The sequence below is a fragment of the Hymenobacter sp. genome (assembly GCF_031398885.1).
Taxonomy (GTDB): domain Bacteria; phylum Bacteroidota; class Bacteroidia; order Cytophagales; family Hymenobacteraceae; genus Hymenobacter.
The window spans coordinates 1-57,671 of record NZ_JANNOD010000040.1 but is presented as its reverse complement, the minus strand read 5'-3'; the positions used below and the strand labels follow the sequence as shown (position 1 = coordinate 57,671).

Here is a 57,671-nt window from a genome sequence, read left to right as displayed (position 1 = left end):
GTGGCGGCCGTTTCAGGTGCCGCCGCAGCGGCCGGGGCCGGGGCCGCGTCGTAAGCAATAGTGGAGAAATCGGGCTTCATGAAAGGAATTAAAAATTAAGAATTAAAAATTAAGAATTACTAAGCGGCGGGACCGATGCAAACCTTTAGCATCGAAGACTGTCGGCGGCTTAATTTTTAATTCTTAATTTTTAATTGACTCACCGTCCCTGCAGGCGGGCCAGCACCTCTTCGGTAGTGTAGCCCTGCACCTTCATTTCGTGAAAGCCGAACACGCGCACGGCCTCCTGCAGCGTCGGCAGGTCGGAGCTGAGCAGCGCGGGCGGGACGAAGACTTGCCGCTCGGTCGGAATCTGGTAGATAAACCGGGCAAAACGCTGGAACTGCTCGGGCGTGGCGTACATCAGCGTGGCTTCCTCGGCCGAAGAATACAGCAGCGACAGCGTGCCTTCCGGGTGGCTGGCCGCGATTTCGGGCCGCTCGTGGCCCTGCAGCAGTTGCAGAAACGAGTCCATGATAGTCTGGTTGGTGTTGGCCCCCAGCAACACCACGGCCGCGCGCTTGCTTTTCTTTTCGCGCCGCTCGAAGTGCAGGGCCGTGGCCAGGCGCAGCACCTCCGTGGGATAGGCGGCCCGGGTCACGTCGAACGCCGCCGAGCGCAGCAGCTTTTTGGGGTGAAAGCCAAACCGCTCGTCCCGGTTCTGGAAGCGGTTGGTGCCCACCACCACCTGCTGGCCGCTGGCAATGCGCCGAAACGTTTCCGTGGCCGCGGCCTTGATTTCCTCCAGCATGAGGCCCCGCACCCGGGGCAGTCCGCCCGCCGCTTCCATGCGCTGAAACAGCCCCCAGGCTTCCCGGGCCAACTGGTCGGTCAGGGTTTCGAGGTAGTAGGAGCCCGCGGCGGGGTCCTGCACCCGGCCCAGGCCGGCTTCTTCGCGCAGCAGCACCGAAAGGTTGCGCGCCAGCCGGCCCGAAAAGTCATTGGCCTCGGCAAACAGGCAGTCGAACGGCGCTACCGCGAGCGAGTCGGCCCCGCCCAGCACGGCGCTCATGGCTTCGGTGGTGTGGCGCAGCAGGTTGGTGTGCGGGTCGAGGGTGGTCTGGGCCCAGGACGACGTAAGAGCGTGAATGCGCAGGCCCGCGTTCAGCGCAGCCGGCAAGCCGAAGCCATGCAACAGCGTGGTCCACAGCCGCCGCAGAGCCCGCAGCTTGGCCAGCTCGGGGAAGTAGCTGGGCGCGATGGCCACGTGCACGTGCAGCGCCGCCGCCACCTGGGCCGCGCTGGTTTCCTCGTCGGGCAGCTCGGCTAGCAGGGCCGCCGCCGTGTTCAGGCTGAACGCAATCTGCTGGATGGCCGTGGCCCCGCGATTGCCGAAAAAGGCACCGTTCACGGCCAGGGCCCGGAAGTCGGGCATGGCCGCGGTCAGGGCCACGCAGCGCCGCAGCGCCGCGCGGTAGTCGGCCAGCTCGGCGCCTTCGGGCACCGGCCCGGGCGCGAAGCGCAGGAAGCCCCGCAGCGCCGTGCCGGGCGCAGCTTCTGCCAGCTGGCTCAATAGCGCATCCGGGGCTTCGGTCACGGTGTAGCCCACAAAAGTGCGGGCCAATGGCAGCAGTTCGGCGAGGTAGCGCACGGCAAACGCCGGTGCGTCGGTCAGGATGAAGTGAATGCCGTCGGCGCCGCGGGCCAGGGCGGCGGCAGCCTGGTCGATTTGCGCGCGCCCGTCGCCGGCCGGCACGTTCAGGGCCGGCACGTTCAGCCAGGGCGTCTGGGGGTGGGGCAGCGGTACCGGGGGGCCACCCAAAGCCGCCAGGGCTTCGCGGTGGTAAAAGGGCTCCGCGCTAAAGCCGTCGGGCAGGAGCCAGCGCAGCGTGGCGGGGTCCTGGCCCTTGAGGTCGCGGGCCAGGCGGGCCTGCCACTCGGCCGTGGTCACGGCCGGAAATTCAGCAAAGGAAACGGGCGCGGCCGCCGGGGTATCGGACATGGATGGGAGGCTCTTCGGGTGCCAGCAACGCGGCGGTTCCCTCAACGACGGGCCACCACCTCAACACGGGCCGAAAGATACCGCACTCACTCCGAAGCCGCCGCTGTGCCCCGTCGGCTGGCCAGGCCCGCATCGTAGCTTTGCGCAAACCGCAAGGTGCTTTCGTCCGTCGCCTGCTTTCTTCGCTCATGTTGCAATTCCGTCTTCGGGCCGCGCTGTTTCCCCTGTTGTTCGCCCTCGCGGTGGCCCCCGGCTGCCAGCGCGCGGCTTACGTCCCCACGGCGCGCTTTGCCCCGGTCACCAGCCAGCCCGTGGCCAAAACCCAGGCCGAGGACCCGGCCATTGCCGCGCTCATTGCGCCCTACCGCGACAAAGTGACCAGCCAGATGGCCGAAGTATTGGGCACCGCCCCGGTTGCTTTGGTGAAAAGTCCCGGCGAGTCGCCGCTGGCTAATTTCGTGGCCGACTTGCAGCGGGAGCGCGCTGGCCGGGCCCTGGGTCAGCCCGTGCCGCTGAGCGTGATGACTAACGGCGGGCTGCGCGCCGGCTTCGCGGCGGGTCCCGTCACCCTCGGCTCCGTATTTGAGCTCATGCCGTTCGAGAACGAGCTGGTGGTGCTCGATGCGCCGGGCCCGGTGGTGCAGCAGCTGTTCGACTACGCCGCGCACATCAAAATGGCGGTGTCCGGCGCCACCTACGCCGTCACCTTCGACGGGCTGGCCAAGGACATCCGCATTGGCAGCGAGCTTTTTGACGCCAACCAAAACCGCACCTGGCCCATTGCCATTTCCGATTACCTGGCCTCGGGCGGCGACAACATGGGGTTTTTCAAGCCGCTGGTGCCCCGCCGCACCAACATCCTGCTCCGCACCGCCATTGCCGACCACATCCGCGGCCTCACCAAGGCTGGCCAGCCCGTGACGGCCAAGGTGGAAGGCCGGGTGAGAGGGAATTGAGAATTAAAAATTGAGCACTAAAAATGGTAAAAAAACCAAGCGGATTTCGCGCCAATATTTCTCGCTATTTTTTTAATTTTTAATTTACAATTTACAATCTTTAGTTATTTCCCATGCAACGCCGCGAATTTCTCCGCAACACCCTGCTGGGCACTGCCGGCCTCACCGCGCTGGGCAGCCTTGCCCCCGTGGCCGCCGCTCCTGCTGCCAAAGCCCCGGTGAAGCTGACCATCCTGCACACCAACGACCTGCACTCGCGCATCGAGCCTTTTCCCGACAACGGCGGGCAGTGGGCCGGGCTGGGCGGCATGGCCCGGCGCGCGGCCCTCATCAAGGACATTCGCAGCAAGGAGCCCAACGTGCTGCTGCTCGACTCGGGCGACATTTTTCAGGGCACGCCGTACTTCAATTTCTTCGGGGGCGAGCTGGAATACAAGCTCATGAGCCAGATGGGCTACGACGCCAGTACGCTCGGCAACCACGACTTCGACAACGGCTTGGATGGCCTGCAGCGCCAGCTGCCCAACGCCGCCTTCCCGTTTCTGGTGGCCAACTACGACTTTGCCAAAACGCCCCTGGCGGGCCAATTTGCGCCTTATAAGGTCTTCGAGAAGCAAGGCATCCGCGTGGGAGTGTTCGGCTTAGGCATCGAACTGAGCGGCTTAGTGGCCGACAAAAACTTCGGCGGTACCGTCTACCTGGACCCCGTTGCCAAGGCCGCCGAGATGGTGGCTCAACTCCGCGGTCCCGAAAAGTGCGACCTGGTCATCTGCCTCTCGCACCTCGGCTACCGGTACGAAAACGCCAGGCTTGACGACCGCAAGCTGGCGGCTCAGGTCACGGGCATCGACTTGATTTTGGGGGGCCATACCCACACCTTTTTGGATGCGCCGGAAGCCATCACCGGCGCCGACGGCCACCGAACTTTGGTTAACCAAGTGGGCTGGTCGGGTATAAATTTAGGAAGACTGGATTATGAATTTTCGTTGAAAAATAAACGGCCGGGCTTATCCAGCGCCGCCGTAGTGCCGGTACGGGCGGCCTGTTAAAAGCGCGACAAAAGCAAGTGAATTTCTGCTTTTTTAAGTGCAGAGTTTTCCACAATTTTGTCCCCCCTTAAAAAAAATGGCGGCTGCAAAAGCAGCGTTTTTATCCTCTTTTTGCCCCGGCTAATTACCGGCTGTTGCCTTAACTTCTCTCATGCTCAAGGATTTTCGCACGGTTTGGGCTGGCTGCTTGCGCAGCATCGCTGCGGAAATCGGGGAGCAGAGCTTTAAGACCTGGTTCCAGCCCATCGCGCCCGTCGAGCTCAAGGGCAACGTGCTGACCATTCAGGTGCCGAGTGCTTATTTCTACGACTGGCTGGAGGAGCACTACGTGGACGAGCTCCGCCGGGCGCTGTTCCGGGAGCTGGGCGCTGAGGGCCGCCTCGAATACAGCGTGGTGGTAGACCAGGGCAACGAGCAGGCCCAACCGCGCACGCTGCACCTGCCGCCGCCCCGCAAAGCCGCCGCCCCCGACCCGCGCGACCCCAGCCAGCCCCAGGGCCCGCCCCCGGCGCCGGCCGCGGGCAACCCGTTGGCCGGCAGCGCCCGGGCGGCCTCGGCCCGCTACGTGGCCTCGGGGGCGGTGCGCACCACGCCGCGCGGCAACTTCGCGGCCGGCACCTACGGCGCCCACGCCGACACCCTGGCCCCGCCCCGCAACCCCTTCGACACGGCCCGGCCGATGGACGGCAACCTCGTGCCCTCCCAACTCAACGGCTCGTACACCTTCGACAACTACATCGAGGGCGACTGCAACCGCCTGGCCCGCTCGGCCGGCCTGGCTGTGGCCAACAAGCCTGGTACCACCAGTTTCAACCCGCTGATGGTGTACGGCGGCGTGGGCCTGGGCAAAACCCATTTGGTACAGGCCATCGGCAACCACATCAAGGCCACCGCGCCCGAGCGGTTCGTGCTCTACGTGTCGGCCGAGAAGTTCACCAACCAGTTCATCGACAGCGTGCAGCGCGCCCAGGTGCAGGACTTTGCCAATTTCTATCTGCAAGTCGACGCCCTGATTCTGGACGACGTGCAGTTTCTGGCCAACAAGGGCAAGACTCAGGAAATGTTCTTTCACATCTTTAATCATTTGCACCAGTCGGGCAAGCAGATTGTGATGACCTCCGACCGGCCGCCCAAGGACCTGCTGGGCCTGGAAGACCGGCTGCTGAACCGCTTCAAGTGGGGCTTGACGGCCGATGTGCAGAGCCCCGACTTTGAGACGCGGGTGGCCATCATCCGCAACAAGATGGAGCAGGACGGCATCGACATTCCGCCGGACCACGTGGTGGACTACCTCGCCAATTCGGTGCACACCAACGTGCGCGAGCTGGAGGGCGTCATTGCCTCGCTGGTGGCCCAGAGCAGCCTGAGCCGGCGCGACATCGACCTGGAAATGGTGAAGCAAGCCCTGCGCCACATCATCGAGGAAGTGGAGGCCGAGGTCAATCTCGACTTCATTCAGAAGACCGTGGCCGCTTACTTCAGCATCTCGGTGGAGCTGCTCAAGGACAAAACCCGCAAAAAAGAAGTGGTGACGGCCCGGCAGGTAGCCATGTACTTTGCCAAGCACCACACCGCGCACACCCTGAAAACCATCGGTTTTCACTTCGGGGGGCGCGACCACACCACCGTGATGCACTCGGTGCAAACGGTGTCGGACCTGGTGGATTCGGACAAGAAATTCCGCGACCAGGTAGACGAGCTGCGCAAGAAATTCGCGAAGTAGCCCGGACGCTTATCTCCCGGCTGGTCGCGTTATATTTGGGAAAGCCCCTGCCTTATGGAAACCCTTGCCCCGGAAATTTCCGACTACGAACTCGAACGCGGAAAGCCCATGCCCAGCCTCAAGCACGCCCTTATACAGGGTAACCTGATACACTTTTTGCGGATGGAATTAGGTACCGAGTACCTGGTCCTGCCCGAGTTGAGCTTGGCGCTGGACGCCCAAAAAGCGGTGCCGGACGTGTCCGTTTTTCTGCGTTCCGCCATCGACGCGACGGTTGAGCAAATTGCGGTGGCCCAAGTGCCGCGTACCGTCATTGAAATTCTCTCACCCACCCAGGTCATCGCCGAACTGCTGGAAAAGGCCGGGCGCTACTTTGCCGCCGGCGTGCAGTCGTACTGGCTGGTGGTGCCCGAGCTGCGGGCCGTGGCCGTGTATTCGACGCCCACCAAGTACCGGTATTTCTACAACGGCGACACGCTGGCCGACCCCACAACCGGCGCCAGCCTGGTAGTCAGTCAATTGTTCGACTGATTTCAGGAGGGCGCCGCTTCCTGCAGCGCCACGCCGTGCTGGGCCGCAAACTGCCGTACCTGCTCCCGGAAGCGGGTTTTGCGCGTCCTGCCCTTTACTTCGCGCAGGTTGAGGGCGTAGACTTCGCCGTCCTTCTGCTGCACGCGCAGCATCATCGGGCGAAGCTCCAGGGCGGCTATTTTTTCGGCGGCGAATACCTGCTTGGCCCGAAACAGGCCGCCTTTGTGCACGAGGTAGCCAGGGGCAAACTCAAGGTAGCTTTGGGTGCCGAAAACGGGCGCGTTGTGCACCAGCACGTAGCCCAGGTACACGAGGGTGAACACCAGAAACACCCAGTGCAGGAAGTGGTAGTCGCGCGCGTTGGTGTCGCCCCACATCGAGAACAGCACGTAGGTCAGCCAGAAGCCGCCGATGGCCAGCTGTCCCCAGAAAGGAATGCGGGAAGTATTGGCGGGCCGAAGGCGGATGCGGATGGTACCAGTGGGCATGGGGCAAATTTAGTTGTCCGTTGCTAGTTGTCCGTTGCCCGTTGTCAGTTAGTGCAGGTCGGTAAGGAAAAGAACTCCCCCTATTCCCCGGCCCTTGTAACTGACAACTAGCAACGGACAACTAAAAACTAGCCCACGAACTTCGCTTCCAGGGTCATTTCCGGCACGGCGCTCAGGGCGCGTGAGACGGGGCAGTTGGTTTTGGCGTCCTCGGCGTGGCGCTGGAAATCGTCGGCCGTGATGTTGCCGCCGCTCACGTGGCCCTCCACGCTGATGTGGATGCGCTCGATGATGGGGTGGCCGTTGTTGGGGTTCATCGTCACGGTCGAGGTCGTGTTGATGGTCTGCACCTGGTGGCCGTGCTTGGTGAGCACGCTGGTCAGGTACATGGTGTAGCAGCCGGCGTGGGCGGCGCCAATCAGCTCTTCGGGGTTGGTGCCAGGCTTGCCTTCGAAGCGGCTGCCCACCGAGTAGGGGGCGTTGAGGAGGCCGCTTTCGGTGCTGAGCGTGCCGTGGCCTTTGATGTCGCCGGTCCAGGCGGCGGTGCCTTTGTGGTCTGCCATGATGGTGAGTTGGTGGGTTAAGGAGGTGAGTTTGGGTTTGCCGGCAAAGATGAGCAAAATTGACCGGGCCGCGCTTGTCAACTGCAAAGGGCAAGGTAGGGTTTTGGCCTGGCGGTGTCCCGCTGGCGCCCGGGGCAAACCTTGTTTCTTTGGGCCATGGGAATAAAATCCGCGTTGAGCCGGCCCCTGGCGGCCTACACCGTTGGGCGCGACCGGCGCTGGCAGGCGGCGCCGCAGGCCACGCAGCAGCGGCTGCTGCAGCACCTGACTGCCACGGCGGCCGGCACTGCTTTCGGCCGCGCCCACGACCTGGGCGCCGTGCGCACCCCCGCTGACCTGGCCCGTCAGGTGCCCGTGCGCGACTATGAAGCCCTGCGGCCCTACTTCGACCGCACCCAGGCCGGCGAGGCCGACGTGCTCTGGCCCGGCCGGCCGCTGTACCTGGCCAAAACCAGCGGCACCACCTCCGGCACCAAGTACATTCCCATCACGCGGGCCAGCATCGGCAACCACATCAACGGCGCTAAGGACGCCCTGCTGCACTACATCCACCGCACCGGCCGCGGCCGGTTTCTGGACGGCAAGCTAATTTTCCTGTCCGGCTCGCCGGAACTCGAACTGCACCACGGCCTGCGCACCGGCCGGCTCTCGGGCATTGCCAACCACCACGTGCCGGCCTACCTGCGCCGCAACCAGCTGCCCAGCTACGCCACCAACGTCATCGAAGACTGGGAAACCAAGCTGGAGCGCATCGTGGACGAAACCCTGGGCCAGCCCATGAGCCTGATTTCGGGTATTCCGCCCTGGGTGCAGATGTACTTCGACCGCCTCACGGCCCGCACCGGCCGGCCCGTCAAGGACCTGTTTCCCGACTTCAGCCTGTTCGTGTACGGCGGCGTCAACTTCGAGCCCTACCGCGCCAAGCTCTTCGAGAGCATCGGCCGGCCGGTGGACAGCATCGAGCTGTTTCCGGCTTCCGAAGGCTTCCTGGCTTTCCAGGACGAGCCCGGCAACCCCGGCCTGCTGCTGCTGCTGAACAGCGGCATCTTCTTCGAGTTCGTGCCCGCCGAACGGTTCTTCGAGCCCAACGCGCCCCGCCTCACCATCGCCGACGTGGCGCTGGACCAGCAGTACGCCGTGGTGCTCACCTCCAACGCCGGCCTGTGGGCCTACAGCCTCGGCGACACGGTGCGCTTTGTGAGCCTGGCGCCGCACCGCGTGGTGGTCACGGGCCGCATCAAGCACTTTCTCTCGGCCTTCGGCGAGCACGTCATCGGCGAGGAAGTGGAGCACGCCCTGCGCGAAGCCATGGCGCAACATCCCGAAGTGGAAGTCATCGAATTCACCGTGGCCCCGCTGGTGAGTGAGGACCCGGCCACGCCCTCGCGCCACGAGTGGCTGGTGGAATTTGCTCGCCCGCCGCACGATGCCGCCGCTTTTGCCGCCGCGCTGGATGCGGCCCTGCGCCGCCGCAACACTTACTACGACGACTTGCGCCGGGGCAATATCCTGGTGCCGCTGCAGCTCACGCCGCTGCCGGCCGGGGCCTTTCAGCGCTACATGAAAAGCCTGGGCCGCCTGGGTGGCCAGAACAAGGTGCCGCGCCTGGGCAACGACCGGCAGGTGGCAGAAGGACTCATCTTAGCAGGGTAGAAATCCGTAACTTTAGCCATGCTTCGCCTCGATAAAACTGTTTCTCGCAAAACCACTTTGCACGCCGACCAGGAAAGCGAAGACCTCGCCTATTGGCTTACCAAAACGCCGCAGGAACGTCTGGCTGCGCTGGAACACTTGCGCCTCCAATCCATTTGGTTTACCTATCGCCATGCCCCTAGCCAATTCCCTGGACCAAGACTTCAAAGAGTTTATCGAGCTATTAAACGCTCGTAAAGTCCGGTACATGGTGGTTGGCGGCTATGCGGTGGCGTATCATGGCTACCTGCGCTACACGGGCGATATTGATGTGTGGGTGGAAGTTAGCCCAGCGAATGCTGCCCTGCTGGTGCAGGTGATGCGCGATTTCGGGTTTGGCAGCATGTATCGGGAAGCTGACTTTCTACTGCCGGGTGGAATCATTCAGTTGGGCGTAGCGCCAGTGCGCATTGATATTCTAAATGAAATCGATGGCGTAACCTTCGCTGACTGCTATGCTGCACGTGAGCCTTCAACTTGGGATGGTGTGAGTGTGAACTTCATCAGCCTAGCCGATTTGCGCAAGAACAAAGCCAGCACTGGCCGCCGCAAAGACGCTACCGACCTGCGCAACCTCAATAAAGTCAAGCGGAAATAAGTCAGTAATCTAGTTCGTTGCCCAAGGATTCTTTTGCTGCTCAGTTGCTGGCCGATTGCCTCAAACCCAAAGCCAAACTCAGATGTGGAGCACTTATTACGACTACTATGAAATCAGAGCGTCAGCGAGCTATGTAACTGCCGACACGAAGCAGATGCAAACCGTACTTGATGCAATGCCGGAGTTAAAGCGGGTCGGATTGATGAATTATAAGAATGCCACGGGCTACCCCTGGGTAGATTTAGTGCTCGCGAAAGTGCAGAGCGGCAATTTTAGTTGCTCCAACGATACTTGGCACGACGAATTCAATACAATTCCAATTGCGTGTTCAAAGTCAGCCGAAGGCTGTGTGCCAGCCTCGCAAATCGCCTTTTTGGTCAAGCTTGCCTCAACGCTGAAATGGGAGTTGATAAACGAAGAAGATGATGCTGGACAGGAGGATGTAATGATGTGGAAACGAATATAAAACCCCACCTCCACGCCGCCTGCCAGGCATTCATCGCGCAGCGCATCGAAGCAGCGCGCACGGCCATGCAGGCGGCGCAGGAGTCTTCCCGCTCCGAAACCAAGAGCAGCGCGGGCGACAAGTACGAAACAGGCCGCGAAATGGCCAACCAGGAGCGCGACCGCAACGCCGCTCACCTCCAGCAGGCCCAGCAGTTGCAGGCCGAACTGGCCCGCATCAGCCCCGATGCGCCCTGCGACACCGTGCGGCCCGGCGCGCTAGTGACCACCAGTTTGGGGTGGTTCTACATCAGTATCAGCGCGGGCAAGCTGGCCGGGGAGAGGCCGGAGGTGTTTGCCGTGTCGGCCGTGGCGCCAGTGGCGGTGGCGCTCAAGGGGCTACGGGCGGGGGAGGAGGCCGTGTTCAACGGCCAGGTGGTGCGGGTGACGGCGGTGAGTTAAAGCGCAACGAGCGCCAAGGAGGACACCTCGGCAAAGTGGTGGTCGAAGGTGAGCAGGGGCACGTTGTGGGCGCGGCAGATGGCGGCAATCCACATATCGTTTTCGGGAATGGGTCGGCCTTTTTGCTTGAGCGAGAAGTGGATTTCAGCGTAGTGCTCGGCGGCCGATTCGTCTAGCAACAAAAAGTTCAGGTCGTAAATTAAAGCTGCGATAGTAAGCCAGATTCTTGGCTGGCCGACCGGAATTGTGCGCTCCAAACAACAGTTCGCCGGCGACCACGGCAGGCAAAACAAAGTCAGCCACTCTAATGCCATCCGGCAAAGTGAATTCATTCCTCAAGTACGCGATGGCAACATTGGTGTCGATGGCTACCATTCGCCTTCGATATTATTAAACTCCCGGTCAATAATGCCAGTCATTTCATCGGCGTCTTCCTTAGAAAGTGTGCCTTTGTGGCGAATGATGGACTCGTAGCTGCCACGCGGCGGCTGGCCCGGGTCCCGTTGCCGGCTTTTCAAGAATGCGAGCAAGTCTAGCAACAGCCGCGAGTCGTCGGTGGTCGCCACTTCCTTGATAATCTGTTCGCGGACGGTCACAGCAAGGATATTTTTAGTGAGCAAATTTGCAACAGCCCGGTACAACAACGTCAGCCCGTCCTCCGCGTTCCCAACCCGCCTACTTCCACTCCCCGCCGCCGTCGGCAGGCTTGTCGCTGGTGGGTTTCACCAAGCGGAATTCCACCCGGCGGTTCACTTGGGCGTCGGCGTCGGTCAGCTCGTCTTTCAAGGGCCGGGAGGAGCCGTAGCCGAAGCTTTCGATGCGGTTGGGCTTGAGCTTGCCCCGGCGCTCGATGTAGCGGTGAATTTCCGCGGCGCGGTCCTGCGAGAGGCGCTCATTTACGTCGGGGTCGCCGCTGGTGTCGGTGTGGCCCGCGATGTTGAGTCGGAACGAGGGGTGGTCGACCAGGAACACGGCCAAGCGGTTCAGGGTCGGGTGCATGGAGGCGAGAATGGCCGACTTGCCGGCCTCGAACTCGATGTTCTTGAAGATGAGTGGCAGCTTGTAGTCGATGCTGTTCGTGAGCAGGGTCATGACCGTGTCGCCCTTCAGCGCGAACTGCTTCTCGACGCTGAAAAAGTCCGGGCTCTGGATGAGCATGGCGTAGTGCGAGCCCTCAATCAGCTCGAAGTCGAACGTGCCGTCGGGCCGGATGAACTTACTGGCCACCTCAATGCCGTTGTCCGTGTCGATGATGCTCACGATGCCGTTCAGCGGCTTGTTGCTCACCGAATCGAGCAGCGTGCCCTCCACGATGGTGGTGGCCAGGGGCTGGGCTTCCATGGGCAGCGGGAAGGAGTAGAGGTCCAGGTTGTTCAGGTCCGCGGCTTCGGAGCGGGCGTAGTAGAGGTTCTTGCTCTGGGCGTCGATGGTGAAGTAGTATTCCGAGCCCTTGCCGTTCACCAGCGGGCCAATGTTGCGGGGCTCCTGCCAGCGGCCGGCCACGCGGTAGGTTTTGTAGATGTCGAAGTCGCCAAAATTCAGCAGCTGCCCGCGCGAGCTGAAGTACAGCACGTGGTAGAGCGGGTGGTAGAAGGGGCTCACTTCACTTTCGCGGGTGTTCACCACCGGGCCGGCGTTTTCGGCGGTGCTCCACTGCCCGTTGCGCAGCTTGCGGGTGAAATAAATGTCGGACAGCCCGAAGCCGCCCAGCCGGTCGGAGGCGAAGTACAGCGTGTCTTCGTTTTGCGAGAGCGTGGGCTGCGAGTCCCAGGCCGCCGAGTTCACGGCGTTGCCCAGGCTTTTGGGCGCGCCCCACTTGCCGTCCTGGCCGCGCGTGGCCGTGAACAGGTCGCAGTTGCCGTGGCAGGTGGGGCACTCGCAGCGGGCGAAGAAGATGGTGCGCCCGTCCTTGCTCAGGCAGGCCGAGCCCTCGTTGTTGGGCGAGTTGATGGGCTTGGGCAGCGGCTCGGCGTCGCTCCAGCTGATGCCTTCCTTGTGCGAGGTGTACAGGTCCTCGTCCACCACGCCGGTCAGGCCGCGGCGCTTGCGCTTGCTGCTGAAGAGCAGCAGCGAGTCGTTGCCGGCCAGCGCGGGCCCGTAGTCGGGCAGCTTGCTGTTGATGGCGTCGCCCATGCTCATGTCCACGCCCCGGGGCGGGTGGAAGGTGTTGATGTTCTTGCGGTACTCCACCAGGTCGTAGTACGTTTTCAGGGGCACGTACAGCTCCGCGTTTTTCCGCTCCAGCGAGTCGTAGTAGAGCTGCACCCGGGTCATGTCGGTGCGGCGGTGCTTCAGGGCCAGGCGGTAGTAGGCCTTGGCTTTCACCTGCTGGCTGTCGCGCTCCAGCAGCTGGCCCAGGCGCCAGAGCATGTCGGGGTTGCGGGCAAAGTTGGTGGGGCCGAAGTGGGCCACGTAGTCTTCGAGCAGCAGCCGGGCCTTGCGGTACTCGCGGCGCTTCTCGGCCTTGGCAATGGCGCGCAGGGCTTTTTTGTTTTCGTAAAACGGGTAGTGGTTGATGTCGGCGAAATTAGGGGTGCCGTCGGGGTGCAGGCGCAGCTTGCGGCCGCGGAGACCCTGCACGCGGTAGGTGCGCACCGGCGCCGGTTTTGAGCCGCGGGCCGCGGGCGGGCGTTTGGGCGCGGCCGGTTTAGCGGCCGTTTTTTTGGTAGGTGCTTTGCTGCCGACCGGGGCGGCCGAGGCCCCGCCGCTGGTGGTATCGGCCGAGGGCGAGGCGGCGGCGGGCACGCGCTTCACGGGCCGGCGCTGGGCCTGGGCGCGGGTTGCGGCCGTCATTCCCAGCAGCACGAGCAGGAAAAGCAGCAACCGACGACGCAATAAAGAGGACATTGATAGCGGTACTGAAATAATAAGTAGCGCAAGTTGCCAAGAAATTAGGGATTTGCGCGGGCGCCCGGTCCCGCCCCGGCCCTGGGTGCGCCGCTTTGGCGGTTCGGCCCCCCTGGCACGGCCCTTGACGCGCAAACGCGCCGGGAAGCCGTACCTTGTACTTCCCGCTTCACAAGGCGGCGGGCTGCCAATCTGGCACCCGCCGCCGTTGCTTTTGGCTTTACCCCCGTCCATGCGTCTGGCACCCGTTTTCTCTACCGCCGCGTCCCCGTTCTGGAGGCTGAGCGAGTCTAATTCCCAACCCGAAGCCATTGCCATCATGGCCGCCGACCCCGACCATTTGTTGCGCGGCGACGACGCCCCGCCCACGCTGCCGCTGCTGCCCGTGCGCAACACGGTCTTGTTTCCCGGCGTGGTGCTGCCCGTCACGGTCACTCGCAAAAAAAGCGTGAAGCTGGTGCGCAAGGCCTACGCCGCCGACAAGCTGCTGGGCGTGGTGGCCCAACTCAACCCCGACGCCGACGAGCCCGCCACCGACGAGCTGCACGCCGTGGGCACGCTCGCCCGCATCCTCAAGCTGCTGGAGCAGCCCGATGGCCAGATTACCATCATCCTGCAAGGCCAGGCGCGCTTCACCGTGGAGGAGCAGCTTTCCTTCGCGCCGCTCATCGCGCGGGTCAGCTACTTCGCCGAGGTGGCGCTGAACCCCGAAATCCCGGGGGAGTTTGGCCTGCTGCAGGCCTTGCGCGAGGCGGCCACCAAGGTGTTGGAGCTGACCCCCGAGATTCCGATGGAGGCCCGGGCCATGCTCGACGGCATTCAGTCGCCGGCCTTCCTCACGCACTTTCTGTCGTCCAACGTGCAGCTCGACTTGCCCGCCAAGCAGAAGCTCCTGGAGCTGGCCGACCCCGAGCAGCAGGCCCGCCAACTGCTCGAAGCCCTGCTCAGCCAGGCTGAGCTGCTCGAAATCAAGCAGGATATCCGCTCGAAAACCCACACCGGCATCGACGCCCAGCAGCGCGAGTATTTTCTTCGCCAACAGCTCAAAACTCTCCAAGACGAGCTGGGCCAGGAAGGCCCCGACGAGGACGTGCACCGCCTGCGCGCCCGCGCCGAAACCAAGAAGTGGCCCGAGGCCGTGGCCCTCCACTTCAAAAAGGAGATGGAGAAGCTGGCCCGCACCAACTCCATGGCACCCGACTACTCGGTGAGCATGAACTACGTCGAGTTCCTGCTCGACCTGCCCTGGGGCGAGTACACCAAGGACAAATTCAACCTCAAGCAGACCAAGAAAATCCTCGACGCCGACCATTTTGGCCTCGAAAAAGTGAAGGAGCGCATCCTGGAGTACATCGCCGTGCTCAAGCTGAAACAGGATTTGAAGGCGCCCATCCTGTGCCTGTACGGGCCGCCCGGCGTGGGCAAAACCAGCCTGGGCCGCAGCATTGCCGCCGCCATGGGCCGCAAGTACATCCGCATGAGCCTGGGTGGCGTGCGCGACGAAGCCGAGATTCGCGGGCACCGCAAAACTTACGTGGGGGCCATGCCCGGCCGCATTATTGCCCAGATTAAAAAGGCGGGCAGCTCGAACCCGGTCATCATCCTCGACGAGATTGACAAGGTGAGCAGCGACTTCCGCGGCGACCCCAGCTCGGCCCTGCTCGAAGTGCTGGACCCCGAGCAGAACGCCACCTTCACCGACAACTACCTGGAAGTGGAGTACGACCTGAGCAAGGTCCTCTTTATCGCTACGGCCAACTCGCTCGACACCATCCAGCCCGCCCTGCGCGACCGCATGGAAATCATCGATTTGACCGGCTACACCCAGGAGGAAAAAGTGCAGATTGCCCGCAAGCACCTCTGGCCCAAGCAGCTCAAGGAGCACGGCCTGGGCGCCACCGAGGTGAAGATTACCGACGCCGCCCTGCACCGCGTGGCCGACGACTACACCCGCGAAAGCGGCGTGCGCGGCCTCGAACGCAAGCTGGCCGCCGTGACCCGCAACCTGGCCCGCCGCAAGGCCGGCAAGGAGCCCCTGCCCGCCGTGATGGAGCCGGCCGAAATCCGCAAAATTCTCGGCGGGGCCATTTTCGACCGCGACCAGTACCAGGACAACGACACCGCCGGCGTGGTGACGGGCCTGGCCTGGACCAGCGTGGGCGGCGACATCCTGTTCGTGGAAAGCCTGCTGAGCCGCGGCCGGGGCAAGCTCACGCTGAGCGGTCAGCTCGGCGACGTGATGAAAGAGTCGGCCATCACGGCCCTGAGCTACCTGCGCAGCCGGGCCGACGAAATCGGCATTGACTACCGCCTGTTCGAGCAATACGACCTGCACATTCACTTCCCCGAGGGCGCCGTGCCCAAGGACGGGCCCAGCGCGGGCATTGCCATCTTCACTAGCATGGCCTCGGCCTTCACCCAGCGCCGGGTGCGGGCCAAGCTGGCCATGACCGGCGAAATCACGTTGCGTGGCAAAGTGTTGCCGGTGGGCGGCATCAAGGAGAAGCTGCTGGCCGCCCGCCGCGCCGGCATGAAGGACATCATTCTCTGTCCCAAAAACCGCAAGGACATCGAGGAAATCCAGGAGGATTACCTCAAAGGCCTCACCATTCACTACGCCGACCGCGTGGACGACGTGCTGCGCGTGGCCCTGCTCGACGAGCTGGTGCCCCGCCCGCAGAAGCTGCCCGTGCGCGATGAGCCCATGCCCGTGGCCGGCCCCAGCGTGGAGGTGCAGTGAAGGCACCTTTTACTGGGTCGGCGGGAGTATTTAATGGGTCTGACCTACTATTTAATGGGTCTGACCCATTAAATACTCCCACCGAAGCAGCAAAAGGTGCCACGGAAGGACCTTTTGCGGCGACGACGGGTGTAAAAGGTGCCAGCGCAGGACCTTTTGGTTGTAGGGAAGCTGTAAAAGGTCTCGCGGCAGCACCTTTTGCTGCTTCGGTGGCCCCAACAGGTCGCCGCGAAGCAGCAAAAACACCTTCGGTGGGTGTTTTTACCTGTGCCGGGGTACTTTCCGGCCCCACGGTTGCGTTAGGGGCGGCAGGAGCCTGGGGTTCTCCCTTATCTTAGACCTATGAAGCAGTTTTCCGCGTACCAGGTGGCCAGTTTTGGCTTGTTATTGGGGCTAATGGGGCTGCGGCCCGCTGCCGCGCAGCAGCTTGGGGGCCGCACGGTGCTGCCGTTTCTGGACCTGCCGCCCAGCGCCCAGCTGGCGGCCCTGGGCGGTATGAACGTCTCGGCCCGCAACGACGACCCGACCATGCTCTTCGGCAACCCGGCCCTGCTCAACCCCGAGATGGACGGCCGCTTGGCCCTGAGCTACGTGGCCTACCTGGCCGACATCAAGCAGAGCACCGCCGCTTACGTCTTCAACACCGAGAAACTGGGCCGCTTCGGGGTGGGCGTCACCTACCTCAACTACGGCAACTTTGAGAGCTACGACCCGGCGGGCAACAGCCTGGGCACGTTCGGCGTGAACGAGTACACCGTGGGCGTATCGGACTCGTACACCAAGGGCAAATTCACCTTCGGGGCCACCACCAAGCTGGCCGTGTCGAGCATCGACGGCAGCCGCTCGCTGGCGGGCGTGGCCGACGCCGGGGTGGTGTACCAGCACCCCACCCAGGAGCTGACGGTGGGTCTGGCGGCCAAAAACGTGGGCTACCAGTTCGCGCCCTACCCCAGCACCGAGCGCGGGCCTCTGCCGCTCGACGTGCAGGTGGGCGCCACCGTCAAGCCCGAGCACATGCCGCTGCGGTTCTCGCTCACCGCCCATCACCTGCAGCGCTGGGATATCGAGTATCTCGACCCCAACCAGCGCGGCCAGCCCGATGCCAACGGCGTGGAAAAAAAGCCCACCAAAAGCTTTGGCGACAACCTAGCCCGGCACTTCACTGCCAGCGCCGCCCTCGTGCTCAGCAAAAACCTGAACTTCCGCGTGGGCTACAACCACTTGCAGCGCCGCGAGCTGCGCCTCGACAATACCAGCGGCAGCGCCGGTCTCAGCTTTGGCGCGATGCTCAAAATCAGCAGCTTTCAACTCGATTATACCCACGCCACGCTGCAGGCGGCCGGTTCCAGTGAGTACTTCACCATTTCCCGCAGCCTCGATTCGTTGTTTAAGAAAAACGACCGCGACAGCACCCCGGGCCCTCCCGCCGCGCCAAAGCCCGATGGCGCGAAGACAAAGTACCGCAAAGCCGGTTCCTGATACCGTGCGGCGGGCGTTTGTTTTCGACCCGCCTCTTCTCGCGAAACAGTTCACATGCAGAATTTCCTGACCCCGGCCCAAATCGTGGCCGAACTCGATAAGTACATCATCGGCCAGCACGAGGCCAAGCGCCACGTGGCCATTGCCCTGCGCAACCGCTGGCGCCGCCTGCACGCCCCGGCCGACATGCAGGCCGAAATCGTGCCCAATAACATCCTCATGATTGGGGCCACCGGCGTGGGCAAAACCGAAATTGCCCGCCGCCTCGCCCACCTCGCCGACGCGCCCTTCGTAAAAGTGGAAGCCAGCAAGTTCACCGAGGTCGGCTACGTGGGCCGCGACGTGGAAAGCATGGTGCGCGACCTCGCCGAGCAGTCCTTCAACCGCGTGAAGGCCCGCCGCCAGGAAGCCGTCAAAGCCCAGGCCGCCGAGGCCGTGGAAGAGCTCATCCTCGACGCCCTCATCCCCGCCGTGTCCCGGCCCGCCGGCGCCAAAACCGGCGTGGGCTTCGGCGGCAGTGGGGCCGGGGAGGACGACCTGCCGCAGTCCGACGCCGAGCTGAACGAGCGCACCCGCGAGCGGTTCCGCCAAAAAATCAAAAACGGCGAGCTGGAAGACCGCCGCATCGACATCCAAATAGCGCAGGCCGCCCCCAGCGTGGGCCTCATGGGCGCCCCTCCCGGCATGGACGAAAGCACCCTCTCGGGCCTGCAGGACATGCTGGGCAACATGATGCCCAAGAAAACCCGCAAGCGCAAGGTCACCGTGGCCGAAGCCCGCAAGCTCCTCCTCGACGAAGAAGCCGCCAAGCTCATCGACCTCGACGAGGTGAAGGAGGAAGCCGTGCGCCAGGCCGAAAACGCCGGCATCATCTTCATCGACGAAATCGACAAGGTGGCCAGCAGCGGCGGCAGCAAGTCCAGCGGCCCCGACGTGAGCCGCCAGGGCGTGCAGCGCGACCTGCTGCCCATCGTCGAAGGCTCGGCCGTGAGCACCAAGTACGGCACCGTCAATACCGACCACATCCTGTTCATCGCCGCCGGGGCCTTCCACGTCAGCAAGCCCAGCGACCTCATCCCTGAACTGCAGGGCCGCTTCCCCATCCGCGTCGAGCTCCAAAGCCTGACCAAGGAAGACTTCTTCCGCATCCTCAAAGACCCCAAAAACGCCCTCACCAAGCAGTACGAAGCCCTGCTCAAAGCCGAAGAAGTCGAATTAACCTTCGAGGACGCCGCCCTAGAGCGCGTGGCCGAAATTGCGTCCGAAGTCAACGCCGAAGTCGAAAACATCGGCGCCCGCCGCCTCCATACCGTCATGAGCCGCCTGCTCAACGACATCCTCTACGACGTGCCGGACAAGATTGGCGCTCACGCTCGCGTCCTCATCACCGCCGGCTTGGTCGACGAGCGCCTGGCCAGCATGGTAAAAAACCGAGACTTGAGCCAGTATATTTTGTAACTGAGCAGGCCACAAAGAAGCCCCAGCCAATTGGCTGGGGCTTCTTTGTGATATTAAATTAGGGAATTAGGAAGAAAGAATCAAGAAGTAGCTGCATAACTTCCTATTATGCAAATATCTAATTATTACTATAAGCGCAGCAAAATTTCTGAGGTTAAATTTCGCTGCGTATTGCGCCTGTTTTTTTTGGATGTGACGGCTTTGGACACGGCTTAGCTCAGTGGCCCGAGCGTGCGCGCCGTCAACGCGTTGTACCTGCGTTCTCGCGGCTGGTTGCAGACCTAGTGCCGGCGGAGTTGGGCGGGGCCGTCGAACTCGACGAAAGCTATTTTGGCCCGCGGCGGGTGCGCAGCAAACGGGGCGCGGGCGGCAAAACCATTCATTGTCTTCGGCCTGTTCAAATGCGGTGGGCAGGTGTACACCGAAATTGTTCCCGACTGTTCTAAAATAACCTCACAGGGTGTGATTCGGGGTAAAATCGACGTCGCGGCCATGTTCAGCACCGACGGCTGGCGCGGGTACGATGGGCTGGTGTGCGTGGGCTTCAACCATCATTTTCGCGTTCGTTACGGCCGGGACGAGTTTACCTTTGGGCCCCACATATCAACGGTATCGGGTCCTTCCAAGGCCCGCCTCCAGTAGTTCAAGGGCGTGCCCAGGCACACCTTTTTGCTGCATTTGAAAGAGTCCGAATTCCGCTTTAAGCATCGCTACGAAGGCCTTTATAAATGGCTTCTTAAATTATTTTGTCAACTGCCTCTCTGACCGAGTTTGCTTCCTGGGCCCCTTGTTTTAAAGGCGCTAGCAACCAAATTCACTGCCGTGACGGGTACCGGCCCCAACAAAAAAAGGCCCCAATTGGAGCCTTTTTTTTGTTGGGGCCGGTACCCACCTATCGAAGAATAACGGCGGCAAAGAATCTGCGCTCTGATTCTGCACTTGGAGTGATTGCATCAACCACCAGTGTGTAAGTGTTATTAGGTCTGGTATTTTCGTCAGGATTCAAAGACCCTGCAGGGGTGGCACCAGCCCCGACAGCTGGGCCGTCAGTTGCTGCGCGTATGCTCGTGGTAGGAATACTAATGCTTGCCACGCCATCTGTCACAGGAAAAACGCCCACTTCAAAACTTTTAGGCGTTAACACTCCTGGCGTTACCACGGAATAGCGGCTTTCAATTCGCACCTGAGTTGCGGCGCCACTCACCGCAATCTTAAGGTTCAAAGTTCCGGTTCTTTGATATTCGGCCCCAGTCTTGTCAATGTTATCGTCAAAAACGATTTGCGATTTCGGGGCAACGTTAAAATTTGGTTCGTCTTTCTCGCAGCCTACTAAGCTAGCCGCAACTAGTGAGAGTAGCAGCAGGGGGTGAAATATTTTATTCATGATTAATAATTGAGAGGATGAGGCAACGAGCCGCTGAAAACGGCCCGCTGACAAATGAACTACTTACATGCCTGGGTCCCAAAATACACTGCTTGCCGTGAGGCTGGGCCGGGCCGGCGTATTGGCCGGGTTAGCCACCCGCTCTAAGTCAGGATAGGGCAAAATACGCAGGATACTGGGTTGCAGAGCCCCAACTGGCACGGGGAGTACCGGAAAATTAGTGCGTCTATAATCCGTCCAGGGTTCCACTGCCACGCCGAAGTTAGCAACGAACTTCTCCTCAATAATTTGCCGAACGGCAGTAAGAGTTGTTAATACGGGACGTGAAGCGATATATACAGCACCTGCCGACATGGTTGGAGTGGTAGAAGTCTCAATTCCAGCCATAGTCATTGAAGCCGTGATGCCGGCATTGAACGATATCTGGGCGCTGGCCAAATTACCAATGCGAGCATAGTACTCTGCCAAGATAAAATTATGCTCCGCAAAAGTCAGCATACGAATAGGCGCCGCCCCTTCGTATGCCTGAACTGTGGTACCGGTGCGTGTACCACGCAGGTAAGTAGACATGCGCGAGAAATTCGTATTGGGAGCACCAATCACACCGGTGCCATTAACCGCGCCAATGTAAGTATTGGCGGGCAGCGGCGGCGCCGGCGCCGGTGGATTCGGCGCTACAGTGAAATAGCTTGCGCGACGGGGGTCCGCTTTCGCATTCATCAAATTGACTAACGTCGCACTGGGGAAAAACTGATTTACCCGGGCCTTCTCGAATTGATCGATAGGGTTATTTTTGTTTGCGTTCGCTTCAAACACCAACTGGAAGTTGTCAGCGTTGCTGTTCATTACATTACCTGCCGCCAAAAGGGTAGCAAATTCGGCATTGCTGGTTTGCGATAACAAAGGGAAGGAGTGCAAATACAGCCGCAACTTGAGCGTATTCGCAAACCGCTCCCACTTTTTCAGGTCTCCTCCGTAGATGAGGTCGTCCGCACTGGGGCTGAAAGCTGACGTTGCTTTGAGGTCCTCAATACCAGAGTTTATCAGGGTGATGACCCCGCTGTATACCTCTGCTGACGGGTCGTAAACAGGCTGTAGATTATCGGCAAACTTGACGGCGTCTTTGAAAGGGATATCGCCGAACGCATCGGCCGTCACCGAGTACAGAAAGCCCTGCATGATTTTGGCTACACCCGCATAGTGCGGGCTGGTGCTTTGTGTTAGCTCAACTAGTTTTTGCAGGTCAGCTTGGGCGCCACCGTAGATGCCGGTACGCCAGGCGTTATTCAGATCAGTGGCGGTGATGTTGTAGCGGTCGTATTCGGCCGGTTGCGCTCCCGAGCCGCCCTGGCCAGAAAATTGCTGCGCGATGAGTGAGGTATAACGGTGCAGGTCGGACCCCATTAGAAATCCCAAATGCGTCTCACCGGCTATCAGCGCGTTGGCTGGGGGAGCCGTCAGTGCCACGTTGGGATTGACGTTGACATCCAAAAAATTGTCGCAAGAATTCAGCGCAATGAAACTTGCTGCCAGCGCGACCGATTTGGTTAAGGTAAGTACTCTCATGACGAAATAAAAGGAGCAAAAGTTAGAAAGTAAGCCGGAGAGAGCCACCATAGGTGCGCGACTGAGGCAAAGCGTTGAACTCTAGGCCCTGCGAGTTGCTTTGGCCCTGGGCGTTCACCTCTGGGTCGATGTGCGGCACATTCGGGGCGTACAGAAACAAGTTGCGGGCGTTCAAGCCGAACTCTACGCCGCCAAGGAAGGTTTTGTCGGTCAGCGTTTTGGGTAGCGCATACGTCAGTGAAACCTCCCGCAGACGCAGCCACGAAGCGTCGAAAACTACGAGTTCGGCTCTGCCAAAACCATACAGGTCGTCATAGTAATTCTCGGCGGTAATCTGCACGTTATTGGGGGTTACCGAACCATCGGGCTGGCGTATCACGCCGTCGATGATGTAGGTCTGGTCGCGATTGCCGGTTTCCTCAGCTGCCCCCTGGCGACGTAGGTCGCTCACGTTACGCGAGATGATGTCGCCGCCGTAGCGGATATCGAGCAGAGTACTCAAGGTCAATCCCTTGAAAGCAAAATTATTTGAAATACCGCCAGTCCACTTTGGATTGGGGTCGCCCACAATCTGGTTATCAGCAGCTAACTGCGCACGGCCTTGGGGCGTTAGCAGTAAACGGCCCTGTGGCCGACCGCTCTCGTCCACGTTTTCGCGCTGAAACACACTGCCAAAAATGACGCCGTAAGGTTGGCCAGCAATCAAACGAGTGCTGGGCGTCACGAACCCGCCCAGTGTGATTTGGGTTACGCCCGGAGCGAGTTCCAGCACCTTATTGCGCACTCGCGAGAAGTTGAATGAGTTGCTGTAAGTAAAGTCACCTAATTTGAGTGGGATAGTATTTACTAAGAATTCAAAACCTTTGGCTTCCGATTGACCAATGTTCAGGTAGCGGGTGACAAAGCCAGAGCCAGCTGCCACTGGGACCGGGAAAATAATGTCACGACTTTTCTGCTGGTAATAAGTGGCCTCCAAGGCCACGCGGCCACCAAAAAAGCTCAGGTCTGCTCCGGCTTCGTAGCTGGTGGTGAATTCAGGGCCAAGGTCAGCATTTCCGGCCAAGTCGTCTAGCGACTGCCCTAACTGCCCGCGGAAGGGGAACGTTATTTGCGGGCCGGATCCATCGGCGGGATTGTTGGTTGGAGCAAAGTAGGAATCGGTAGCGTATATTGGTGCTTCCCGACCTACCTGAGCAACAGCGGCTCGTAACTTAATCAAATTAACTACATTACTCTGCTTAATTGTTGGGAAAGCCTCACTTAGTACCACGCTGGCTGAAGCGCCAGGGTAGAAGTAACTGCGCTTGTCCCGGCTAAACGTCGAGGAGTAGTCGTTGCGGCCCGAAACAGTTAAGTATGCAAACTCGCGAAACGACATCTGCAGGTCACCATAAAAACCAATCAAGCGGCGTTTGGTGCGGTTGCCGAAGGGTAAGAAAGTTTTAGTATTGGTAATGTTGTCGAAGTTACGCACCTGAATGTCACTGCCAACGATGCCAACGTCATTAGATGCGCGTTGGTTGATTTCATTACCTAGCAGCAAGCGCAGGCCGAAATCTTCCGTAATGTTGCGGCGAGCTGTAATATTGAGGTAAGAGCTGTTTTCAACGCGGGTGAACGACTGGTCGAGGATGTTGCCAATGGCGCCACCGGCACCATTCGCAATGCTCACCCCGCGGCTGTCGCGGGCATTGACCGACTTAATGGCCTGGTTATAGGTATCAGTACCGATTTTGTAGTCAACCGCAAGCCAGTCGGCGATGTCGTATCCGACACTGACGTTGCCCACAATGCGGTTAATTTCGTCGTTGTACGTATTGTACTTGATGCTCCATAGTGGGTTGTCATCGTTGCTGTACCACGTGTTGTTCGGCGTAAAGGTGGTCGCTATCGCCGCCCCCTGCTGTCCACCGTTAGCCTGCTCGAAGGGATAGCTCTTTACATTGTAGGTACGAGGTAGGAACCACGACCGAAAGAAAGGATTGGTTTGTACGTTGCCCTGTGAGGTTCGCTTAGATGCGTTGTTGCTATATATAAGGTTTACGCTTGACCGCAGCTTATTGGTGAGCTGAGCATTACCGTTGAACGTAAGGTTGTTGCGCTTTAAATCGTTGTTGTCCAATATGCCTACCTCGTGCAAATTGCCATAAGCAGCGTAGTAGCGCGTCTTATCAGTGGCGCCCGACAAGGAGACGTTGTTCTGGAAGTTAGACCCCGTCTTAAAAATATCCTTCACATTATCAGGCTGAATAGTTAGTACTTCGTCCTCGCCCCGGAAGTTTTGAACAGTTTGTCCTGTTACCCGAGGACCCCACGAACTATTAGTGATTCGGTCAAAATTCCCCAAGTTACCCTGACCGTAGGTGTTCTGGTAATCGGGCAGACGACCGACTTTGACGATGTTGTAGTTGGAGAGCACCGATACGCTCTGCTTCTTGGTGCCAAGGGTGGCACCTTTTTTAGTGGTGATGAGAATGGCGCCCGAAGCGGCCCGCGAACCGTAGAGTACGGCAGCAGCTGGCCCTTTCAAAATCGACACGCTTTCCACATCATCTTGGTTGATGTCTATGGCACGGTTCGAATTGGAAACGCCGTTCTGCAGATTATTGGTGCCACCACCGTTATCAATCGGGATGCCGTCCACTACGAACAAGGGCTGGTTGCTGCCCGTGAACGTCGTTAGGCCCCGAATGAAAATGTTAGACGAGGCCCCAACCATTCCGCTGGACCCTTGCACTCGCACTCCAGCTACCTTGGCAGTTAATGAGTTAGAGATATTTGTCGAACGTGCCTGGGTCAGTTCTTGAGCTTTAACCTCAGAAACTGAGAAACCAAGTGCCTTTTTTTCTTCCGAGCGGCCTAAAGCCGTTACCACCACTTCGCTGAGTTCCTTGATGTCGGTCACTAAAGCAATGGTAAAAACGCTTTCTGTACCGATGGGGCGTTCTTGGTTCACGTAGCCTACCGAGCTGAAAACGAGAGTACCGCCCGCTTCAGGTATGTCAAGGGTAAAGCCGCCGTCCGAGTTTGTCGAGGCACCATTAGAAGTGCCTTTCACCAGCACCGTCACGCCGGGCAACCCTTCATTTGTCGTCCTATCGGTAACCCGCCCGGAGATGCTGCGCGTTTGTGCCAGCGCCCCATGGAGAAGGGTAAACATGAGCGCCAGGCCCATGAGTAAGATTTTTTTCATCTGGGAAAAATTAAAGTTGAAGATATGACTTGAGTGGTGGCGAGGAGTGGTGAATTACCAAGGGTGAAACTGCAGGCTGCCAAAAATAAGGTATTTCGGTTAGATATCGTCAATTATAGTTAGAAAAAGAACTAAAATAAATCGTGACTATTATCCGATAGCTATTGCTCAGATACAATATAGATGATAGTATAAAGCGTATTCAATATCTCCCTGGTTCATCCTATGGCAACACAAAAAACCTGGCGTACAGCGCGTAAGGCGGGTTGATTTGGGTGCCTGAGATTACCTTAGCCGGGGTTGCGTTCCCGGCCAGTCTAACATCGGAGAGGGGGGTCAGGATAATCCTGGAGCCATCCTCCAGGACGTATTCAAAAGTAAACACAATAACGTCGCCGGTGATGACCTCATTACGGGCGTTGGGCGTGGCGCCCAGCAGGTTGCGCAGGGTGGGCAGTGTGGCGCTGGGCCCGCTAAAAAAAAGCTGCTGCAAGCCCGTAAGTGCTTCCTGGCTGTTCAATGACACGGTAGCGGGAAATGAATCATAGGAGCCCACCAGCACGCGGGGCCCGATGCGGATGTCGCGCTGGAAGCTTTTGTACACCTCCACTGCCTGTATCCGTACATCGCGCTGGTCCGGCACGTCAAACGTGAACTCGAACACCGGCCGCTGGCCTTTGCGCGGGTCGGCGGGCGTCACGTCTGGTGTATTGGGCAGGTTGTTGATGCTGGCGGCGGCCCGCGTGGTGTTAAAATAGCTCTTTTCAACGTCTGAGCTAACTTTTGCGAAAATCAACGGTACGCTGGTGAACTCCGGGGCCGGGTTCTTGCTATTTTCCTCGCACGAGCTGAGCGAGCCCGTTGCCACCGCAAGCAGTGCCCCGAATAGAATTTTTTTCATGGGACTGAAGATACAAAATCAGAAGGGAAAAGGGGGCTATTGATCCCAGAAAATGCGGTAGTTGGCTTCGCTGGGGTCCACCTGGGCTTTGGGCGCCGCCGGGTTGGGGTTGGCGGTGAGGGAACCTTGCGAGTAAAACAAGCGCCGGGGAAAGAGCCCCGCGCCGCGGGTAATGGGGTCGTTGTCTTCCACGAGCCCGGCGTTGTTGCCGATGTTATTGTTGTCGGGTACCGTGAGGATGGGAAAGCCCGTCCGGCGCCAGTCGGTGTAGAGGTCGGGGCCCATGCCGAAGCTGGCGACGTATTTCTCCTCCATGATGACCTGAAGCGGGGTCTTGGCGGGCCCACCGCTGAGCATGCCATCGAAACGAGCCAGGGCGGCCGCAACGTAAGCATTGGTTTCGGCCGCCGGGATGGGCCCCAAAGCCCGCGCGCCAGTGGGGATTTGCGTGGGATACGCCGTGCCGGTTATGGGGGAAGGGGAGGCGCCTTCGGCTTGGGCAATGGCGTTGACTTTGTCAAACGAAGCACGTAAAGCGGCTTCTAGTGCCGTGCGCGCCGCTGCCCGGTCGTTGCGGACCATTAGCTGCGCTTCGGCTTCGAGGAACTTGCGGCTGAAGAAGGGCAGCAGGCGCTGGGCCACTACGCCCCGGCCGAAGGTGGTGTTGGCAACGCCGCCGCGGCCGTCGTCGTAGCGGCCCCCAGTGGGGTAGAGGCCGGGCAGGGTGCGGGTGCTGGCCGACAGTGCGCTGGCGTTGGCCGGGCCGGTGCTGCCCTGGCGGGTGGTCACGAAGCGGCCGTCGTTGGGGTCCTGGTAGTCGAACGCAGCCCGGTTGACGGTCGGGTCCGTTTGCTGGTTGAAGAAATAGTACGGAACCCGGGGGTCGGTGTAGGGGAATAAAGGACTGGGGAGCGGGCGCACGGCCACCGGGGTGGCGGCGTTGGTGCCCTGGCCGTACTTCATCAGCAGGTAGAGGAAGCGGCCGATGGTGTTTTCGCGCCCGGGGTTGGCATAGTCCGCCAAGTAGCCGATGTGGCGGTTGGCCGGCTCCTGCGACTCCCCGTATGCAAACTCGAAGTCCCGCTCAAGCAGGCCGCCGGCATCGGTGAGGAGGCTGTCGATTTGGGGGCGGAAGCCGTCGGCGCGGGTTTTGCGGATTTGCACGTACAGCTTGAGCTTCAGCGTGCGGCCGAAGCGGGCCCAGCTGGCCAGGTCCCCGTTGTAAATCAGGTCGCCGGTTTGGGCTCCCGGGCTTGGTTTGGCGAGGTTGCGGATGCCTTCGTCAATAAGCAGAAACAAGCTTTGGATGCCCAGGTCGGAGTTGCCGTTGTAGATATCAGCGTCTCGGTCGTAGCGAGGGGCCAGGTTCTGGACGCCTTTGAGGGCTTCCGAATAGGGAACGTCGCCAAACAGGTCCACCAACTGGCTGATGACGTAGGCCTTCTGCAACTGGGCGATGCCCACGTAGCCCCAGCGCTGTTCGGTGGTACCCTGGGTGATGAGCAGCTCGTTGTTGGCGAGCATGTCCGTGTACAGCCCACTCCATTGGTTGCCAAACGAGTCGCCGTTCTGCTGGTAAGTGCCAATGCCGCGGGAGTTGGAAATTTGCTGCATCAGCGCTGAAGTAGCCTGCCCCAGGCCCTGAATGCTAAAGCCCAGGTAAGTTGACATGGCCGTTTGGGTCACCGGCAGCAGTTGCTGCAGCTCCGCCTTGGTCGGGCTGATGGGGTCAACGTTGACGTCGTAAAAGTCTTTGCACCCCGGAGTTCCCAGCAACAGGCCCGTAAAGGCCAGCCCGACGGAAATAGAACGTATTTTCATGGTAAAGGGAGGCAACGCCGGTTAGAAGTTTACCCGCATGTTTACGCCGTAGCGGCGGCTGTTGGGGGCGTTGGTGTATTCAAAACCCTGCTGGTTGCTCGAGCCGAAGGTGCTGGTCTCGGGGTCGAAATTGGTGTGCTTGGGGATGTTGGGCGAGTACCAGTACAGGTTGCGGCCGGATATCGAGATGTTGACCACGCCGAAGGGCGTCTTGGCCAGCAGTGCTTTGGGCAAGTCGTAGCCCAGCGACACTTCCCGCAGGCGCACGGTGGTGGCGTCGTAGATGCCCTGCTCGTCGAAGCTGCCCAGGCCCGCCGCGCCGGAGCTGAAGTAGTAGTCGTTGAGCGAAATGGCTGTGTTGTTGGGAATGGTCCCGCCATCGGCGTTCGTAAGCGCCTGCCGGGTGGCGGGGTCGCCCTGCACGCCGTTGATGACGACGAGCCGGTTGCGGTCCTCTGTATCCTTGGTCACGCCCCGGCCCAGGTACGACTGCAGGGTGGTGGAGTACAGGTCACCGCCCTTGCGGTAGTCCACCAGTACGTTCAGGTTGAGGCCTTTGTAAGTGAACTGGTTGATGAAACCCATCAGGAACTGGGGATTGGGGTTGCCGATGACCTTCAGGTTCACGGCGTCTTCGATGAGGTAGCCCGTGGCCGGGTTCACCAGGTAGTTGCCTTGGTCGTCGCGCGCGGCGGTGCTTCCATACATCACGCCGTAGTCCTCGCCCGGCTTCAGAATGGCCTGGACGCCGCCGAGGAAGTTGTTGCCTTCGTTCAGCGTTAGCTGGGGCAGACCATCGGCCAGGCTCACCACTTTGTTTTTATTGTGGGTGAAATTGAACGTGCTGCTCCACTGGAAATCCTTGATTTGCACTGGCAGCGCCGTAAAGGCAACTTCCACGCCCTCGTTGGAAATCTCCCCAAAGTTGGTGTAGTAGTTACCGAAGCCCGTGGCGGCATCCAGCGCCACGGGCGCAATCTGGTCCGTGGAGCGCCGGCGGTAGTACGAAGCCCCAAGCGTGACGCGGTTCTTGAAGAACGAAAGCTCCGTCCCCGTTTCCAGCTCGGTGGTGAATTCGGGCGTCAGGGCCGGGTTGTAGATGGCGCCTTGCTGGCTCAGCCCAGTGGTGCCGTTGAACGGAAACTCGGTGCCGATGCCTTGGCCGGGGTTGCCGAATCCGGGGTTGATGCTGTAGCGGTTGGGGCCGGCCACGTAGGGGTCCGCATCGCGCCCGACGCGCCCGTAGGCCACCCGCACCTTGGCCAGCGACAGCCAGGGCAGGTCCAGCGCCAGGGCTTCGTTGACGATGAGCGAGCCGCTGAGGCCCGAGTAAAAAAACGAGCGGCCACTCTCGCCAATTCGCCCGTCCCGGTTCAGCGTCGAGGACCAGTCGTTGCGGGCCGTGCCCGTGATGAAAGCCCAGTCTTTGTACCCCACGGTGGCTTCGCCCAGCAGGCCCATGAGCCGGCGCTTGGAATACGCGTAGCCGTTAGTATTCTTTTCAGTGGTGTTTTCGATGTTGTCGATGCCAAACACAATGATTTTTTGGCCGACGTAGGCCAGGAAATCCAGTTGGCGCTGGTTGATGTTCTGGCCCACCGACGCCCGCAGGCTGAGGTCCTCGGTCAGGTTCTTGTTGAAGTTGAGCAGCAGCGTCTGGTCCAGCTCGGTGTTCTGAATGTTGTCTTCCAGCACGTTGCCGTCGCCGCCGTAGCCGTTCGAGCCGGGCCGCACGGTGGTGCGGCGGTTGTCGGTGTAGGTGTTAACCCCGCCAGTGTAGCTGAGCGACAGCCAGTCCTTGAAAGCGTAGGTGAAGTTGGTGCTGGCCGTGACGCGGTCGACCCGCGAAATATACTGGTTGTTCTCGGTGCTCCAGCGGGGGTTGTCGGCCTGGGCCGAGAGCCAGCCGAAGTACTGCTGACGGGTAACGGGGTCGATGTAGGGCAGGCCCTGTAGGTCCAGGTTGCGCGGGATGAACAGGGTGCGGGCAAAGGCCGACGCACTGCCGAAGGCGTTGTTAGCCCCCAGCTGCGGGCCCTGTTGCGCGGTGTTGGAGTAGCCCACCGACCCGCTCACCGTGAATTTGTTGAAATGGCCCGACCCCCCCGCGCTGATGTTGTTGCGGGTAAACTTAGAATTCGGAATGGTGCCGGTCTGGTCGGCTCGCGACAGGATGGCCGAGAAGGTGGCATTGTCTCCGGTGCCGTTCAGCGACACGGAATTCTCGTATAAGTGCCCGGTCTCAAAGTAGTTCTTAACGTTGTTCGGGTAAGCTTTGTATGGGATAGTAGCTGAGTCCGCAAGGCCCAAGTTGGGGTTACCTGCCTGCGGGTGGGGCAGCCGGCTCGGGGCAATGTCGCTGCCAAAGGCCGGACCCCACGACCCGTTGGTGGCGTAGTTGTTGCCGCCGCTCCCAAAGTTGGCCCCCGTACCGTAGGTGTTCTGGTAGTTGGGCAGGCCCGCGAGTTGTTCAATCGAATAGCCCGTGGTGTAGCCCAACTGCACCCCTTTGGCGCCGCGCTGGCCGCTGCCGGTGCGGGTCGTAATCACAACGACGCCGCCGGCCGCCCGGGTTCCGTACAGGGCCGAGGCCGCCGCGCCCTTCAGCACGTTGATGGAGGCAATGTTATTGGGGTCGATGTCGGCGGTGCGGCTGGAGTAGCCGGCGCCGCGCACCAGCTGGTTTTCCGACTCGGTCTGGGAGTTGTCGTACGGAATGCCGTCCACGATGAATAGCGGCTGGTTGTTACCCAGCAGCGAAGTGTTGCCCCGGATGGTGATGCGCGACGAGGAGCCCGGCACCCCGCTCGAACTCGTGATGTTCACGCCCGGTACCTTGCCTGAGAGCGTGCGCAGGATGTCCGGCTCCGACTTCTGCACCACCTGCTCCGCCTTGACTTCGGATACGGCGTACCCCAGGGCGCGCTTCTCCCGCTGAATGCCCAGGGAGGTCACCACTACTTCGTCCAGCTGTTTGGCATCAACCACCAGCGCCACGTCCACCGTGGCCGAGCTGCCGACCACCTGCTCCGCCGTGACGTAGCCCAGATACTTGAATTGAAGTATTGCGCTGGGGCCCGCCACGTTCAGGGCAAAGCGCCCGTCGGCGTCGGTGGCCGTGCCCGTGGTGGTGCCTTTCACAATGACGCTTACCCCCGGTAAGCCCTCATTGGTGCTTTTATCGAGCACCCGGCCCGATATGGGACGGCTCTGGGCCCAGCTCCGCCCGACCAGCGTCACAATCAAAAGCAAGGTCAATAGTAAAGTTTTTTTCATTTAGTTGCCAAAGTGGGTGTGAGAAAAGACAGATGCTGTACGGGGTCAAGGATTTGCAAAAGCCTAATATACAGCTTTTGTCAAAAATAAGTAGAGCTTATAAGCTTCCCTTGAAAGTAAGCTAGGTTGTTGGGACAATTAGCAGAGCCAAAGCAAAGCGGAGATGAAATGGAGCATGCCCAAAAAGCTGCTGGCCGTCTTGTCATAGCGTGTGGCCAAGCGCCGGAACTGCTTGAGTCGGCCTGTGAGCTTCCTCTGAAAGCAGGCCAATTGAAAGTAGAGAAAGGCGTAATTTTCTCACCTTCAATTCAGCCTTATGAAAAAGAGTCGATTCAGCGAAGTAAAAATCGTGGCCATCCTTTCAGCAGCAAAGTGGGCAAACCGTGGCGCACATTGTGCGCGAGCACGGCATCAGCGAGGCCACGTTTTACACCTACCAAGTACGCGGGCTTGCAAGTCAATGAGCTGATGCGGTTGAAGCGTCTGGAAGCCGAAAACTAGCGCTTGAAGCGGCTCTGCGCCGAACCGAGCCTGGAAAACTACGCCATCAAAGAGGTGTTGCGAAAAAAGCAACGGCTCCTGCCGCCCGTCGCCAAGTGGCCCACGAATTGGTGGCGCAGAGGCTGAACCAGCATCGCGCCTGCCAGATGGCGAGCCTGGCCCGCGGCAGCTACGGTGGTGGGGGCAATAAAGAAAAGCAGGCCGTGGCCAATGAGCCCGTACGGCAGGCGTTGCAGGAACTGGTGGGGCGTCATCCCGGCTGGGGGTTCTGGAAATACCACCGCTTGCGCAAAAACGGGGTGATGGTCAACCACAAACGCCTGTGGCGCCTCCACCGGGCCTTTGGCCTGCAACTGGGCAAACGCCGCAAAAGCGCTGGTCGCCCGAGCGATTGAAAGAGCCCTTGCATGCTCCCACACGGCCCAATGGGTGCTGGTCGCTGGACTTTACGACACGCTCACCGACGGCCGGCGCTTCCGCACGCTCAACGTACTCGATGATTTCAACCGCCAAGTGCTGGGTATCGAAGTGGGCTTCTCCCCGCCAGCGGCCGGCGTGGTGCGGTGCGTTTGCTAGCTCACTAGTCGAGCAGCACGGGCAACCGGCCAAGGCTGCGCTGCGACAACGGTCCTGAACTCATCAGCGCCGCTCTGGGCGAGTGGTGCGAGGTCCAGGTCATCGTCCTGCACTGGATTCAACTGGGCAAACCCACCCAAAACGCCTACGTGGAACGCTTCAATGGCTCCTTCCGCCGCAAAGTGCTCAATGCTTACCTCTTTGCTACCTTGCGCCAAGTGCGCCACCTACTCACCGAGTGAATGAACGATTAGAATACCCTGCGCCTGCACCAGGTCCTTTGTTTTTTAACCCCGATGGAATTTAAACAAGCGGCCTAGCTCTAGTTTTAATTGACCCAATGAACGAGGAGGCTCACGTTTACCTTCTTATTAGTTTGCAGCAACTACGGCAACTTCTCACAGAATGTGGGGTGGTCCAGTAAAAACAAACAGTGACCTAAGGTAGGTTAATTTTCAGGTTGTATTCGAATTGGTGGGGCGAGCGGTAGCCGAGAGCGGAGTGGCGGCGGTCCAGGTTGAAGTAGGTGTCGAGGTAGTGGGCCACTTCGAGGCGGGCTTCTTCCAGCGAGGCAAACGGGTTGCCACCGGGCAGTAATTCGGTTTTGAGCGTGCTCCAGCCGGCTTCGGCCTGCGCGTTGTCGTAGGGGTTACCCGGCCGGCTGAAGCTGGGCACGGCCCCAGCGGCGGCGATGCAGGCGCGGCAGGCCGCACTCGTATACTGGCTGCCCCGGTCGGCGTGGACGAGGAGTCCCGGCGCGGGTTGGCGAAGCGTCAGGGCTTGTTCCAAGGCATGGAGTGCGAGTTCGGTGGGCATCTGCGCGGCCAGATGCCCGCCCACGACCCGGCGCGAATAGGCGTCGCGCCACGTGGCCAGGTAGCACTAGCGCCCGCCGACAAGGGGCAGGTACGTGATGTCACCAACCCACACCTGGTCCGGGGCGGTGGGCACGGGCTGGCCGAGCAGCCGGTTTTCGGCCACCACGGCGGCCGGGTCGGCCACGGTCGTGCGGGGGCGTTGCGGGCGGGTACTCAGCGCCCGCAGGTCATTGCGGTGCAGCCAGGTGCGCTGCGCCCCACGGCACGGCCTTCGGCGCGTAATTCGGCCCGCAGCCGGCGGGTGTCGTAGCGGCGGGCATGGCGCGTAAAGGCCGCCTGCGCTGCTTGCTGCCACCCCGCAGTGGACCGAGCGGGCCGCTGCCGCCACTGGTAATAGCCCGCCGGGCTCAGGGCCAACAAGTAGCAAAGGACGTGCACCGGCCAGGGTTCGGTGCAGGCTCGATGAACTGGTAGCGGCTCATGACTGAGGGGGTTGGGAGAAGATGGTCACGACTTTTTTTAGCATGTCGCGCTCCATTTCCACGCGCTTAAGCTCGGCACGTAGGCGTTTGATTTCGTCCCGCTCGGCGCTGCTGGGCACGGCTTACTCCAGCGCCTGGCGCTGCCAGCGGCCCAGCAAGGCCGGCGAAATGCCTTAGGCACGCGCCACGTCGCTTTGCCGGGCCCCGGCCGCCACTTGGCGGAAGCACTTGGTTTTGAAAGCGGGCGTATATTTCTTGCAGGCGGCGGGCAGGCCGCCAGGATTCAGTTTCTCGGTCATGGGTAGTGGAAGATAAGACTTCACGCTGTCCATTTTACCTAGACCACCTCAATGAATGAGTGACTGTGATACCCTTCGTCCACACCAAGCATTCAATTTTTTAACTCTCTTCGGATCTAAACAAGTTGCCTGACTCCATTTTTGACTGTCCCGCTTTTAGGGGGAGCGTACAATTATGGAAGCAAACCCCGATTGCCTACATACTGACAATTGTCCGCCAAACCACCGTCAAGTGTGAAATTTAAAGTCAAAATCTCGCCTTCTACAGTACCGGTAGCCGAGACGTTACCAGTGTAGGTTCCAGCGTTAGGACCAGTAGGGATAACATAACTATAGGGCTGAGCTACCATAGTAATATTATTGCCTGACACATCAGCTTCAAAACGATTACCGATATTGTAAATGTTGTCAATAAATACCTTACCATCGTTGGCTGCTGTGTTATAAATATGAATAACATAGTCGCCACCTGCAGGAGAAGGCGCACAAGTTTCGTTGCCAGTGTAATCACCGGCTACCGGCGAGAGAATGATTAAGTCTGAATCGTCATCTTGACAAGATACTAAACCCAAAGTGAACAAGCTGGCAGCTAATGTGATGGCAAATTTTTTCATAACAACGAGAAGAAAGAAGGAATCAAGGTTTGAAAAGTTTTTGACGAACTCAATCACGGTTCGAGCACTAAGGTAACACGTTTTTAGAATTATTCCTTATTCTGGTTAAAATTCTTAAGCAATCCGAATTTTGGAGTACGGGTAAGGATAAAAAAATTATTAATATAAATTAATATATAATTAATGCGAAAACGATTGCCGATGACTACTAGTATGGGCGCTGACGGGACTTGACCTAGCTATGTTCTGTGCGCTGAGTTGTTTGCGCAAGGAGTTACCAGGAAGAAGCGGCTGCCCGTTTTTCGGGGTAATGCTGCGCCAACGCCGAACCGAAGGTGGGCGCAAGAGCGTGCTGGTCAGCCCGGAACAGAAGTTGTTGTTCATGCTCTATTACTCGAAAGTGTACCCAACCCTCGGTTACTAGCCGCTACATTTAGCTTGCCCCGCTTTAAAGCCTGCGAATATGCCAATCGCCCAGCCCAGCCGTGTGCAGCAGGCGCTGCACACGGCTGGGCCTCTTATCGACTCACTGGAAACGATGCAGCAGGTCCGCGCTGACGTGCCCACGTTGCTGCTCGACGCCACCGAGCGGCCTTACCGGCGGGCACAGACAGTGGCCAACTGACGGGCCGACATTCGGGCAAAAAAAAGACCGACCCGTAGAACATGCTCATTTGCGATGCTTGGCGCTATACTCACCACCTGGAGCCGATCACAACCACCAAATGCTTAAAAGGATGCTCGATGTCAATCTGGGTTTGCGGGAGATGCGCTAGTTGCTGGCCGACTTAGAATCTATCCGAAAAATAAATTGAACGTCATGCTGAGCTTGCCGAAGCATCTCGCTCGCTTCGTTGAACCACGCTGACGAAGCGGGCGAGATGCTTCCGCAAGCTCAGCATGACGGACGTCTGCGCAGCCGCAGTATTTTTTGGATAGGTTCTTAGGTTACTTGAGTGTGGATAAGAACTACGCAGGGCACCCAGCAGCGTGTCCTACTGCAACAAAAAGAATTCGTATGCAGCCTTGACTGACATGCAAAAGGTTGATGACCGGGCCCGCGCCGCCGTCACGTTAAGGTAAGACACGCCATCAACGAAACCAAGCGCTTTCAAGCCTACCGTAACAAATCGTTTGCTCTCAACGACTGAATAGTGGCCTTGGCCTACTGCTATCTGAAACTAGCATGCGACCAAAAGCAAACAAGGTATTCAGAAACACACCTCTTACTTGAGAGTAAGTGGATTAATGTTGAACTATATATAATTTAAAATCAGGTGCTTAGAAAGCGAACGTAGTCAAAAGGTGGCGTAACTTTTTGTCATGCAGCCCACTAATCGCTACTACAATCGCGCAAAAATTTCCGAGGCTAAATTTCGTTACGTGCTGCGCCTGTTTGCCCTGGATTTGACGGCCTCCGACACGGCCCGGCTCACGGGCCTGAGCGTGCGCACGGTCAACGACTTGTTTCTGCGTTTGCGCCGCCGCTTGCGGGCCTGGTGCCCAGTGCCGGCGGGCTTGGACGGGGCGGTGGAACTCGACGAAAGCTACTTCGGCCCGCGGCGGGTGCGCGGCAAACGGGGCCGGGGAGCGGGGGGCAAAACCGTGGTCTTCGGCCTGTTCAAACGCGGTGGGCAGGGGTACACCGAAATCGTCCCGGATTGCTCCAAAAAGACCCTGCAGGGCGTTATTCGGGGCAAAATCGACGTGGCCGCCCTGGTCAACACCGATGGCTGGCGCGGCTACGACGGGCTGGTGGATGTGGGCTACGACCGCCACTTTCGCGTCCGCCACGGCCAGGACGAGTTCGTCCACGGGGCCTCGCACATCAACGGCATCGAGTCGTTTTGGAGCTTTGCTAAAGCCCGCCTGCACCAATTTGCCGGCGTGCCCAAACACACCTTTTTGCTGCATCTGAAAAAGTCCGAATTTCGCTTCAATCACCGCCACGAAGACCTGTATAAACTCCTGCTTAAATTGCTCCGTCAACAGCCCCTTTGACCGCGTTTGCTTCCTAAGCCCCAAACAGATTAGCGTATATGTGATTCACATATAGTATAGGGTGGTTTAATAAAAACCAGGTAGTAAACCATGGTAGGCTGATTCTCGGGTTGGGTTCAAATTGGTGGCGCGAACAGTAATCCAGAACGAAGTGGCAACGGTTGAGGTTGAAGTAGGTATCCGAGTACCAGACGACCTTAAGCCGGGCCTCTTCCAGCGAGTAGTAAAAGGCAAAGGTGCTGTCACTGGGCAGCAGTCCAGTTTTGAGGGTGCTCCGGTTTAAGTGTTATCTTGAGGACTGCATAGCCAGTTGAAGCTAAGTAGCGCGTCGGCCTCTTCGAAGCGGGCGCGGTAAGCCGCGCGGGTGTACTTTGCTACCCTGGTCAGGGTGGATGAGGAGGTTGGGGCGAGTTGACGCAATGTCAGGGCCTGTTCCAGGGCAGTAAGCACAGGTTCAGTTGGTGTTCGCGCCAAGTTACCCGCCCACGACCCGGCGCGAATAGGCGTCGCGCCACGTAGCTAGGTAGCACCAAAGCTCGCTTACCAGCGACATGTAGGTACTGTCCCCCACCACACTTGGTCCGGGGCGGTGGGCGTGGGCTAGCCCAGCAGCCGGTTTTCGGTTACCACAGCGGCCGGGTCGTCTACAGTCGTGCGCGAGTGCTGCGAACAGGTTCTCAAGGCCCGCAGCCCGTACCGGTGCTGCCCCGTGCGCAGTGCATGGCGGCCAACGGCGTGGCCCCCAGCGTGCAATTCGGCTTATAACCGCCGGATGCCGTACCAGCGGGATGACGTGTGAAGGTGGCCTGCGCCGCCGCCTCCTGCCACGCCGCCACCTGTTGGTCTAGACTGCTGCCACTGGTAGTAGCCCACCGGACGCACGGCCGGCACCTGTCTAGACCATAAAAAAAGGCAGCGTAAACACTGCCTTTTCTATATTCCTTTGGCTGGTACCTAAAGCCTGTTCGCTGTCCGAGGAGGAGTACCAAAAACAGCTGGGGCGTTGATAGAATACGTAATCCTCGTCAAGCGGCCGGCTGTGAACGCAGAGGAAACAGATGCAAAATTTGTGAAACCTAGGCCTTCTATGGTTTGAGATGGGACAACAATACTATTTGGTGTCGTTTGCACAAAGTAAGCTGGGAACAAATTGGGAGCATTAGTGAAACCAAAATTATCCAATCGGTATAGGCCCTTAGAGCCAACTTTCGTTACCGGTGAGAGTGCGAATCCAGTGCGTTGAAAATCACCACTTTGATCCAGATTGTTCACAGCTGGATTGGTGATGATTACACTCCGCACAGCAGTTACTTCGTCACCTTCCGTATTGGCAGCCGAATAAGTAATTCTATATATCCCAGGTGTAGCAGTATTTACTGTTCCTACAATTGTGGGCTCGACTGCTTCCCCTGCCAGCGTAGCTGTGACACCTGGTTCGGTAAAAGTTTCTCCTACGTTCAGGACGTAGTATTCATCACCGCGCAAGTCGATGGCAGGATAACTCTTGATGCGTGAGAGGTTATCGGTTTCGTCTTTCTTGCACCCCGTCAGCGCTAAGGCCAACGAAAGTAGAGACAAGCCGAAAAAAGGAAATACTTTCATGGTTGTGCGTTAAATTAACAGTACGATTACAACGGCTTGGTATCCCACCAAACTGGTACCTGTGCGAGTGCTACCGGAGGTGTATTAGGGTTGCGAGCTGTTTCGGTGGCAGGATACAACAGACGGTTGGCAATAACGCCAGGAGCTAACGTTGAGCTAAGCGAAGGCCTTATGAACGAAGGGTAATTCGTGCGACGTAATTCTGCCCAGGCTTCAAATCCTTGGGAACCACTCATCGACACCCATTTCTGGGTGATGATACGGTCGAGCTTGGCAGCTGTGTCAGTAGCATTATCTAAATTAATGTCGACGCTAGCCAAAAAACCAGCAGGTAATGCGGTACCAAGTCGAACGAACGACGACTCTATACCCTGTTCGTACAGCGACTTTGCGCTAGTACCACCAGCCCATCCGTATAGAGCAGCCTCAGCTTGTAGAAACATACTTTCGGCACCACTGATAAGAATTACAGGTGCTGTAGGGCCAATGATTTTTATGATATCAGGGCGTGAACGGGCGGTGATAGCAGGCGTTGGAGCGCCAGACGTACCAGCAAGCCCTTGGGGAGTACCAATAAAAGCTGCTGTGGTAGAGTTACCTGGACGGTCGAATAAATCATTGATACGTGGGTCTACAGTAAGATTAAGGTAATCAATGACTGTGGAACTAGCAATGATATTACCGGTAATACCGGAGCCGGATAATTCCGTTATGGAGATGGGATTAGCATTTTTAGCCGAAGTGAAAATGGCAATCTGAGCATCTTCAGTTGCACCTAAAAACTGAGCACCTCGGTTGAACATAGCACGAATACTATCTTGTGCCACTTGTGGTCGTACATAAACCTGCCGCAAGAACATGCGTAATTTCAACGTGTTGGCAAAACGGCGCCATTTTTCCATATCGCCACCAAACACTATATCCTGCGTTCCCACTGAAACCCCATCAGCATTAATATTGGCTAATGATTGATTAATAAGTGCGATAGCTCCATCATAAATCACCGGTCCTTCATCGTACAGTGGCTGCACGTTCTGGCTGCCACGCAGGGCTTCTGTGAAAGGCACTCGGTCATAGGCGTCGCTTAACAGTTGATAAGTGAAAGCTTGCTCGATGCCCGCGATAGCAGCATAATTGGAGCTGTCACCTCTGGCTTTGTTAATGACAATCTGAAAGTCCTGCTGTGCGCCTGCAAACAAGGTCACAAAGGTTCCGTCATAGGTAGTTTGAAGGATATTATACCTATCTAACTCCTTGTACTGGTTCGAAACCAGGTTTTGGGTCCAGTGCTGAGCCAGAAAATTACCAGCAATCTGAAATTGCCCACCTAGCACATAAGCCATGGTGCCGGTACCCGATGCTAATACCAAGTCAGGTGAGACCGAGGTAGGTAGATTGGGATTGTTATTGACATCTAGAAAGTCGTCTCCGCAACTGGTTAAACTCAAGCTACCTAAAAGTAGAGAGCCCAGAAGAATCTTTGAGGTATTGTTCATCATTGGTCAGGGAAAGAAGAAGTTAGAAAGTCACCCGAATGTTGGCACCGTAGCTACGCAACGAAGGAGAACTGGTGAAGTCAAAACCTTGCACGTTTCCATTACCTAAGCTATTGACCTCCGGATCGATGTATGTGTTCCCATCGGCGCGCCAGAGTGCCAAGTTGCGGCCGGTTAACCCAATAGATAGAGCGCCAAAAGGAGTCCGCTCGATCAATTTACTGGGCAGTGCGTAGGAGAACGATACTTCGCGCAGTTTGGTGAAGGAGGCATCAATAACGTTGGTGCCGGCATTAGACGAAAGTGCTGTCCAATAAGCAGGCACGTCTACCGGCACCGTATTCGCAGCATAAGTGCCATCAGGATTCTCAATGACGCTATTGGGCACAATGAACGGTTGACGGTCATTGTAGAGCGTTTCAGGACTAGTGCCTACAAAGCGCTGAATTGACTTAGTTCGCGAATACATGATACCGCCTTGACGGGTATCAAATACAACGTTCAATGATAAGCCTTTGAAGGCGAAGGTACTAGTCAAGCCTGCTGTGAAGTCAGGCGTAATGGTGCCAATACTTTTTACTTCGCTTTGAAGCGGAAGACCGGTTGTAGGACTTACCACTATCTGGCCAGCGTCATTAGTCAAAAAATCCACGGCGCGAATAATTCCATACGGTTCTCCAATCCGGGCCGTAAGGTTGGCACCCCCAAAGCCACCAATAGCAACCTCTTCCGTACCGGGAAAGATGGATACAACCTCGCTCTGGTTTTTGGTATAGTTTACGCTCACATCCCAAGTAAAGCCACCTATCCGCACCGGGGTGCCACTTACCAATATCTCAATACCGCGATTTTTCACTTCGCCAATATTGCGGTTTTGTGCGGTGAAGCCCGAAGCACTGGAGATTGGGACGTTCACAATCTGATTAACCGTGCGCGAATCATAAACCGATACATCGGCCGTCAAGCGGTTCTGGAAGAAACGCAGCTCAACACCTAATTCAGTCGCTTTCGTTCTTTCCGGCTCCAAGGTATTGCTGCCAATGCCATTATTGGCCGTGTAAGCCAAAACTGAACCAATCGGGAACAACAGGTCAGCACCGGCAAATCCGCTGGTAGGATTGGTGATACTGAATGTTGATTGTGTCTGGTACGGATCAGCATCATTACCAGCTTCGGCGTAGCTGGCGCGAAGCTTACCATAGCTGAAGTAATTATTGTCCTTGAGCTTCAATAAGTCAGTAAAGACGAAGCTGAGGCTGGCAGCTGGGTAGAAGAAGCTACGATTGGCTCGGGGCAGAGTCGACGACCAATCGTTGCGAGCTTGTAAGCCCAGGAACAGATAGTCGCGAAAGCCAAGATCAACAGTTCCGTACCCACCGATGAGCCGGCGTTCAGAATCAATATTCTGACCGGAATTAGGATCCACAAAAATGCCAGAATTATTAGCAAAGTTTGCGCCGATACTATTACTTACTAACGCGTCAGCTTGCAGTCCAACAACATCTCGGCGGCGCTGATTGAAGTTCTGACCCACCAAGGCGCTAATGCTGATATCGGATGTAATATTACCATTGTAAGTAGCAATAAGGTCGGTGGTCAACTCTTGGTAGCTAATCTGGTTTTCGACGTAAAAGCCGTTGTCATTAACTGATGCGTTCTGACCAACTGGGTCACGGCGGGCTGAAAAAGAACTACGACGGTCACTGTATGTGTCTACTCCAGCACGGCCGGTAATTCGAAAGTGGTCATTGAAGACGTAGCCCAGTTGGGCGTTTCCAAAAAGACGGTCGACCCGGTTGATATTTTGGTTGTTGGCCAGTATCTGCCAGGGGTTTACCGTGTAAGCGCCATAATAGCCGTTGATGGTATTGAATCTGTTGTTTAAATCTTTCAAATCCAATAAGCTGATATCGCGTGGGGTCTGCAGTACTTGGTCATAGATCGAGTTATCACCCTGACCTGTAACAGCCAATTTACTACCTGTGTGTGTGTAAGTGAGGTTAGCGCTACTAATAATTTTGTTAGTCAGCTTAGTTTCGCCACCAATCTTCACTGAGCTACGGTCGTATTCAGTGCCAGGAGTAACACCGGTCTGATTTACATGCGAAGCCGACAAGATATAGTTTGACTTCTCATCTCCGCCACCCAACGAGACAGAGTTAGTGAAGGTCTTGCCATAGTCAAAAAATTCGCGTACGTTATTAGGAAGACCCACGTAAGGTTTCGACTGTTGCTGGTTGTTAATCACTTGGCCCCAAACACGGTCAACACCGTCAAAACGTGGACCAAAGCTCCAGTTCTCACGGCTGTCGGGGGTACGCACATCCGTACCTTGGCCAAACTCGTTTTGGAACTCCGGCAGAAATAAAATATCATCGATTACATAAGAGGAAGTAAACGTGACTTCAGCTTTCTTGCCGTTACGGGCAGCACCCTTACCCGACTTGGTGGTGATAATAATGGCCCCATTGGCGGCCCGGGTACCATAAAGCGCGGTAGCAGCTGGACCTTTCAGTACGTTAATCGATTCCACATCATCTGGGTTGACATCGTTAGCACGATTGCCATAATCCACTCCGTTGTTGAGGTTGTCACCAGTACCGGTAGACTCGTTGCTAATCGGAATGCCATCAATAACGTAAAGGGGCTGATTATTACCCAAAAACGATTTATTGCCACGAATAACCACGCGCGTTGAGCTGCCAACTCCCCCCGATGCGTTGCTGATCTGTACTCCGGCTAGTTTGCCTTGCAGCGAGTTTAGTACACTGCGGTCTCGACCCTGAGTCAGTTGAGCCGCATCGATGGTCTGAGTGGCATAGCCCAGGGTTCTTTTTTCTTTTTCAATGCCCAGGGCGGTCACGACTACTTCATTCAACTGCTTAGTGTCGGTGAGAAGCGATACCGTTATCTGGCCTTCTGTGATAGGCTGGTCGACTCCTGTGTAGCCTACCGAGCTTATGCGCAACGTGGTAGCTGACGCAGGCACTGACAATGAGAAGGACCCGTCTGAGTTCGTAGCTGCGCCAATGGTTGTGCCAGGCACAAGAATGGTTACGCCAGGTAAACCCTCATTGGTAGCTCGGTCGATGACCCTGCCTGATACGGTTCTGTCTTGCGCCACGGCCTGCTGCAACAGGGCTGTGACCAAGAAAAGAATCATTAATAATGTTTTCTTCATCGGAGGAAAGGTTTGGTGAAACGTTTGGTGAGTGTTAAAAAAAAGATTAGATGACAAATGACTGCGGCAAGTATAACACAAAAAAGTGGCTCTTGCGCGTGTCCAGCACTACGCAAACCGTGCTTAAGGTCACAGATGTAGGCAAAAAAGCATTAACGGCGATGGTTATTGGTTCTTTACCTTCTAAGCCTATCAGGTAACAATTTAAGAAAGAATAATCTATTTGTTGTAAATTTCTTCTTGATTTCATCAACTCCGCATCAAAAACCCTTTGATGTACTCGTCCAAGTCGCCGTCCAGTACGTTTTGCACGTCGGTGCGCTCGATGCCGGTGCGCAGGTCCTTGATGAGCTTATAGGGGTGGAGCACGTAGTTGCGAATCTGGGAGCCGAAGTCGATGCGCTTCTTGGTGGCTTCCACCTTGTCGCGCTCGGCGTGGCGCTTGTCCATCTCGATTTGGTAGAGGCGCGACTTGAGCATACGCAGGGCGTGCTCCTTGTTCATGAGCTGGCTGCGCTCAATCTGGACGGCGATGATGATGCCCGACGGGGCGTGGGTGAGGCGCACGGCGGTTTCGACCTTATTTACGTTTTGCCCGCCGGCACCGCCGGCCCGGAAGGTGTCCCAGGAAATGTCGGCGGGATTGATGTCGATGACGATGGTGTCGTCAATGACCGGGTAGGCAAACACTGAGGCGAATGACGTGTGGCGCCGGCCGCTGCTGTCGAAGGGCGACATGCGGACGAGGCGGTGCACGCCGATTTCGCTCTTGAGGTAGCCGTAGGCAAAGTCGCCGTCGATTTCCAGCGAGGCCGACTTGATGCCGGCCCCTTCGCCGGGCTGGTAGCTGATTTGACGCACGCCAAAGCCGTGGCTTTCGGCCCACATGATGTACATGCGCATGAGCATCTCGGCCCAGTCCTGGCTTTCGGTGCCGCCGGCGCCGGGGTTGATGTCGATGATGGCCGAGAGCTGGTCTTCCTCGTCGGAGAGCATGCGCTTGAACTCCAGCTGCTCCACTTTTTTGAGCGTGGCGTCGTAGTCGGCCAGCATTTCGGCTTCAGACACGTCGCCCTCCCGGTGGAAATCGAACAGCACTTCCGTGTCGGCCAAGGCTTTTTGCACGGCGTCGTAGTCGTCGGTCCAGGTCTTGATGGCCTTGACTTCGCGCAGGGTGACCTCGGCGGCCTTGGAGTCGTCCCAGAAGCCGGGGGCGGTGGTCAAGGCCTCGGCGGTGGCTATTTGTTCTTTGCGGGCATCGTAGTCAAAGATACCTCCTCAGGGCCTCGGCGCGGCCCTTCAAGTCCTTAATCTGGTCTTGGGTCATGGGTGGGGAAAAAATGAAAGGAGGGCCTGTGGGACGCAAAAAGCTGTTTGGCCGTCCGCAATGAAATTATCGCAGCACAAAACTACCTAATTCTGACGCAGGCGGCGCCCAATGTTGGGCTGCCCCCGGGTCAGGCCCGAGCCGGGCGAGTCGTTTGCCGTTGAAAGCTGCCGTATCCGGTTGGTCCCCAACAAGAAGAGGGTGTATTGAAGGGCGGAGCAGGGTAAATCTGTGCATGGCCAACGAAGAGCTGAAGCGTGCTTTTGGGTCCGTGCGCGTCAAGCACGTGCATTGCAAGAGCAAGCTGCGCTCGTTTCTCTTTGGGAATGGCGGCGAGGAAGGACCTTTGCGCAAACCCGAGCAGTGCGACCTGGGCCGCTGAATTGCTGACCGGCTGCGGGACGACGGGCACTACGCGCACCTGCCCGAAGCCCGGCAGTTTGGCCAGCAGCACGTGCCTGTTCATCGGTAAGTCAATCGGTTGATGAATACGCATCAAGCGGGTTTTGAGGAGGAGGCTATTGCTGGCTTTACGCTTATGCAAGTTATTGCCAACGAAATGGCGGCGCGGCTCGGAACCATGGAAGCTAAGCTGCGTACGGAGGCCTGACCGATGCGCTGCCGCGCCCCCGCATGAAAATTACGCTCACCACCAAACTCTTCGCCGGATTTGTACTGTTGCTGGCCCTGTTCGCGGTGGTGGTGGTGCTGTACTACCAGTTGGCGGGCCAGGTGCTGCGCAACGCCCGGCAGGTAGAAGCCTCGCAGCGGATTTCCAGCGACGCGACCACCTTGTTGCGCAACATCATTGACATGGAAACGGGCTTCCGCGGGTACCTGCTCATCGGCAACGAGCAAACCTTGGAGCCCTACTACGACGGCGAACGCCAGCTGATTGGCCGGTTTGCGCAGTTGCGGGCGCTGGTAGCGGGCATGCCCACGCAGGCTCAACTGGTGGACCAAACCCAGCGGCTCTTCCAGCAATGGTCGGGCTACAGCCACCTGCTGGTGGCCGAAAAACGCGAAGCGCGCCGCCGCGATGCCCGCCAAAGTGGCCTCGAAGGCATGGCGCACCGCCGCCTTACCGAGGGCCTCACCGGCAAGCAGGTAATGGATAACATCCGGGCGCGGCTGGCTGCCTTCGAACGCAGCGAGGCCCGGACCCGCGAGCAACTGCGGCAGCGCCTGGACCAAAGCGTTGCGCGGGCCAAGTGGGTATCGGCAGCGTTGGCGGTGGCGGCCTTGGGGCTGGGGCTGCTGTGGGCGGTGTACATCGTGCGCATCTTTGCCCGGCGCCTGCGGGGCATGCTGGACCTGGCCCGCCGCATGGCCGACGGGGACTACAACAGCCAGATTCTGGACACGGAAAAAGACGAGGTGAGCGAACTCACGGCGGCCCTCAATGTGATGGCGCGGACCGTGGGGGCTAACATCAGCCAGCTCGAAAGCCGCAACCAGGAGCTGGACCAGTTCGCCTACGTGGTGTCGCACGACCTGAAGGCGCCCTTGCGGGGCATCGAGAGCGCCTCGCGCTGGATTGAGGAAGACATGGGCCAGGAGCAGCTGCCGGCCCACATTCGGGAGTTTCTGGGGCTCATGCGCCAGCGCGTGCACCGCATGGAAAAGCTCATCACCGGCATTCTGGATTTGGCGCGCGTGGGGCGCATGGCCCAAGCCAACGAAACCGTGTTTGTGCGCACCCTGGTGCGCGAGGTGATTGACACCCTCAACCCGCAACAGGGCTTCCGGGTCGAGCTGCCGTTTTTTTTGCCCACGCTCACCACCAACGCTGTGCAGCTGCAGCAGGTATTTACCAACCTCATCAGCAACGCTCTCAAGTACCACGACCACCCCGAGACGGGCCTGGTGACCATCGGCTGCGACGACGCGGGAGAGTTCTACTTGTTTTCGGTAGCCGATGACGGGCCGGGCATCGCGCCGGAGTACCACGACCGGATTTTTGTCATCTTTCAAACCCTCACCGAGCGGGATACCCTGGAAAGCACCGGCGTGGGACTGGCCATCGTAAAAAAAATTGTGGAGCGCCAGGGCGGCCGCATCGGGGTCAAATCGGCGGAAGGCCAGGGCGCTAAGTTCAGCTTCACCTGGCCGAAGCAACCGCCTAAATCCAAGAATTTGGCCGCTGCGGTGGCCACCGAGTCCAATTCTGCCGTATCACTTCCTATCTAGAGGCTGCTTTTTACGGCTCGCTGCGGGCATATTCCCGCTACTGACAACTGTTTTGCCTATGTCCGCCGACCATCCCACGCCCAGCATTCTGCTCGTGGAAGACGACCAGATGGACGTCATGAACGTGCAGCGCGAGCTGCGCCGCCAAAACATCGACGTGCCCCTCGTGCACGCCCGCAACGGCCGCGACGCCCTCAAAATGTTGCGCGGCGAGGGCGAAGAGCCCAAAATGGCCAAGCCCAGCGTGGTAATGCTCGACATCAACATGCCCCGCATGAATGGCCTGGAGCTGCTCGAAATTTTGCGCTCCGACCCCGAGTTTGTGGGGCTCAATGTTTTCATCATGACGACCTCCGACCTGGAATCTGACCGGTTGAAAGCCCAGCAGCTCGCCGTGAGCGGCTACATCGTCAAACCGTTGAGCTTTGATAAATTTGGGGAGGGCGGCACGAGCGTGGACGGGTTCAGCTTGTTTCTAGACTTGCTGAAGCTTAAAAACTAAGCGGCCTGCGGGCTTGGCGGCGCCTACAGAAGCCGGAACCCCGGGCGGTGGTGCGGACAAGGCCCGTGCGCCCGAATGGCGGCGCGGTGCTGCAGGGTTGGGTAGCCGGCGTTTTGTTCCCAGCCGTAGGCCGGAAAGTTGGCGGCCAGCGCGCGCATGTGCTCGTCGCGAAAGGTTTTGGCTAGCACAGACGCGGCGGCGATGCTGCGGTAAAGCCCGTCGCCGCCGATAATGCAGGTGTGGGGAACGCCGGCTAGTGGCGCGAAACGGTTACCGTCAACCAGTAGGTGAGCGGGCACGACGGCCAAAGCCGCGACGGCCCGGTGCATGGCCAGGTAGCTGGCTTGCGCGATGTTGAGGCTGCCGATTTCTGCTACCGACGCCTGGCCGACGGCCCAAGCCACCGCTTGAGCGCAGATTTCGGGGCGCAAGGCTTCGCGCTGCTTGGCGCTCAGCTGCTTGGAGTCGTTGAGAAAGCGCGGGTTGAAAGCGGCCGGCAGGATGACGGCCGCCGCGAACACGGGCCCGGCCAGGCAGCCGCGGCCGGCTTCGTCGAGGCCGGCTTCGAGGGCGTGGCCGGTGTGAGAAGCGAGTAACAATAGCAATTGACAGTGAGCAGTGAGTAATGGGCAGGAGCCAAAAATACAGTCTGCTCTTTCCCTAACTGTTCACTGCTCACTGTCAATTGCTCACTGAATCTAATGCCGGCCGGCGGTGCTGCCTTCGTCGGTGGGGTCGGTTTCGCCCCGGCGCTGGCCTTGGCTGTCGCGGGGGCCTTCGTCAATTTCGGTGTCTTCGTCGGTGGTCACGTACTCGTTTGTGACGGGGCCGAGGCCCTGAGTGTTTTGGGCGAGGTCGGCTTCGGCTTGGGCGTGCTTGAGGTTGAACAACGGGTCGTGCTCGTCTGGGGAGGGATTCGGGGTGGATTTGGGCTGGGCCATGTAGCGGGTACCGGCCGGAATGTGGGCGGTCGGAGTAGCGTGGTACGGCACACTGCTCGCCAGGGTTAATGCCCTTTCACTGGGCGGCTGGACCAGCTCTTGGCGACGCCAGGCGGATGCCGTGGGACGGGTTGCCCACAAAAAAGGCCGCCGCCCGAGGGCAACGGCCTTAAAGTGGCGGGTCTGGCTTGAAGGTGTCTACCCCACCTTTTCAGCCAGCGCGCCGCCGCACGAGAGGTCCTTCCTTTCCACATTTCCAGCCCGTGCGGGGGTACTTATGATTCAAAGATACAGGGCGTGGCCGGGGGTACGCAATGGTTTTTTGGTGAACCAATGACTTTGGGCGGCCAACGGCGTCATTGGCGCGGTGGATGGTGGAGCGCGGGCGGCGGGGCGTCAATCGGCCCAGCCCAGGGCGGGCGTAGTTTTGCGGCCTGACTCCCTTCTATTCCCTCTTCTGTTCCCTCTTGCTGCATGCCACTCGCTTCCGCACCCGCTGTTGACGAAACCCATAACCCCTGGCAAACCCTGAGCTCGGAGGTGAAGTACCACAACCCCTGGATTTCGGTGCGCGAAGACCAGGTGCTGAACCCCGGCGGCGGGCGGGGCATCTACGGCGTGGTGAGCATGAAGAACAAGGCTTTGGGCATCGTGCCTGTCGACGCGGAAGGCAATACCTGGCTGGTGGGCCAGTACCGCTACCCGCTGAACGAGTACAGCTGGGAAATCCCGATGGGCGGCGGCCTGCTCGAACTGGACATTTTGGCCTCGGCGCAGCGCGAGCTGAAGGAGGAAACCGGCCTGACGGCGGCCCGCTGGACCCGCATTGCCCGCCTGCACACCTCCAATTCCGTGACCGACGAAGAAGGCTTCGTGTTTCTGGCCGAAGACCTGACCCCCGGCAACGTGGAGCCCGAGGAAACCGAGGACCTGCGCCTCTGGAAGCTGCCCCTGGCCGAAGCCGTGCGCCTGGTGATGGCCGACCGCATCACCGACGGCATGAGCGTAGCCGGCCTGCTGAAAGCCGAGAAGGTGCTGGCGGGGAGAAAAGGGTGATGGAGTGATGAGGTGCTGGGTGATTAAGAAGTATTCCGTGTTTAATGGGATATATCACTTCATCACCCAACACTCCTCATCACCCAGCGCCTCATCACCAATCACCAATCACCAATCACCAATCACCTCATTACCCATTGCCTAACTTTGCCGGTATGCGCCACTTGCTTCGTTACCTGGGTCAGCGCCTGTACACCATGTGGGCCGTGTTCTGGTTCATTGTGCCGTTTTTGCTCATCTACCCGGCGCAGTCGTATTTCAGCCGGCGGCCGGGCGGCCACAAGGTGGTGCACGCCCTGAACCGGTTTTGGTCGAAGCTTTCGATTGCGATGTGGGGCATGCCGGTGGAGGTGGTACGCGAAAGCTCCGCGCCCCCGCCGCAGCCCTGCGTGTACGTGGCCAACCACGGCTCATACGTGGACATCATGCTGCTGTTCAAGACCATTCCCGGATTCCTGAACATGATGGGCAAAGTCTCGCTGGCGCGCGTGCCGGTGTGGGGGCCGCTGTTTGGGCGGGTCTACATCACCGTGGACCGGAACAGCGCCGTGAGCCGGGGCCGGGCCATGGTGGCCGCCCGGCGCGGCCTGGCGGCGGGCAAGAGCATTGCCGTTTTTGCCGAAGGCCGCATTTCGCCCACGCCCGGCCGGGAGCTGCTGCCCTTGCTGGACGGGGCGTTTCAGGTGGCCATTGAGGCGGGGGTGCCGCTGGTGCCGGTGGGCATGCCCCTGAACCATATGTTCATGCCCGATGTCGAGAAAGACCTGCGGGTGCGCTACCACCGCCTCAAAATCGTCTTTCACCCGGCTATTGCTACCGCGGGCCTCACCCTGGCCGATATCCCGGCCTTGAAGGAGCGGGTAGCTGCGCAACTGACCGGCGACTTCCTGCCCGAAGGCGCCCGCAAGCCCGGCCCGAGCACCTGGCGCGCCCCGGCCACCGTGCCGGACTCTACGGCGCAAGAGAGTTTGCAACGAGCAAATTCTTAATTCTTAATTCTTAATTCTTAATTCAGTTGAGCACTGACCTTGCCACCCTGCGCGGCCTGGCCCATTTGGCCCGCCTCGAATTCGACGCCACCCGCGAGCAGCAAATGCTCGGCGACCTGAACAACATCCTTGACTTTGTGGCCCAGCTCGAAGGCCTCGACACCACGGGCGTGGAGCCGCTGGTGCACTTGTCGCAGGAAATCAACGTGCTGCGCGACGACGAGGCCCGCAACACCGTGAGCCATCAGGATGGCCTGCGCAACGCGCCCCGCAAGGATTCGGACTACTTCCGGGTACCCAAAGTGCTGGAGTAGTTGGGGCCGAAATTGCTTTCGACCCGCGCCGGGCGCCCCAGCTGGCTGGCCGTGCTGGCGACGCTGGCGGTGGGGCTGGCCGTGTTTTACTACTTTACGGGCGAGGCCAGCACCCTGCCGCTGCGCCTGGTGCCGCGCCTGGCTCCCGTGCCGCTCACCATCGACAGCGTGGCCGTGGGCCCGGTGCGGCTGCCGGTGCAGGCCAGTGGCTTCATCGTGAGCTTGACGCCCGACGCGGTGGGGCCGTTTACCCAACCGGTGGCGGCGGGCCTGTGGCTGGGCCTGCTGGCGTTGGCGCTGACGGGCTGGGTGGCGGTGGTGAGCACGCTGGCGCGGGCGGCTTTCGTGGCGGGCATGGTGCCGGTCATCTTCTTGCTGCTGTCATTGAACACCGAGTCGCTGGGAATTTTTGGGACCGACGAGCGGTATTTCCTGTACCTCACGCTGGGCCTGGTGGGTGGCGGGGCCTTCGGGCTGCACGCTTTTGCCGAGCAGCTCGGGCTCCGCTGGCGCGTTGTCATCATCGGGGCCCTTGTGGCGGGGCTGACGGGGCTGCTGTTTGCGCAAAGCTTGCTGTCGGCTACGGAGACGGTGCTGCAGTTGGCCGCCTACGCCACGCCCGGCGGCGCGGTGCTGGTGGCGCTGCTGGTGCTGTGGGTGGGCGTGGAAAATATCCGGGCGCTGCTCTGGTTCAATACCCAGGCCGAGCAACCGGGCAGCCGCTTTGGGCTGGGGCCGTTTCTGGCGGCCAGCGGGCTGTATTTGGGCGTGCTGCTGCTGTACGTGTGGAATAATGGCGCCGTGCAGCTGTGGCCGGGCCTGGGCCTGGACCCGCTGGTGCTGCTGCTGCCGGCCGTGCTGGCCGGCGGGCTGGGCCTGCGCCTGCGCGCGCCCAGCTACGCCGACTGGCTGCCCTACGCCAATGGTGCGGCGCTGCTCTATCCGCTGCTGGTGATGGGGGCAGCCGGGGCGCTGGGCTACGCCTTCGCCACGGCTAATACGCCGCTGCTGGTGGCGGCCCGCAGCTTCACCGCGCTGGCGCTGCTGCTGCTGGGCGGGGCGTTCTGGCTGTATGTGTTCATCAATTTCGCGCCGCTCATCCGGCAGCGGCTGCGGGTGTACCGCGTGGTGTTCGAGCCGCGCCGGCTGCCGTTCTACGTCGTCTACATCCTGGCGCTGGGCGGCATCGTCATCATCCAAACGCGCCAAGGCTTCACCCTGCTCGACCAGGTGCGGGCCGGCCAGTACAATAACCTCGGCGACCTGGCCCGTCAGCAGAGCGAGGCCCAGCCCGACGACCTCGGCTTGGCCGGGCTGGCCGAGCGCTACTACGCCGAAAGCGGCGACGTGCTTTACCGCGCTAATTTGCACGCCCAGTTTGGCCGCGCGGCGCTCTACCGCTTCCGTCAGCAGCGCCAGAACGAAATCAACGCGCTGCGTCGGGCGCTGCTTCGCGGGCCGAACGAGAAAGTGTCGCTGCGCCTGGCCGGGCTGTTCAACGAGCCCAGCGACCTGTTCGAAGGCCTGGACATTCTGCGGCGCGGGCTCAAAGCCCAGCCGCGCAGTGCCGCTCTGGCTGGCGCTTTGGCCCAGCTTTTCACCCAAACGGCGCTTACCGACTCGGTTGGGTTCTACCTGGATAAGGCTGAGCAACTGGCCCCGGGCAGCTACGCCAGTCGCACCAATCAAATAGGATTCCTGCTGAGCCAGAACTTACTGACGGAGGCCCGGGCGCTAGCAGCGGCCGGCGGCAATCCGGCCACTGAGCCAGCCCTGACGGCCAACCATCTGCTGCTGGCGCTGCTGACCAAGCCGCCGGGCCCCGCGGTAGCCAGCGCCCCCCCAACTGGCTCACCGGCTGATTTGGATGACGCTACGTTTGCCCAAATTTACCATCAGGTTTTGAGCAGCTTGCGCACCCGAAAGGCCGCGGAGCTGCGCCGGCTGCTGCCCGCGCTGGGCCGTCTGACCGACCGGCCCGCCAACGCTTCGTACTACGAGCAGCTCCAGTTTCTACAAGCTTTGGGGCAGCACGCGGCGGGGCAGGAGCAGGTGGCCCGCCAGCTGCTCCTGCCGCTGGCGGCCGGTACCACGGCCACGGCGGGCTACTATCAGCAGCTGCTGGGGCTGTGGCAGCTGCAGCAGGGCCAGTACGTCACGGCGGCCGACCAGCTGGCGTTTGCGGCGAGGCACGGCGCGGCCACGGCCCGCGAGGCGCGCGCCTACGCGCTGGCGCTGGCCGGGCGGCCCGACTCGGCCCGGGCGGAAGCGGCGCGGCTGCGGGCTTCGCCTGATTCGGTATTGCAACAGCAGGGGCAGCGGGCGCAGGCGCGGCTGGCCGCTGGGCCGTTTTTGCCGCCTGCCAACACTGCCGGGCGCGTGGGTCAGCCGTGGTTGGTTGAGGCGCAACGGGCCGAGCAGCAAAACCGGGCTGCCGCCGCCGCTGCCAGCTACCGGCGCGTTGTGCGCGAGGCGCCTTTCAATGAGCCGGCCATCCTGGCGGCGGCCGGTTTCTACACGCGCCACCGCGACCATGCCGCCGCTTACGAAGCCCTGCGCGCCGGCCTCGATGAAAACCCCGACTCGCTCCCGCTGTTGAAGGCCTACGTGCTGGCCGCCGCCGACGCGGGCCTGACCGACTACGCCGCCGATGCCCTTGCCCAGCTGCGCCGGCAATTGCCAGCGGCCGCTTATGTTACTTTAGCAGCCGAGTACGCCGCCCACCGGGCCACCCGCGCCGCGGCGGCTGCGTCTTTCTCCGCTGCTCCCGCCACCCCATCTCCGCAGTAAGCCCCGCGCCATGAATTCGAACGTAATTGAAACCACGAACATCGCCAAGAAATACGTGATGGGGGCCGAAGAGATTCACGCGCTGCGTTCGGTTAGCATCAAGATTCCGCGCGGCGAATACGTGGCCTTTATGGGGCCGTCGGGTTCGGGCAAGTCCACGCTCATGAACATCATCGGCTGCCTCGACACTCCTTCCCAGGGCCAGTACATCCTCAACGGACAGGACGTGAGCCGCATGAGTGACAACCAGTTGGCAGAGGTGCGCAACAAGGAAATCGGCTTCGTCTTCCAGAGCTTCAACCTGCTGCCCCGCGCCAGCGCCCTCGACAACGTGGCCCTGCCGCTCATCTACGCCGGCCTGAGCAAGCGCGAGCGCAACGAATTGGCGCTGGAATCCCTGCGCTCGGTGGGCCTGGCCGACCGCGCCTCGCACCGGCCCAACGAGCTCAGCGGCGGCCAGCGCCAGCGCGTGGCCATTGCCCGCGCCCTCGTCAACAACCCCAGCGTGCTGCTGGCCGACGAACCCACCGGCGCGCTCGATTCCAAAACCAGCCACGAAATCATGGACCTCTTCGAGGCCCTCTACGCCAAGGGCAACACCATCATCATGGTGACGCACGAGGAGGACATTGCCCGCTACGCCCACCGCATCGTGCGCCTCCGCGACGGACTTGTAGAATCGGACGAAGAAAACAAAACAGTACACACCCACGCTGTGGCGGGGCACTAGCCATGAAAATTTACACCAGGACCGGCGATGCCGGCCTTACTTCGCTCATCGGCGGCACCCGGGTGCCCAAGAGCAGCCTGCGCATCGAGTGCTACGGCACCGTGGACGAGCTGAATTCTTATGTCGGCCTGGTGCGCGACCAGGATATCAACGCCACCCGCCGGCCGCTGCTGAAGGAAATTCAGGACCGGTTGTTCACCATCGGCTCAGCGCTGGCCGCCGACCCTGAGAAGTCGCGCATGAAGCTGCCCGACCTGCACGCTGAAGACGTGACGCTGCTGGAGAACGAAATGGACCGGATGAACGCCGACTTGCCCGAATTGCGCGCCTTTATTCTGCCCGGCGGCCACCCCGCCGTGAGCCACGCGCACGTGGCCCGCTGCGTGTGTCGCCGCGCCGAGCGCCTGGTCATTCACCTTGGGGCCGAGTCCTTCGTGGCCGAGCTGGTGATGGTGTATTTAAATCGGCTGTCCGACTACTTGTTCGTGCTCAGCCGCACCATGGCGCACGAGCTGGGTGTGGAAGAGGTAACCTGGCAGGCACGACTTTGAGCTTGTTGGGGTTTGCGGGTTTGTCGCCTGGTTCGCGCTTGGAGCGGCCCGCGTCGGCGGCGTGGTTTTTTTGCTAACCTTGCTATTGATTTTGTTCTTTTTAGTCGCCCTGCCCTCATCCTTCGTACTCGCAAAATCCCACCCGTTCCAATCCCCGCTACCGAAGCCCTATGATTGACATTCTCCCCATTCGCACGCAGCGTACCACGGCTTCCCGGCTGGCCACGCTCGACTTCGACCACCTGGAATTCGGTAAAGCGTTTGCTGACCATATGTTTGCCGTGGACTTCCGCGACGGCGAGTGGCAGGAAGCCCAAATCGTGCCTTACGGCGACATGGCCGTGAGCCCGGCCAACTCGGCCCTGCACTACGGCCAGGCCATTTTTGAGGGCATGAAGGCCTACCACCAGGCCGACGGCGGGACGGCCCTGTTCCGGCCCCTCGACAACTGGGCCCGGCTCAACAAGTCGGCCGAGCGCATGTGCATGCCCGCCATGCCGGAGGAGCTGTTCATGCAGGGCCTGCGGGAGCTCATTAAGCTCGATGCGGACTGGGTGCCCACCGGCGCCGGCAGCTCGCTCTACATCCGGCCGTTCATGTTCGCCACCGACGGCTTCATCGGCGTGCGGCCCTCGGAGTCGTACCGCTTCATGATTTTCACCTGCCCCGTGGGCTTGTACTACAACAAGCCCCTGCGCGTGCGCTTCGAGCAGAAGTACGTGCGCTCGGTCGAGGGCGGCGCGGGCTTCGCCAAGAACGCCGGCAACTACGGCGCGGCCATGTACCCCACCAAGCTGGCCCAACAGGAAGGCTACAACCAGCTCATCTGGACCGATGCCTCCGAGCACCAGTACGTGGAGGAATCAGGCACGATGAACGCCATTTTCGTGATTGACGGCAAAGTAATTACGCCGGCCCTGAGCACGAGCATCCTTGACGGCGTGACGCGCCGCAGCGTGCTGGAGCTGGCCCGCGACCTGGGCCTGACCGTGGAAGAGCGCAAAGTGAGCAGCCGCGAAATCATGGAAGCCCTGGCCGCCGGCAAGCTGGAAGAGGCCTTTGGCGCCGGCACCGCCGCCACCATCGCGCCCATCGCCACCATCGGCTACGAAGGCCACGACTACGACCTGCCTGCCGTGGGCCCCGATGCCTTCTCGAAGCGCGTGGGCGCGGCTCTGGACGCCATCCGCACCGGCGAAGGCGCTGATGCGCACAACTGGATGGTGCGGGTGTAATCAATGGGTGAATGAGCGAATGGCGGAATGAAGCTGGGGTGCTCGAAATGATGGAAGAAGCCGCTTCGGGACGAAGCGGCTTTTCTTTTTTGCCCCACCTTTGTGCCGTTGAGTGCGGTTTCTCTAATTCACCCATTCACGCACTCACCCATTCACTCCCTGGCATCCATGACCGTTTCCCTGAAAACCGTTACCCTCAACGACACGCACCGCCAGCTGGGCGCCAAAATGGTGCCCTTTGCCGGCTACGACATGCCCGTGCGCTACTCTTCTGACCTGGATGAGCACCACACGGTGCGGCGCGCGGTGGGCATTTTCGACGTGTCGCACATGGGCGAATTCCGGCTGCGCGGCCCGCAGGCGCTGGACCTGATTCAGCGCGTGACCAGCAACGATGCCAGCAAGCTCGCCGATGGCAAGGCCCAGTATTCCTGCCTGCCCAACCACGACGGTGGCATTGTGGACGACCTGCTGGTGTACAAGCTGGCCGACAACGATTATTTGCTGGTGGTGAATGCCTCCAACATCGAAAAGGACTGGAACTGGATTCGCCACCACAATACCCAGGGCGTGGAAATGGAGGACATCTCGGACCGCACCAGCCTGTTTGCCGTGCAGGGCCCCAAGGCCAATGCCGCGCTGCAAACCCTCACCGACGTGGACCTGAGCAGCATTCCGTACTATTCCTTCGTGCAGGGCACCTTTGCCGGCGCGCCCGACGTCATTATCTCGGCCACTGGCTACACCGGCGCGGGCGGCTTCGAGCTGTACATCCCAAACGAGAGCGCCGCCGCCGTGTGGGACCAGGTGATGACCGCCGGCCGGCCCTACGGCATCAAGCCCATTGGCCTGGGCGCCCGCGACACCCTGCGCCTCGAAATGGGCTACTGCCTCTATGGCAACGACATCGACGACACCACTTCGCCCCTGGAAGCCGGCCTGGGCTGGATTACCAAGTTCACCAAGGAGTTCACCAACTCGGCCAACATCAAGAAGCAGAAAGAAGCCGGCGTCAGCAAAAAGCTCGTCGCCTTCGTCATGGACGGCCCCGGCATTCCGCGCGGCCACTACGAGCTGGTGGACGCCGCCGGCCAGAAAATTGGCGACGTGACCAGCGGCACGCAGTCGCCCTCGCTCGGCAAGGGCATTGGCCTGGGCTACGTGAAAACCGAGTTCGCGGCCCCCGGTACCTCGATTTTCGTGCAGATTCGCGGCAAAAACCTGCCCGCCACCGTGAGCAAGCTGCCGCTGACCAAGGGGGCCGAATAGATTATTAGTTGTCGGTTGCTCGTTGTCAGTTGTTAGATACTATGCCAGCAATCGATTTGCTCCCGACAACTGATAACGAGCAACTGACAACTAACAAGTGCCCAAGCTAGACATTTGCTTTTCCCCCGAGCTGCTGCTGCTCTACGACCTGCGCGGCCGGGTAGCTGTCATTGTGGACATCTTGCGGGCATCGAGCACCATTGTGACGGCGTTGGGGGAGGGGGTTACCCACGTTTTCCCCGTGGCTTCGCTCGAAGAATGCGCGGCGCTGGGCCGTCAGCACGGCTGCCTGACCGCCGCCGAGCGCGACGGGCTGCCCGCCGCCGGATTCGACCTGAGCAACTCGCCCTTCGGCTTCCGGGATGCCGCCCGCCGGGTGCGGGGCCGGGCCCTGGCCATCAGCACCACCAACGGCACGGCCGCTTTGCAACGCTCCTTGGCGGCGAAGGCGGTGGTGGTCGGTTCCTTCCTGAACCTGGCGGCCGTTGTGGCATTTGCCCGCGAGCAAGCGCGCGATGTGCTGGTGGTGTGCGCCGGCTGGAAAGGCCAGTTTTGCCTCGAAGACACCGTATTTGGCGGCGCACTGGCCGAGCGGCTGGCGGCGGATTTCGACGTGCAAAGCTCCGATGCCACCCTGGCCGCGCTGCACCTCTGGCAGCAAGGCAAAGCCGACCTGGCTGCGTACCTGGAGCAGTCGGCTCACGTGCGCCGCCTCAATTCGCTGGAAGCCAGCCAGGATTTCGCCTTCTGCCTACGGCTGGATGCCTACGCTACGGTGCTGCCTATCTGGCAAAAGGACCGACTGGTTGACGCTGCGCGTAGGAACGCTGCGCTTGATGAGGAATGAGGAGTTATCGTTTAGAATCTATTTAGATAGGGCGTCATGCAGAGCGCAGCGCAGCATCTCGCGTGCCGCAGTATTCTCAATCGTTGAACGATGCGCGCGAGATGCTGCGCTGCGCTCTGCATGACGCCCTATCTAAATAGATTCTAAACGATAACTCCTCATTCCTCATCAAGCGCAGCGTTCCTACGCGCAGCGTCAACCAGTCGGT

The 57,671-nt window shown here is 59.6% G+C and carries 50 protein-coding genes and 2 pseudogenes (1 of these 52 running past the window's edge); 28 read left to right on the top strand and 24 right to left on the bottom strand.

Features of this window, described 5'->3' with window-relative positions:
• Window positions 1-80, bottom strand: partial view of a methylmalonyl-CoA mutase gene (gene scpA / locus RMO51_RS07060; protein WP_310393289.1) — the beginning only. Its footprint begins 2,143 nt before the window's first position; only the first 80 of its 2,223 coding nucleotides appear in the window; the start codon lies at window positions 78-80; its stop codon lies beyond the left edge, outside the window.
• Window positions 81-199: 119 nt separating this feature from the next.
• Complete coding sequence (locus RMO51_RS07055) at window positions 200-1,981, bottom strand: methylmalonyl-CoA mutase family protein (protein ID WP_310393288.1); 1,782 nt, start codon at window positions 1,979-1,981, stop codon at window positions 200-202.
• Between the two features lie 188 nt (window positions 1,982-2,169).
• Here RMO51_RS07055 and RMO51_RS07050 point away from each other — a divergent pair, with 188 nt between their 5' ends.
• From RMO51_RS07050 to RMO51_RS07035, 4 genes are all read left to right on the top strand, one after another.
• Window positions 2,170-2,937 carry a 5'-nucleotidase C-terminal domain-containing protein gene (locus RMO51_RS07050; protein ID WP_310393287.1) on the top strand — a complete coding sequence of 256 codons (768 nt, stop codon included), beginning with the start codon at window positions 2,170-2,172 and terminating at the stop codon, window positions 2,935-2,937.
• 113 nt (window positions 2,938-3,050) lie between these two features.
• Window positions 3,051-3,986 (top strand): metallophosphatase, encoded by a 936-nt coding sequence (locus RMO51_RS07045; RefSeq protein WP_310393286.1) that lies wholly within the window; start codon window positions 3,051-3,053, stop codon window positions 3,984-3,986.
• 151 nt (window positions 3,987-4,137) lie between these two features.
• Window positions 4,138-5,709, top strand: coding sequence for a chromosomal replication initiator protein DnaA (dnaA, locus tag RMO51_RS07040; protein WP_310393283.1), 1,572 nt, complete (start codon window positions 4,138-4,140; stop codon window positions 5,707-5,709).
• A 54-nt stretch (window positions 5,710-5,763) separates the two neighbouring features.
• Window positions 5,764-6,240: a Uma2 family endonuclease gene (locus RMO51_RS07035; RefSeq protein ID WP_310393282.1), complete on the top strand. Its 477-nt coding sequence runs from the start codon at window positions 5,764-5,766 to the stop codon at window positions 6,238-6,240.
• A 2-nt stretch (window positions 6,241-6,242) separates the two neighbouring features.
• On the opposite strand, the gene RMO51_RS07030 is transcribed toward RMO51_RS07035, so the two are convergent.
• A complete protein-coding gene (locus tag RMO51_RS07030; protein ID WP_310393280.1) occupies window positions 6,243-6,728 on the bottom strand; it encodes a hypothetical protein in 486 nt (161 codons plus the stop codon).
• 128 nt (window positions 6,729-6,856) lie between these two features.
• A complete protein-coding gene (locus RMO51_RS07025; RefSeq protein WP_310393278.1) occupies window positions 6,857-7,291 on the bottom strand; it encodes an OsmC family peroxiredoxin in 435 nt (144 codons plus the stop codon).
• A 156-nt stretch (window positions 7,292-7,447) separates the two neighbouring features.
• On the opposite strand from RMO51_RS07025, the gene RMO51_RS07020 reads away from it, so the two are divergent.
• The 4 genes from RMO51_RS07020 to RMO51_RS07005 all read left to right on the top strand — a co-directional run bounded on the left by RMO51_RS07020 (window position 7,448) and on the right by RMO51_RS07005 (window position 10,487).
• Window positions 7,448-8,944: a GH3 auxin-responsive promoter family protein gene (locus RMO51_RS07020; protein ID WP_310393276.1), complete on the top strand. Its 1,497-nt coding sequence runs from the start codon at window positions 7,448-7,450 to the stop codon at window positions 8,942-8,944.
• A 172-nt stretch (window positions 8,945-9,116) separates the two neighbouring features.
• Window positions 9,117-9,581, top strand: coding sequence for a nucleotidyltransferase (locus RMO51_RS07015; protein ID WP_310393274.1), 465 nt, complete (start codon window positions 9,117-9,119; stop codon window positions 9,579-9,581).
• Between the two features lie 154 nt (window positions 9,582-9,735).
• A complete protein-coding gene (locus RMO51_RS07010) occupies window positions 9,736-10,047 on the top strand; it encodes a hypothetical protein (protein WP_310393272.1) in 312 nt (103 codons plus the stop codon).
• Entirely contained in the window at window positions 10,032-10,487 is a 456-nt protein-coding gene (locus RMO51_RS07005; RefSeq protein WP_310393270.1) for a 3-oxoacyl-ACP synthase, read from the top strand. The genes RMO51_RS07010 and RMO51_RS07005 overlap by 16 nt, the downstream gene beginning before the upstream one ends.
• Here the strand turns inward: RMO51_RS07005 and RMO51_RS07000 are convergent.
• The 3 genes from RMO51_RS07000 to RMO51_RS06990 form a co-directional block, all read right to left on the bottom strand.
• Entirely contained in the window at window positions 10,484-10,801 is a 318-nt protein-coding gene (locus tag RMO51_RS07000; protein ID WP_310393343.1) for a PIN domain-containing protein, read from the bottom strand. The two genes, RMO51_RS07005 and RMO51_RS07000, sit on opposite strands and share 4 nt — an antisense overlap.
• Before the next feature lie 54 nt (window positions 10,802-10,855).
• Window positions 10,856-11,083 carry a hypothetical protein gene (locus tag RMO51_RS06995; RefSeq protein ID WP_310393269.1) on the bottom strand — a complete coding sequence of 76 codons (228 nt, stop codon included), beginning with the start codon at window positions 11,081-11,083 and terminating at the stop codon, window positions 10,856-10,858.
• A gap of 79 nt (window positions 11,084-11,162) precedes the next feature.
• Window positions 11,163-13,334 carry an OmpA family protein gene (locus RMO51_RS06990; protein WP_310393268.1) on the bottom strand — a complete coding sequence of 724 codons (2,172 nt, stop codon included), beginning with the start codon at window positions 13,332-13,334 and terminating at the stop codon, window positions 11,163-11,165.
• Between the two features lie 319 nt (window positions 13,335-13,653).
• Between RMO51_RS06990 and lon the strand changes: the two genes are divergently transcribed.
• The 4 genes and pseudogenes from lon (at window position 13,654) to RMO51_RS06970 (ending at window position 19,776) form a co-directional block, all read left to right on the top strand.
• Window positions 13,654-16,074 (top strand): endopeptidase La, encoded by a 2,421-nt coding sequence (lon, locus tag RMO51_RS06985; protein WP_310393341.1) that lies wholly within the window; start codon window positions 13,654-13,656, stop codon window positions 16,072-16,074.
• Window positions 16,075-16,416: 342 nt separating this feature from the next.
• Window positions 16,417-17,553, top strand: coding sequence for a type IX secretion system protein PorQ (gene porQ / locus RMO51_RS06980; protein ID WP_310393267.1), 1,137 nt, complete (start codon window positions 16,417-16,419; stop codon window positions 17,551-17,553).
• A gap of 54 nt (window positions 17,554-17,607) precedes the next feature.
• On the top strand, window positions 17,608-19,011 hold the full coding sequence (gene hslU, locus RMO51_RS06975; protein WP_310393265.1) for an ATP-dependent protease ATPase subunit HslU: 1,404 nt from the start codon (window positions 17,608-17,610) through the stop codon (window positions 19,009-19,011).
• Window positions 19,012-19,119: 108 nt separating this feature from the next.
• A pseudogene (locus RMO51_RS06970) lies at window positions 19,120-19,776 on the top strand (IS1595 family transposase).
• A 127-nt stretch (window positions 19,777-19,903) separates the two neighbouring features.
• On the opposite strand, the gene RMO51_RS06965 reads toward RMO51_RS06970, so the two are convergent.
• From RMO51_RS06965 to RMO51_RS22575, 7 genes and pseudogenes are all read right to left on the bottom strand, one after another.
• Complete coding sequence (locus RMO51_RS06965; RefSeq protein WP_310393264.1) at window positions 19,904-20,395, bottom strand: hypothetical protein; 492 nt, start codon at window positions 20,393-20,395, stop codon at window positions 19,904-19,906.
• Window positions 20,396-20,458: 63 nt separating this feature from the next.
• Window positions 20,459-21,961 carry a SusD/RagB family nutrient-binding outer membrane lipoprotein gene (locus RMO51_RS06960; protein WP_310393263.1) on the bottom strand — a complete coding sequence of 501 codons (1,503 nt, stop codon included), beginning with the start codon at window positions 21,959-21,961 and terminating at the stop codon, window positions 20,459-20,461.
• Between the two features lie 22 nt (window positions 21,962-21,983).
• Window positions 21,984-25,154, bottom strand: coding sequence for a SusC/RagA family TonB-linked outer membrane protein (locus tag RMO51_RS06955; RefSeq protein ID WP_310393261.1), 3,171 nt, complete (start codon window positions 25,152-25,154; stop codon window positions 21,984-21,986).
• A gap of 223 nt (window positions 25,155-25,377) precedes the next feature.
• The gene (locus tag RMO51_RS06950; RefSeq protein ID WP_310393259.1) at window positions 25,378-26,055 is read right to left on the bottom strand and encodes a hypothetical protein; all 678 of its coding nucleotides are present in this window, start codon (window positions 26,053-26,055) and stop codon (window positions 25,378-25,380) included.
• A gap of 36 nt (window positions 26,056-26,091) precedes the next feature.
• Window positions 26,092-27,876, bottom strand: coding sequence for a SusD/RagB family nutrient-binding outer membrane lipoprotein (locus RMO51_RS06945; protein WP_310393258.1), 1,785 nt, complete (start codon window positions 27,874-27,876; stop codon window positions 26,092-26,094).
• Window positions 27,877-27,897: 21 nt separating this feature from the next.
• Entirely contained in the window at window positions 27,898-31,152 is a 3,255-nt protein-coding gene (locus RMO51_RS06940) for a SusC/RagA family TonB-linked outer membrane protein (protein WP_310393256.1), read from the bottom strand.
• A gap of 138 nt (window positions 31,153-31,290) precedes the next feature.
• Window positions 31,291-31,392, bottom strand: a pseudogene (locus RMO51_RS22575) (IS5/IS1182 family transposase); the annotation flags it as partial.
• Window positions 31,393-31,748: 356 nt separating this feature from the next.
• On the opposite strand from RMO51_RS22575, the gene RMO51_RS06930 reads away from it, so the two are divergent.
• From RMO51_RS06930 to RMO51_RS06920, 3 genes are read left to right on the top strand one after another with little or no spacing between them, the layout of a single operon-like run.
• Entirely contained in the window at window positions 31,749-32,048 is a 300-nt protein-coding gene (locus RMO51_RS06930) for a hypothetical protein (protein ID WP_310393251.1), read from the top strand.
• Window positions 32,049-32,082: 34 nt separating this feature from the next.
• Window positions 32,083-32,229 carry a hypothetical protein gene (locus RMO51_RS06925; RefSeq protein ID WP_310393250.1) on the top strand — a complete coding sequence of 49 codons (147 nt, stop codon included), beginning with the start codon at window positions 32,083-32,085 and terminating at the stop codon, window positions 32,227-32,229.
• A 35-nt stretch (window positions 32,230-32,264) separates the two neighbouring features.
• Entirely contained in the window at window positions 32,265-32,471 is a 207-nt protein-coding gene (locus RMO51_RS06920; RefSeq protein ID WP_310393339.1) for an integrase core domain-containing protein, read from the top strand.
• A gap of 196 nt (window positions 32,472-32,667) precedes the next feature.
• Here the strand turns inward: RMO51_RS06920 and RMO51_RS06915 are convergent, their stop codons facing one another.
• From RMO51_RS06915 to RMO51_RS06900, 4 genes are all read right to left on the bottom strand, one after another.
• Window positions 32,668-33,105, bottom strand: coding sequence for a DDE-type integrase/transposase/recombinase (locus tag RMO51_RS06915; RefSeq protein WP_310393338.1), 438 nt, complete (start codon window positions 33,103-33,105; stop codon window positions 32,668-32,670).
• Between the two features lie 155 nt (window positions 33,106-33,260).
• Window positions 33,261-33,485: a hypothetical protein gene (locus tag RMO51_RS06910; protein ID WP_310393248.1), complete on the bottom strand. Its 225-nt coding sequence runs from the start codon at window positions 33,483-33,485 to the stop codon at window positions 33,261-33,263.
• 217 nt (window positions 33,486-33,702) lie between these two features.
• Window positions 33,703-33,828, bottom strand: a complete 126-nt coding sequence (locus tag RMO51_RS06905; protein ID WP_310393245.1) for a hypothetical protein — start codon at window positions 33,826-33,828, stop codon at window positions 33,703-33,705.
• 173 nt (window positions 33,829-34,001) lie between these two features.
• Window positions 34,002-34,442, bottom strand: a complete 441-nt coding sequence (locus RMO51_RS06900) for a hypothetical protein (RefSeq protein WP_310393243.1) — start codon at window positions 34,440-34,442, stop codon at window positions 34,002-34,004.
• A 1,323-nt stretch (window positions 34,443-35,765) separates the two neighbouring features.
• Between RMO51_RS06900 and RMO51_RS06895 the strand changes: the two genes are divergently transcribed.
• Window positions 35,766-36,443: an IS1595 family transposase gene (locus RMO51_RS06895; RefSeq protein ID WP_310393242.1), complete on the top strand. Its 678-nt coding sequence runs from the start codon at window positions 35,766-35,768 to the stop codon at window positions 36,441-36,443.
• 954 nt (window positions 36,444-37,397) lie between these two features.
• Here the strand turns inward: RMO51_RS06895 and RMO51_RS06890 are convergent.
• The 4 genes from RMO51_RS06890 to prfB all read right to left on the bottom strand — a co-directional run bounded on the left by RMO51_RS06890 (window position 37,398) and on the right by prfB (window position 44,049).
• Window positions 37,398-38,045 carry a DUF5011 domain-containing protein gene (locus tag RMO51_RS06890; RefSeq protein ID WP_310393241.1) on the bottom strand — a complete coding sequence of 216 codons (648 nt, stop codon included), beginning with the start codon at window positions 38,043-38,045 and terminating at the stop codon, window positions 37,398-37,400.
• A gap of 26 nt (window positions 38,046-38,071) precedes the next feature.
• A complete protein-coding gene (locus RMO51_RS06885; protein ID WP_310393239.1) occupies window positions 38,072-39,544 on the bottom strand; it encodes a SusD/RagB family nutrient-binding outer membrane lipoprotein in 1,473 nt (490 codons plus the stop codon).
• 19 nt (window positions 39,545-39,563) lie between these two features.
• Window positions 39,564-42,722: a SusC/RagA family TonB-linked outer membrane protein gene (locus RMO51_RS06880; protein WP_310393238.1), complete on the bottom strand. Its 3,159-nt coding sequence runs from the start codon at window positions 42,720-42,722 to the stop codon at window positions 39,564-39,566.
• Window positions 42,723-42,971: 249 nt separating this feature from the next.
• A protein-coding gene (gene prfB / locus RMO51_RS06875) for a peptide chain release factor 2 (protein ID WP_310393237.1) occupies window positions 42,972-44,049 on the bottom strand; the annotation gives its coding sequence in 2 pieces (ribosomal slippage) (window positions 42,972-43,988 and window positions 43,990-44,049; 1,077 coding nt in all).
• A 235-nt stretch (window positions 44,050-44,284) separates the two neighbouring features.
• Between prfB and RMO51_RS06870 the strand changes: the two genes are divergently transcribed.
• From RMO51_RS06870 to RMO51_RS06860, 3 genes are all read left to right on the top strand, one after another.
• Window positions 44,285-44,431: a hypothetical protein gene (locus RMO51_RS06870; RefSeq protein ID WP_310393236.1), complete on the top strand. Its 147-nt coding sequence runs from the start codon at window positions 44,285-44,287 to the stop codon at window positions 44,429-44,431.
• A gap of 251 nt (window positions 44,432-44,682) precedes the next feature.
• Window positions 44,683-46,239: an ATP-binding protein gene (locus tag RMO51_RS06865; RefSeq protein WP_310393235.1), complete on the top strand. Its 1,557-nt coding sequence runs from the start codon at window positions 44,683-44,685 to the stop codon at window positions 46,237-46,239.
• 58 nt (window positions 46,240-46,297) lie between these two features.
• On the top strand, window positions 46,298-46,741 hold the full coding sequence (locus RMO51_RS06860) for a response regulator (protein WP_310393234.1): 444 nt from the start codon (window positions 46,298-46,300) through the stop codon (window positions 46,739-46,741).
• 23 nt (window positions 46,742-46,764) lie between these two features.
• On the opposite strand, the gene RMO51_RS06855 is transcribed toward RMO51_RS06860, so the two are convergent.
• Both RMO51_RS06855 and RMO51_RS06850 read right to left on the bottom strand, forming a co-directional pair.
• Window positions 46,765-47,340 (bottom strand): ribonuclease HII, encoded by a 576-nt coding sequence (locus tag RMO51_RS06855; protein WP_310393232.1) that lies wholly within the window; start codon window positions 47,338-47,340, stop codon window positions 46,765-46,767.
• A gap of 99 nt (window positions 47,341-47,439) precedes the next feature.
• Window positions 47,440-47,733, bottom strand: coding sequence for a hypothetical protein (locus RMO51_RS06850; RefSeq protein ID WP_310393231.1), 294 nt, complete (start codon window positions 47,731-47,733; stop codon window positions 47,440-47,442).
• A 423-nt stretch (window positions 47,734-48,156) separates the two neighbouring features.
• On the opposite strand from RMO51_RS06850, the gene RMO51_RS06845 reads away from it, so the two are divergent.
• The 9 genes from RMO51_RS06845 (at window position 48,157) to RMO51_RS06805 (ending at window position 57,463) form a co-directional block, all read left to right on the top strand.
• Window positions 48,157-48,738, top strand: coding sequence for an NUDIX hydrolase (locus RMO51_RS06845; RefSeq protein ID WP_310393229.1), 582 nt, complete (start codon window positions 48,157-48,159; stop codon window positions 48,736-48,738).
• A 155-nt stretch (window positions 48,739-48,893) separates the two neighbouring features.
• Complete coding sequence (locus tag RMO51_RS06840; RefSeq protein WP_310393227.1) at window positions 48,894-49,727, top strand: lysophospholipid acyltransferase family protein; 834 nt, start codon at window positions 48,894-48,896, stop codon at window positions 49,725-49,727.
• Between the two features lie 26 nt (window positions 49,728-49,753).
• On the top strand, window positions 49,754-50,041 hold the full coding sequence (gatC, locus tag RMO51_RS06835; protein WP_310393225.1) for an Asp-tRNA(Asn)/Glu-tRNA(Gln) amidotransferase subunit GatC: 288 nt from the start codon (window positions 49,754-49,756) through the stop codon (window positions 50,039-50,041).
• Between the two features lie 12 nt (window positions 50,042-50,053).
• Window positions 50,054-52,831 carry a hypothetical protein gene (locus tag RMO51_RS06830; RefSeq protein WP_310393223.1) on the top strand — a complete coding sequence of 926 codons (2,778 nt, stop codon included), beginning with the start codon at window positions 50,054-50,056 and terminating at the stop codon, window positions 52,829-52,831.
• A gap of 10 nt (window positions 52,832-52,841) precedes the next feature.
• On the top strand, window positions 52,842-53,561 hold the full coding sequence (locus RMO51_RS06825) for an ABC transporter ATP-binding protein (protein WP_310393220.1): 720 nt from the start codon (window positions 52,842-52,844) through the stop codon (window positions 53,559-53,561).
• A 2-nt stretch (window positions 53,562-53,563) separates the two neighbouring features.
• A complete protein-coding gene (locus RMO51_RS06820; protein WP_310393218.1) occupies window positions 53,564-54,112 on the top strand; it encodes a cob(I)yrinic acid a,c-diamide adenosyltransferase in 549 nt (182 codons plus the stop codon).
• 170 nt (window positions 54,113-54,282) lie between these two features.
• Complete coding sequence (locus tag RMO51_RS06815) at window positions 54,283-55,347, top strand: branched-chain amino acid aminotransferase (RefSeq protein ID WP_310393216.1); 1,065 nt, start codon at window positions 54,283-54,285, stop codon at window positions 55,345-55,347.
• 168 nt (window positions 55,348-55,515) lie between these two features.
• On the top strand, window positions 55,516-56,616 hold the full coding sequence (gene gcvT / locus RMO51_RS06810) for a glycine cleavage system aminomethyltransferase GcvT (RefSeq protein ID WP_310393214.1): 1,101 nt from the start codon (window positions 55,516-55,518) through the stop codon (window positions 56,614-56,616).
• Window positions 56,617-56,713: 97 nt separating this feature from the next.
• Window positions 56,714-57,463 (top strand): 2-phosphosulfolactate phosphatase, encoded by a 750-nt coding sequence (locus tag RMO51_RS06805; protein ID WP_310393212.1) that lies wholly within the window; start codon window positions 56,714-56,716, stop codon window positions 57,461-57,463.
• Window positions 57,464-57,671: the final 208 nt, after the last annotated feature.

Bases quoted from the DNA above. Each gene is read 5' to 3' on its own strand.
- RMO51_RS06865 (WP_310393235.1), top strand. From the start codon at position 44,683: ATGAAAATTACGCTCACCACCAAACTCTTCGCCGGATTTGTACTGTTG.
- RMO51_RS06880 (WP_310393238.1), bottom strand. From the start codon at position 42,722: ATGAAGAAAACATTATTAATGATTCTTTTCTTGGTCACAGCCCTGTTG.
- RMO51_RS06965 (WP_310393264.1), bottom strand. From the start codon at position 20,395: ATGAATAAAATATTTCACCCCCTGCTGCTACTCTCACTAGTTGCGGCT.
- RMO51_RS06940 (WP_310393256.1), bottom strand. From the start codon at position 31,152: ATGAAAAAAACTTTACTATTGACCTTGCTTTTGATTGTGACGCTGGTC.
- RMO51_RS07030 (WP_310393280.1), bottom strand. From the start codon at position 6,728: ATGCCCACTGGTACCATCCGCATCCGCCTTCGGCCCGCCAATACTTCC.
- RMO51_RS06820 (WP_310393218.1), top strand. From the start codon at position 53,564: ATGAAAATTTACACCAGGACCGGCGATGCCGGCCTTACTTCGCTCATC.
- hslU (WP_310393265.1), top strand. From the start codon at position 17,608: ATGCAGAATTTCCTGACCCCGGCCCAAATCGTGGCCGAACTCGATAAG.
- RMO51_RS06885 (WP_310393239.1), bottom strand. From the start codon at position 39,544: ATGATGAACAATACCTCAAAGATTCTTCTGGGCTCTCTACTTTTAGGT.
- lon (WP_310393341.1), top strand. From the start codon at position 13,654: ATGGCCGCCGACCCCGACCATTTGTTGCGCGGCGACGACGCCCCGCCC.
- RMO51_RS06870 (WP_310393236.1), top strand. From the start codon at position 44,285: ATGGCCAACGAAGAGCTGAAGCGTGCTTTTGGGTCCGTGCGCGTCAAG.
- RMO51_RS06815 (WP_310393216.1), top strand. From the start codon at position 54,283: ATGATTGACATTCTCCCCATTCGCACGCAGCGTACCACGGCTTCCCGG.
- gcvT (WP_310393214.1), top strand. From the start codon at position 55,516: ATGACCGTTTCCCTGAAAACCGTTACCCTCAACGACACGCACCGCCAG.
- RMO51_RS06895 (WP_310393242.1), top strand. From the start codon at position 35,766: ATGCAGCCCACTAATCGCTACTACAATCGCGCAAAAATTTCCGAGGCT.
- RMO51_RS06890 (WP_310393241.1), bottom strand. From the start codon at position 38,045: ATGAAAGTATTTCCTTTTTTCGGCTTGTCTCTACTTTCGTTGGCCTTA.
- RMO51_RS07025 (WP_310393278.1), bottom strand. From the start codon at position 7,291: ATGGCAGACCACAAAGGCACCGCCGCCTGGACCGGCGACATCAAAGGC.
- RMO51_RS06860 (WP_310393234.1), top strand. From the start codon at position 46,298: ATGTCCGCCGACCATCCCACGCCCAGCATTCTGCTCGTGGAAGACGAC.
- RMO51_RS06950 (WP_310393259.1), bottom strand. From the start codon at position 26,055: ATGAAAAAAATTCTATTCGGGGCACTGCTTGCGGTGGCAACGGGCTCG.
- RMO51_RS06840 (WP_310393227.1), top strand. From the start codon at position 48,894: ATGCGCCACTTGCTTCGTTACCTGGGTCAGCGCCTGTACACCATGTGG.
- RMO51_RS07050 (WP_310393287.1), top strand. From the start codon at position 2,170: ATGTTGCAATTCCGTCTTCGGGCCGCGCTGTTTCCCCTGTTGTTCGCC.
- RMO51_RS07045 (WP_310393286.1), top strand. From the start codon at position 3,051: ATGCAACGCCGCGAATTTCTCCGCAACACCCTGCTGGGCACTGCCGGC.
- RMO51_RS06900 (WP_310393243.1), bottom strand. From the start codon at position 34,442: ATGAAAAAATTTGCCATCACATTAGCTGCCAGCTTGTTCACTTTGGGT.
- RMO51_RS07020 (WP_310393276.1), top strand. From the start codon at position 7,448: ATGGGAATAAAATCCGCGTTGAGCCGGCCCCTGGCGGCCTACACCGTT.
- RMO51_RS07055 (WP_310393288.1), bottom strand. From the start codon at position 1,981: ATGTCCGATACCCCGGCGGCCGCGCCCGTTTCCTTTGCTGAATTTCCG.
- RMO51_RS07035 (WP_310393282.1), top strand. From the start codon at position 5,764: ATGGAAACCCTTGCCCCGGAAATTTCCGACTACGAACTCGAACGCGGA.
- RMO51_RS06990 (WP_310393268.1), bottom strand. From the start codon at position 13,334: ATGTCCTCTTTATTGCGTCGTCGGTTGCTGCTTTTCCTGCTCGTGCTG.
- RMO51_RS06845 (WP_310393229.1), top strand. From the start codon at position 48,157: ATGCCACTCGCTTCCGCACCCGCTGTTGACGAAACCCATAACCCCTGG.
- dnaA (WP_310393283.1), top strand. From the start codon at position 4,138: ATGCTCAAGGATTTTCGCACGGTTTGGGCTGGCTGCTTGCGCAGCATC.
- RMO51_RS06905 (WP_310393245.1), bottom strand. From the start codon at position 33,828: ATGACCGAGAAACTGAATCCTGGCGGCCTGCCCGCCGCCTGCAAGAAA.
- porQ (WP_310393267.1), top strand. From the start codon at position 16,417: ATGAAGCAGTTTTCCGCGTACCAGGTGGCCAGTTTTGGCTTGTTATTG.
- RMO51_RS06825 (WP_310393220.1), top strand. From the start codon at position 52,842: ATGAATTCGAACGTAATTGAAACCACGAACATCGCCAAGAAATACGTG.
- RMO51_RS07010 (WP_310393272.1), top strand. From the start codon at position 9,736: ATGCAAACCGTACTTGATGCAATGCCGGAGTTAAAGCGGGTCGGATTG.
- RMO51_RS06960 (WP_310393263.1), bottom strand. From the start codon at position 21,961: ATGAGAGTACTTACCTTAACCAAATCGGTCGCGCTGGCAGCAAGTTTC.
- RMO51_RS06955 (WP_310393261.1), bottom strand. From the start codon at position 25,154: ATGAAAAAAATCTTACTCATGGGCCTGGCGCTCATGTTTACCCTTCTC.
- RMO51_RS07015 (WP_310393274.1), top strand. From the start codon at position 9,117: ATGCCCCTAGCCAATTCCCTGGACCAAGACTTCAAAGAGTTTATCGAG.
- RMO51_RS06945 (WP_310393258.1), bottom strand. From the start codon at position 27,876: ATGAAAATACGTTCTATTTCCGTCGGGCTGGCCTTTACGGGCCTGTTG.
- RMO51_RS07000 (WP_310393343.1), bottom strand. From the start codon at position 10,801: ATGGCATTAGAGTGGCTGACTTTGTTTTGCCTGCCGTGGTCGCCGGCG.